Raw genomic sequence first — 54,076 nt, forward strand, 5'->3', positions numbered from 1 at the left:
GCATCCAACGACCCTGTCGCTCCACCTGCCCCTACAATGGTGTGCAGCTCATCGATAAACAAAATAATATCATCATTCTTCTCCAATTCAGTCATAATGGCTTTCATTCGCTCCTCAAACTGCCCTCGGTATTTTGTTCCAGCTACGAGACTGGCTAAATCTAGCGTAATCACACGTTTATCGTATAAAACACGTGAAACTTTGCGCTGAATAATCCTCAACGCCAAGCCTTCTGCTATGGCAGATTTGCCCACGCCAGGTTCGCCAATCAATAGCGGATTGTTCTTTTTTCTACGACTTAAAATTTGTGAGACACGCTCAATTTCTTTTTCTCTCCCTATCACAGGGTCTAATTTCCCTTCCGATGCTAAACTAGTCAAATCACGTCCAAAGCTATCTAATACTGGCGTTCTTGATTTCTGTGTAGTCGCAGAAGACTTAGCTCTTCCCCCGCCCAATGGTCGCCCTGAAGTTCTGCTATCATCCTCTTCTTCTTCTGGGTAAGAAGCACTTGCCTGAGGCGTCGCTCCTTGCTCAAATTGGAAATAAAATTCCTCTTTCACCGTTTCATAATCTATCCCAAACTTATCCATCAACTTAGTTACAGGATCTGTTTCATTCCTAAGAATGCAAAGTAGCAGATGTGCTGTGTCTACCGATGGGCTGTGGTGTAATTTAGCTTCTAAAAACGTAGTTTTCAGTGCACGTTCAGCTTGTTTAGTTAGTTGTAAATTTTGGTGAGTATCGTAATTTTGTTCCTCTTTGGGAGATAAATTTTCTATTTTGTTTTTAACTTGATTTAAATCTACATTTAGTGAGGTCAGCAACTTAATGGCTTTGCCGGCGCCTTCCCTCAAAATCCCGAGTAGTAAATGTTCTGTCCCAATGGTGGAATGCCCTAGGCGAATGGCTTCCTCTTTGCTATAGGAAATAACATCTTTTACTCGCTGTGAAAAATTATCGTTCATTTTATGATTTCTCTATTTTATATATTACATTCAAATGCACTTTCTGTGCCGTTTTATTAAATGAGCAATTTTATTTGAAATTTAATAATTTATTTGAAATAATTTTCCAAATTTGCCAAATTAACACTTCCATAAACTTATAAGATGTCATTTTGGCATAAAAAAAATAAATTTATGTTTCTATATCGTTTAAAGAAATATTATAAATTTGAATATTGGCCGTTTTACATTCTGTATTTACCTTTTACCCCTTTGTATTTATATTTCAGTCTAAAAAACAGAAGTTTACTCTATTTCACAGCAGCTAATCCTGGAATCCACTACGGAGGTCTGTTTGATTATTCCAAATCGGCTATCAATCAAAAAGTTCCTTTTCCCTTTCAGCTCAAAGAGATTCAAAGTTTAGCCACTGCTGAATTTCCTATCATCGCTAAGCCAGACCAAGGTGAAAGGGGTAAAAATGTGCACGTCGTTCAAAAAAAAGAAGATTTGGATAAAATCCAATTTCAAGGGAAAATTTTTTACCAAGAATATGATGATTCTCCTCTAGAGTTTGGTGTTTTTTACTCTAAAATACCTAAAAAAAGGGGGGAAATCATTTCCATTACAGCCAAGCGTTTTTTGACTTTCTATGGGGACGGGAAAACAAGTCTAGAGCAATTCATCTACAAAGATGAGAAAGCTTTTTTATCTCGGCATCGCTTACTCCAAAAATACAAAAATCAGCTGAATTTAATTCTTCAACCTGACGAAAAATTAGTGATAGAAGAAGTGGGAAACCACAATCGTGGAACTACTTTTCTGGATGGGAATAATTATTTTTCTAAAGCCTTAGAAAAAAATATTGATTTTGTAGCGCAACAGATTCCGGGCTTTTATTATGGGCGGTTTGATGTCAAAACAAGTTCTGTTAAAGCTTTCAAAAAAGGAGTGTTTAAAGTCATTGAAATTAATGGAGTGAATTCTGAACCTACGCATATTTATGACCCTAGTTATTCAATTTCTCAAGCCTTTAGAGAAATTTACAAGCATTTAAAACTTCAAGAAAACATTGCCCATTCTCATCTTAAAGATGGTTTTAAAACGCCTAATTTTTGGACTTTTGTAAGGGATTTATATTTTCATTTATTAAGAAAATAATAATTTTTTTTTAAGGCTTAAAAAATTTCATCATTACTGAATATTTGTCTTGCACTCCTCTTTGGAATAAATTATGACTTCAGCCAATAATGAAGCAATCATCCATTCGTCGTGAAGCTTACCTAGTGCCTTTAGCATTAGTCGTGCTAATGATTATCATTCAACTCATTAAGCCCACAGGCTGTTTTGGTATTATTCCTCGCTATGTACAGGGATTGAGAGGGATTTTGCTTGCTCCGCTGTTCCATAGTGGTTGGAAGCATCTCTTCAGTAATGCCTTTCCTATCCTCACGCTAGGGTTTATGATTTTTTCATTTTATCGGCAAGTAGCATATTTACTCATCATATTCGGTTGGTTGCTTACGGGAACTTTGGTATGGTTTTTTGCAGACTTAGGACTTTTGCCTTCAGATACTGGCATCGGTTGCCATATTGGTGCCAGTGGATTAGTCTATGTTTTAGCTAGTTTCGTTTTTTCCAGTGGAATATTTCGGCGCTCATTACCTTTGATTGCCGTTTCATTAATTGTTGTTTTTTTGTATGGGAGCATGCTTTGGGGGATCTTCCCAGAAGAAGTAATTCGCTACTCAGCAGAACAAGAAAATATCTCGTGGGAGAGTCATGCTGCTGGTGCACTTGTGGGGACTTCATTTGCATTGATTTGGAAGAACATTGGCCCGCAGAAAGAGCGCTGGGCGTGGCAAGAAAAAAATTATAATTCGCAAAAAGATGAAGAGCTTTGGCAACGCTATTTGGAATCTGAAAATGAGGAGAATAAGATAAAAAGCACAGAATAGGGAATCAAGAAAATCTGATTTTATTTTTCGCTATAAAATTGATTAATATGCTATGAATTCTACAAAAGAAAACAACTTCAAATATTTCATTTATTGGTTTTAATTTAAGCTATTTGATAGATTCACTTCGATTATTCAATTATTTTTAACCGACAAAATTTCATGGAAATCATTTTTTTAACTGACATTTTGTCGTATTACTAGGATGGTAAGTTTTTTGTTTTATTCAGAGAAAAATTAAAAAAATGGATATTAATAAATTTACAATAAAAGCGCAGGAACTGGTGCAAAAAGCACAGCAATTAGCGCAACAAAACGGCAACCAAGCCATCGAAGTCGGGCATTTGCTTAAAGCTATGCTAGATAGCGAGCAACAAATAGCTCAGTTTATTTTAAAAAAACAAGGTGTTAATTTAGATTATCTAAAAAGAGAAATTGACAAACTTTTAACGACTTATCCCAAAGTAAGCGGTGGGAATCTTCATCTCTCACAGCGTCTAAATCAAGTCCTAAACGATGCCTCAATAGAAGCTCAAAAAATGAATGATGAGTTCGTGAGTGTAGAGCATCTTATTCTTGCATTGTCTAATTCTAAGGATAAAGCTGCAGAGTTAATAAAATCACAAGATGTTAGCTATAAAAATACCCAAGAAGTCATCAAAGATTTAAGAAAAGGTGATCGCGTGACTTCACAATCGGCAGAAGACACTTACAATGCGCTGACTAAGTACGCAAAGAATTTAAACGAACTCGTCAATTCTGGGAAATTAGACCCCGTAATTGGCCGAGATGAAGAAATTCGAAGAGTTTTGCAAATATTATCCCGCCGCACCAAAAACAATCCGATTTTGATCGGTGAACCTGGCGTGGGGAAAACGGCTATTGCCGAAGGTTTAGCTCACCGAATCGTCAACGGTGACGTGCCCGAAAATTTGAAGGATAAAAAACTTTATTCACTCGACATGGGAAGTCTAATCGCTGGAGCAAAATACAAAGGCGAGTTTGAAGAACGACTGAAATCGGTAGTGAAAGAAGTTACAAATTCTGATGGGCAAATTATTCTCTTTATCGATGAGATTCATACCTTAGTCGGTGCTGGCGCTTCTGAAGGAGCAATGGATGCCGCTAATATTCTAAAACCTGCCTTGGCTCGGGGTGAATTACGCTCAATAGGGGCGACAACTTTGAATGAGTATCAGAAATATTTTGAAAAAGATAAAGCTTTAGAGCGTCGTTTCCAAAAAGTAATGGTAGAAGAACCTAATGAGGAAGATGCGATTTCTATTTTGCGAGGAATCAAAGAAAAATACGAAGTTCACCACAAAATCAGAATTAAAGATGAAGCCATCATAGCTGCTGTAGAGCTTTCCGAACGTTACATTACTGATCGTTTCTTGCCAGATAAAGCAATTGATTTAATCGACGAAGCTTCTTCTAAACTCCGAATGGAAATGAATTCTAAACCAGAAGAATTGGACGTTTTAGACCGAAAAATCATGCAACTCGAAATCGAAATTGAAGCAATAAAGAGAGAAAATGATGAAAGAAAACTAAGTCTACTACGCGAAGAATTAGCAGAATTAAATGAAAAACGAGCTAACCTCAGCGCTACTTGGCAATCTGAAAAAGATTTGGCTGAAAACATTCAAGAAGCTAGAAAAAAAATCGATGAACTAAAGATAGAAGCAGAACGTGCAGAGCGACAAGGTGACTATGGCCGTGTAGCCGAAATCCGCTACGGGAAAATCAAAGAAGAGGAAGAAAATTTAAAAGCCTTAGAAAATAATTTAGCCGAGCAAGGTACCAAATTAATCAAAGAAGAAGTTAACCGTGAAGACATTGCAGAAGTTGTTGCTCGGTGGACAGGAATTCCAGTGACAAAAATGATGCAGTCTGAACGAGACAAATTATTGCATTTGGAACAGGAATTACACAAAAGAGTCATTGGACAAGATGAAGCAATTTCAGCTGTTTCTGATGCCATTCGTAGAAACAGAGCTGGCTTGAGCGATGAGCGAAAACCCATTGGTTCGTTCTTATTCTTAGGTTCGACTGGTGTCGGCAAAACAGAATTAGCAAAAGCTTTAGCTTCATATTTATTTGATAACGAGGATAGTATGACTCGCATCGACATGAGTGAATACCAAGAGCGCCACGCCGTTTCTCGTTTGGTTGGTGCGCCTCCAGGCTACGTTGGCTATGACGAAGGTGGGCAGTTGACCGAGGCGGTACGCCGCAGACCTTATTCCGTCGTGTTATTAGATGAAATCGAGAAAGCGCACCCCGATGCTTTCAACATCTTATTGCAAGTCTTGGATGACGGAAGATTGACCGACAACAAAGGGCGTACGGTCAATTTCAAAAATACCATCATCATCATGACAAGCAATATTGGGTCACACATTATTCAAGAGAATTTTTCAGATTTAGAGAGTAAAGATGAAAATTCAGTTTTGGAAAGCACTAAGAATGACGTATTTGGTTTATTAAAACAAAGCTTTAAACCTGAATTTCTAAACCGAATTGACGAAACAATTTTATTTAAGCCTTTAAAAAAAGAAGAAATTCGAGAAATTGTAGAACTTCAATTACGAAGCTTGAGCCGATTATTGGCCAAACGTGAAATCACTTTAGATACAACCCAAGAAGCAATTGATTACTTAGCAAAGATTGGCTACGACCCACAGTTTGGTGCTAGACCCATAAAAAGAGCAATTCAGCAAGAAGTTTTAAACAATTTATCTAAAGAAATTCTTACTGGTAAAATTCATGATAATAGTGTCATTTTGATTGATTATTTTGAAGATAGCGGATTGGTTTTCCGCACCCAAGAGTAAATACTTTAACTGCTAGGCAGCCTCTCACGGACTGTTTTAACTAAAAAGTTATTTCTGAATTTTTTTTTGAGTCCTCCAAAGCTTAGGGGAAATTTTCGGAAATAACTTTCTCAATGATTAAAAATACTTTAATTAAATTTACACACTTTTGGGGTTAGTGTCTGTTTTTCCTATCAGCGGCTAAGGAGCAACTAGTTAATTTTAAGACTAGAATTAAACATAAAAAAGTTCATTGAATTTTGTTTTCATTAATCTTTTTTTATAACTAGGTATATAAATAGTTTTTACCAACTATTTTTTGACCATTAAATTCAAACTTTTCACATATCGTAAACGGTGAGAGTAACTTTTACTATCGGTATTGAAAATTCCGTTGGAATCAATCGGGTCGATACGAACTTTGCCATGGGCATGCAAAATTTTTCCTGGCTCTGTAATTAAACCTACATGTATAATTTGCCCTTCTTCATTGTCAAAAAAAGCTAAATTACCAGGTTGAGCTTCTTCAATGAAACACAGCACTTCACCAAATTCTGCTTGTTGGCTGGCATTACGAGGTAATTTAATGTTTTTAAATTTAAAAATTTCCTGTATTAGCCCAGAGCAATCGATACCAAAATTTGACTTCCCCCCCCAAAGGTATGGAACATTGAGGTAAGTTTTACCAATTTCTACTATATCTATATCAGGGTGTGCTTCTGCTTTTTCACCGAGATATTCGAAAGATAATTCTGGGATATTTTCCCAAATTGAAGCGCCCAGTGGTAGCGTTAACGGGCCGTTGGGCGTCAAGGCTAAGTTAAATAATTCAGTCGTGTAAGCTAAATTTTTGCTAAAAAAAGAATTTTCACTAATTTCTGTAATTTGCTTGGGGTCTACAAAACCTTCATATCCATCAAAATCCACTTTGATTCTCCACCACTTTTTAGATTTCTCAAGTATTTCCAGCTTTTCTCCAAACAGAAGTTGCGTTACCATCTCTGCTCTATCGCTGGATTCTGAACGCACGGGTGCTACACTGACATTACAAATTCCAAATATCATTTTTTTCTAATCAAACTTAAACCATCTCTTATTGGCAACATAACGACTTCTACCCGATGATCATTTTTTACCTTTTCATTAAATTCATGCAAAACAGCCGCGATTTTATCCTTTTCTGCTACTGAATTCAAGACTTTGCCTTTCCACAAAACATTATCGGCCAAAATGATACCGCCGCTACTCATTTTAGGAATCAATAATTCAAAATAATCGAGGTATTGTTTTTTATTAGCATCAAGAAATACTAAATCAAAATTTAAATTAGTTGACTCAATAAATGCTTGGGCATCTTGAAAGATAACTTCTATCTGATTTTTTTTTAAGCCTTTAGAAATATTTTCAAAAATTAAATCCTTTAAATCTAAATTTCTTTCGAGTGTATAGATTTTGCCGTCTTCAGGCAGTCCTTCAGCTAGGCATTGCGTAGCGTAAGCTGTGTATGTGCCTAATTCTAAAATGACTCGAGGCTGAAGCATTTGGCTTAGCATGCTAAGAATTCGACCTTGGTAAGCCCCAGAAATCATCTTTGCTTGTGGCATCTCTGCTTCTGCCGCATGACGTTGATTTCTCAGAAAATCAGGTTCACTGCTACTGTGTTGCTCTACATAGCGGCTTAAATCTGGCGGTAGAACGTCGTCTGCTTTTATCATAAAAACAAATTTAGTATTTTCATCAAAATAAATAAAATCAGTTGCTTATTTGGTTAAATGATTTAAATATGGTTTAAATACAATTTAAAAATAACAGAGATTGTAGCGATTCCCCACAAAGGAGACTTACCTGATGGAATCGGAAGAAAAAAGCGACGTGCCTGAGCAAACTTTTTGACTGATAGTGTGCCTCAAATGCTTTGTGAAATAAGGCTAAAAAAACTTTAATTTTTCATCACAGATGTTGTTTTTTCTTGATAAATTTTGTCTCGTTTAGCTGTAAATTTCACTACCCACAGGCTAAATTCATACAACAGTAGTAGCGGGATACTGGCGACAAACATACTCATCAAATCTGCTGGGGTGATAGCGGCGGCTAAAGTCATGATGACGACAACAGCATGTTTGCGGTATTTAATCATAAATTCTGGTGTAATCAAGCCTATTTTTGCCAAAAAATACACGATGATCGGGAGTAAAAATACCAAGCCCATAGCTAAAAGTGTTTGCACAAATGTGTTGATATAACTAATTAATTTCCAATTATTTTCTACCCCAAAAGGTTGAAAAAAATACATGAAATGAACTGAGAGTGGCATAATTAAAAAATAAGCGAACGCTACACCTGTAAGAAAAAATAAAATGGTGAATAGCATGATGAAATTGGAGTACTTCAATTCCTTCATTGTAAGCCCTGGCTTGAGGAATTGAAATAATTCATAGACGACATAAGGCAATGAAAGCACTAAGCCTCCTACTAAAATTACCCCAACAATGGCTGTAAATTGTCCGCCAAACTCTAAATTGGTTAATTTTTCTTGAACGTCAAATTCAGATTGAAATATATCACCTGCCCCGATCAGCTGCCCCAAGGCATTAAAAGCCCTGTAGGTAATGAAATCAGAGGAAAGTGGTGCCATAATCAAACGTTGAAAAAAGGGCCAAAAAATTCCCATAATAACTCCTCCGATAACGATACCAACCAAGGATTTTAAAATATGTTTTCGCAATTCCCCCACATGATCTAGAAACGCCATTTCATTAGGGTCTTTTTTATTTTTATTTTTCTGCATGAATTCCTTCTTGGGTTAGTCGGTGAAAATCTATTACACCATTGTATTCTCCATTTTTATCTAGCACCAAAAGTTGACCGATAGCATATTTATTAATTAATTCTAAAGCTCTTTTGGCTAAAGAATTTCCAGAAATAGTCTTAGGATTTTGGGTTGCGATATCCTTCGCTCTCAGGTGCTCAAATGAATCATGTTTCTCTAGCATTCTTCTCAAGTCACCATCGGTAATCACGCCTACAATTTCATTGTTTTTCAATACAGCAGTGATGCCATACCGACCTGAAGTTAAGGATTGAATAACTTCTTTTATCGTACTATCCCACTGCACATTAGGTTTTTGATTCTTTTCCATCAAATCTTCCACCGTGTACAGCAAATTTTTGCCCAATGAACCCCCAGGGTGGTATTGGCCAAAGTCTACTTCTGTGAATTGTTTTAACTTTTTTACTGCCATTGCTAATGCATCACAAATCACCAATTGTGCTGTGGTGCTGGAAGTCGGTGCTAAATTTAGCGGCCCGGCTTCTTTGGTAATTGGCGTACATAAAACTAAATCAGCATTTTGGCCGAGGAATGAATTTTCATCAGCCGTTATGGCAATACTTTTTGCCGATAAATTCTTCAGATACGGGAAAACATTTTTAATTTCTTTGGTATTTCCAGATTTTGATAGAATAATTACAACATCTTTTTTGTCTAAAAGTCCTAAATCGCCATGAATCGCTTCTGCTGCGTGCAAAAACTGGGCTCGTGTGCCAGTGCTATTGAGCGTTGCTACCATTTTTTGACCAATCGGCATATTTTTTCCTATACCGACCAAGACGACTTTTCCCGAAGTCTGGCAGATAGCGGATACAGCTGCTGCAAAAGAGACGGTGATATTGTTTTCTAAAATTTCAATTTCAGCTTTCTCCCGCCGAATAATTTCCCGACCAAATGCAATAATTTCTTTTGAATTCAAAGGTTTTTTTATTTTAAAGTTCATACTAATTCATTAAGTTATTGATATACAAAAAATTATAAGCATTTTTTCAATTTCAGGTAACGAATTAGTAACTCAACTTGCTTCTTTTGATTTCATTGATTTTCATCGGAACTCAATACGACAAAGGTACGATATATTTACTTTTTCACAAAATTCTTATAACATTGCCTCGCCCTGCACGGTGCAATGTAAGTTGATAGATATGTTTTTCTTACCAAAGGATTTTCTGCGATAGTTCCGTAATTTTGTAACAACTAATTTAAATATTTAAGCAATATGGAACAGTATTTCAGAAAAGTCTTTCAAGACATTTACAAAGAAGAGGAAAAGGTAACATTACATGTAGAAACCATTATCCCCGAAGCCTTAGAAATGATTCGCTATCTATCCAAAGTTTTAGAGGATGCAAGAGCATATATTCTTGAAAGAGGATTTAATGGACAAACAGGAGGAAATTCATTTCTTTAGAAACATAAAACCTCATATTTATGGAAAGTTGATGTACTACAATCGTATTTACAAAATGGAAATCATTCGTCCTACTACAAAAGGAAAAATTTATGAAGATTATTTCACTAAAGAAAAAAAAAGACTAAAAAGTAAGCACAATCATTTTTTGAAAACCAATGCGTTTTATACTTATTATTATTCAGGGAGAACGGATGAAGACCATAAATATTTTTTAAGGTCTTCTTTTCTTTTTCAAGAAGGGTTAGAAAATCATGCTTTTGATTTAGATCAACGATTTTCAACTTACTATGATTATTTAACGGCTCGTATAATTGGTAGAGAATTATTTTACGAATACCTTCACTTTCGTACAACCACGCAATTTGATAAAATAGCCAATGAAAACCATCGCTCAATTCATTGGGCAGAAAGTAAAGCTGCTGTAGTCGAGCTTATCTATGCACTACATGCTGCAAAAGCCATATCAGGTGGGCAAATTAGTCTGAATAAAATTGCCGTAACTTTTCAGGCTTTATTTAAGATTGAATTACAAGATATTCATCATACTTTCCACCGTATGAAAAGTCGTTCAGGTTCAAGAACCTTATTTTTGAATCAATTAGTCAATTCCTTAGAAACTTATATGGATAAAAATGTTTAAGAAATGACCAGCCTGCTAAGAGGCTGAATCAACTTTACCTATAATTACCCATTGGCAAAACTTGGCGTTATCATCGCCTGAGTCTTCTGAACTTTGTCCCCAGATAAACGATAAAATTAGAAGAAATGAAATTAATCACTATTGAAGAGAACCAATGGCTACAATTACGCCAAGAAATCCAATTTATAAAAGCGTACCCAAAACAATAGTCGCACGAAAAACAAAGACTAAATATTCTCAACAGGCTTAGATACTTAACACAAAACCTTATAGAATGTTGAAAATATCTAGTCTCTAGTCTCCAAATCGTTTTAAGACACAAAATTTAATAACGCTTAATGGCGTATAAATAGTTTTCACTCCGTACTAAATTTTCTCTTCTACCTAGACTTACTAACCGACCCTTTACCTTGTTAGAAAAATTTTCCATATAATCATACAAAGCATGCAAGTAAATGGTTTTAGTTTCTGTTAGAGTAATTAGAAAAGTGCCATAAAGAGGTGTATGACGACCTGTAAAAGTTAATTCTACTGAGTTATATATAGAAGAAGCGTTATCAACTGGAACAATGTGTTGGGAATTAATAAAATCTTGTGGCTCTTTAGTATCAAAAAACCTTGTTCTTACCCATACAGAAGGTTGTTTTACTACACTGATTTTTTCTCCACTCGGGGTATCAACTTGCTCTACTAAAGCATCTTCTCTGTACTTGACAAATAAAGATCCGTAATAAATAACCCATTTGCCGGGTGGTAGTGTAATGGACTGCCCCATATAGCGAGTTAAGTTAGGTTTTCCTTCAGCAAGATGTTGTTTATAATCATGGAAGGTTCTTATACGATTTGGAAAAGGTGCTTCTGTTGTTACTGCGTTGCCTTGCACTAATTGTGTGGTTCCCAGTACGGTAGGGTCAATTCGGGGTACATAGCCCAGATTTCCATTTGCATCTGCCACTATAGAGCGAGTATATTCTGTATCACTTACATTGCCTTTGAGTTCGCGTACTCTTGCTGTTCCGTTGATGTCCAAGGTTGCGGTAGGATTATCAGTACGGATTCCCAATCCACCGGCATTACTCACCGTGATTAGCGGATCATTATCACTATTTTTAATTTTGAGTGCACTGGTACTGGCACTATTTTCTTTGGATACCACCTCCAAAGTCGCTTGCGGTGTATCTGTGTTAATCCCTACCTGTGCAAAGACAGATATGCCAAATGTGAGGGATAAAATAGTTAATTGTTTTTTCATAATGGTAACATTTTAAATGGATTAAACTTTTGAATTGCTTTGTTCTTTTTTATCGCAATCCCTTGATTTTTAAAATGTCATCCTAAGGTATCCGTTGGGTATGGGCATAAAAAAAGGTGTGGATGACTTTTTTGTAGTATACCAAACCTAGGTATCCCCATACCCGAACTATCAATACACCAAGTCCCACACCCGATAGGGTGTAGTTCCTGTATGTTTCTGATAGTTCTTAAAATTGGGGAATTTCAGGTTTTAGAAATCATACAATTACACTATTTTTATGTTATGTTGCCCGTTGGCGCTATGTCATAAGTCTTTGTTTTTTCGTGGTTTAACTTAAATGAAAATAGTCATAGCTATTTGGGGTCAAAGATACTAAAATTGTTGTTTTTGAGGAAATGTTTTTCAGGATTTTTTTAAGGCTTGGATGTTTTAGGAAATTTAACATCTGGTGGTCATTGATGGTATTGCTGATTTAATAAGTTCCGCCAATAATGAAAGCGAAAGTCTTGAAATGATAGAGGAATTGTACGCATTGGCGGGGCATTACCAAACCTGTATGGTATGTGTATTACATTTAACGCCAAGAGGATTAAAACTTCGGGGGCATTTAGGTTAGAATAACAACTACCGATACTAATAACCATCTTTTGGTAAAAAAAAATTGTGAAAAATTTCAGTTATCAATATTCATTACTGAACGTTTAGTTCTATAACCAAATGCATAATTTATTTCTTTTGGCGGATATAGATATAATAATAAAGGGATTACAACTATGAGTATGAGAATAAATCAAATACTAAAATTGAAATTACTTCTTTTGACATTTTTAAATATATTTTTTAGGTTAATTAAGTTTAATTCATTTGGTAATAAAAGTACTAATGCAGCTGACATTGCAAAGAAAAAACTCACTAAACCGTGTGTTATCAAAATAGTAAAATGGAATAAGAGACCAAATATAAATAAAAATATTTTGGTTAAGATATTTTTATTTTTTAATTGATTAATCTTACTTTTTTTGCTTTGATAATTCTTCTATTAAATGATACTCAACAGACTTTACGTCTTGAGGTGCATTTGCTAAATGCTTTTCTTTAATCAATAACAAATATTCAAAGCCTCTTTCATAAGTAAATCCTCGAATTTCATCTAAGAAAAGATAGTCTGTTTTATCGTTTTTCTTTTTTACAATCATAGCCTCTCTTTCTCCAGTAAAATTAGGAGAACAACACTTGATTAAAGTTGTTTCTGATAGAACGGTTACTTCAACCTCTTTGTAATAATCCTCTTCCTTATTGTAATTAAAACATCCAATAGAAAAGCAAACCATAAATAAAAAAAACATTGTTTTAAAATACTTCATATCATCAAGAATATAATCGGAATGTAGGAAAATATATTGGATTATACAAATTATTATAGTTTTTTTTTTCATTAACACTCTATTTTTTGAAATTCTTTTAAGATACTATGTGATAAACAAATGTTTAAATATCTTCAGTACTTATCTGTTCCAAAAAAGGACAAACAAAGCCAAAAAAAGACAGGTAGTATAAAAGATAAAAACAAGGTTATAGTTTCGTTGTCGGATATAAAAATAATAGAAGTATGAGAAAGAAGAGAAACCCTATCAACGAAAGCGAGTTAATGGAACTAATGGCAGGAAAAAAAGAATTATCTCCTGTAAAAGAATCAAGTTCACCAAAACCAATGAACGAGAAACCTATGAGGATTTATTTTTTCAGAAGGGTGAAACTTCGGCACGAGATGGAAAGTCGGTATATATCCGTCCTGAATTTCATCGCAGGATTGTACAGATTGTGCAGGTAATTGGAACTCCTGCTACTAGAGCGGCAACAATAGAAACTTTGTTGAAACGAAACTATATCAAACGCCAAAAGAAAAGTATAGTTCCAACTGAAAAGGGATTGAAAGTTTTTGAATGGGTCAAAGACCGAAAAATCGCCGATGTAGCATTAACGGGCGAATGGGAAGCCTCTCTCAATGAAATTGAGGAAGGGCAACTCCCTCCAAAAGAATTCTTACAAGCGATAAAAGATTATACCCAAAAAATTACGGAAGATTTTTTAGCGATGGAAATCGAAGGGATTGCTTCACCAACATTGGTTTGTCCTGTCTGTAAAAAGCAAAGCGTTCGCCTATATGAGAAAGTTGCTAAATGTATGGAAGATGATTGCGAATGGTTATTCTTTAGAAATGTCTGCGGAAAACAGGTAAGTGATCAAGCGGTAATGGCATTATTAGAAAATGGAAAAACAACGCTTTTAAAAGGATTAAAAAACAAAGCAGGAAAAAGTTTTGATGCTTATTTAGCACTACAAGAAGATGGTTCTACCTCATTTGAGTTTCCACCTCGCTCTAAAAATAAAAAAGGAAAATGAAAATAATCAAAGCATAACAGGTTTAAACAATAAGTATTTGACGGCGAAAAATGCCGTTAATGGATAAACATCTAAACTTATTTTCTTTGAAATGTTTGCGTTAATACTCAAAAAGTGAGTATATTTGCAAATAAATCAAATTAAAAGGAATGTTTATTACGAAAACAACGATTAAGGACTGGGTAGAAGAATTACCTAAAAAGGGGATTATGACTTTTAGTATTGAACAAGTACGAAATCAATTTACAAATTTAAAAGAACAAAGTATTTCCAATGCTTTGCACCGATTAAGTTGTAAAGGAAAAATTTTATCTATTTGGAAAGGATTTTATGTAATTATTCCTGTTGAATATGCTTTGAGCAAACAAGTGCCGCCCTATCTATATATAGATGAACTAATGAATTATCTGGAAAGGAATTATTATATCGGCTTATTAAGTGCTGCCAGCTTTTATGGAGCTGCACATCAACGCCCACAAACTTTTTCTGTACTTACTGAATTACCGCCTTTAAGAACAACCTTAAAGAATAATGTACAGATTGTTTTTCCAGTTAAGCGTTTCATCACCGAGGAATTATGGACATTACATAAAACGCAAAACGGTTATGTAAAAGTATCCACTCCTGAAGTTACCGCCTTGGACCTACTTATCTATGAGAATGAAATAGGTGGTTTGAATAGAGCGACTGAAGTCATACAGGAACTTTGTGCTGAAATGGATTTTAAGAGAATGCCTAATACGCTAATATCTCAGTTTCCGATAGCAAGTATCCAGCGTTTAGGTTATGTACTTTCTATTTTAGAAGAAAAAGAGTTGGAGAAAATACTATGGAAGAAATCCCAAGAAATTGGACTAAACTTTTGGAAAACACCTCTAAAAACAGGTAAAGAAATATCTGATACAGATGATTATCATCCCGTTTGGAAAATAATAATAAATGAACAAATATACATTGACGAATGATACCTAAAAATGCAATTACTTATTGGCGTTCCATTGTTCCGTGGCAGACACCTGAATAAGTAGAACAAGATTTAATTATCTGCAAAGCTCTGGTAGAAATTTATAAAGATGCTTTTCTATCAAAACATTTGGCTTTTCGGGGAGGAACTGCCTTGCATAAGTTATATTTATCGCCACAACCTCGCTACTCGGAAGATATTGACTTAGTTCAAATCAAAGCCGAACCTATTAAAGAAACTATCGACCGACTTCGAGAAGTCCTGTCCTTTTTAGGAGAACCTTATGTTCGTCAGAAAAGAAATAACAATGTACTAATTTTTAAAGTAGCCTCAGAGATTCCTCCTGTGGTTCCCATTCGATTAAAAATAGAAATCTTATATAAATGTTTGACCAAAACTCATCTTGTGTTGAAAAAATAATTCAAATCTATCATCAATATATGAATTTTTCAGAAGGACAAAGTCCTACTCAAAAACAATTTTTAAGAAATTTAGAACTGAAATTAGAGGATAGTGAATTTTTAGGGGATACAGCTTTATTACTACACCCTACTGAGAGTTACGACTACCAAATAGCCTATGAAAAGGTACGAACTGAACTCATTGAAAAAATATAATTAATCATCAATAATAAATATAAAAATTATGGCAACACAAGAAAAAGAAATTTCGTATTACGAATTAAGATTAAAAGAATTATTAAATACCAGTTTTCCTAATCTGGCATCTGATGAGGAATTTATCCAAGCAAGGGGTGATTTAGCAGCACAGGCATATCAAAATGCGTTTGAAGCGGGAAATGATGTGTTAGAATGTCGTCGAATCGCAAATGAAGTCTTATTTGAAGGCTTGTACTTTTCACCATTTGGAATCGAGTAGTAAGCAATGAGTTTGATAGAGAAATACCCGACAATGAATTACGCTCATTTGCTTTAAAAATATTTCCGTACTGTGTAGAAGTTTTTGAAGACTACAACATACACAAAGATTTTGAGGACAGTCCCGAATACGATCAACTTTACACAGAATTGACAGGACAAATCAAATATGGATTGAGGAAAATGGCGTTCAATAAGAAACTACATTTAGAGAATAATATTAAAGCATTGCAAGTCGCTTTTGAGCTAGACCTCGAAAAGCGACTTGCTACTAATGCTGAAAAAGAAATCTTAAAACAATATTCAGGTTTTGGGGGACTAAAGTTTATCCTAAATCCTGCCAATGATTATAGAGATATTCAGAGTTGGACAAAATCCAACCAAATGTATTTTGAAGCTACTTAAAGAATCTTTTTTAATAGTTTTTTTACATTATCAAAAGTATCTAAAGACTCTATATCATCTTTTTTCACCCATTTAGTATTGGGCTGTAAATTAAAATCTTCAATATTTTTTGGTTTGAGTTTATAAATAAAATCTATATGGTAATGAAAATTATTGGGTTCTTTTATAGGTTCTTTTAAAATACAAAAAGGTAAATTTTCTTCTACTACATTGTTATCAGAAAGCGCTCCTACTCTATTATCAAATACCTCTGTATCTAAGTTAACCTCTTCTTTACATTCTCTTATTACAGCTTCTTCCATAGTTTCGTTGTCTTCAATATGACCTCCAGGAAACAGCCAAGCATTTAACTTACTGTGCCATATCATAAGAACGGCATTTTTATCAATTATTATTCCTGATGCTACAAAATCAATTTTATCTTTTTTCATAATGAAATCTCTTCTAAAAATATTTTTATATATAGTCTCGTAAACTCCGTTCTTTCTTTTGCTATTTTCTTAGCGGTTTCGGTATAGAATTCGTTTTCTAACTTAAATAATTTTTCATAGAAATGATGTAATACAGAATGTGTTTTCTTTGCTTGGTAAAAAGTATCATCTTTTAAAGGGAATTGAGGGTTATATATAGGTTCTTCTATCCACTGACCAAAAGAAAACGCTCTTGCTATACCAATCGCACCTAATGCCTCCAAACTATCCGCATCAAACAAAATTTTAGCTTTTATATCAATCTTACTCTTATTTTGTTTATCATCAGAAAAAGAGTATTTATCTGTTGCTGAAACTAAGCTAATAACCTCATTCCTATAATTTTTATACTCACTATTTTTCTGAAAAAAGTTATACAGTAATTCTTCAGATTCCTCAACTTTTTTCAGTTTACTGTCATTCCCAGAAGAAAGCCTATGAAAATCATGAAGATAAGAGGATAATATCAATACTGGCTCATCTTTTTTGTGATTTTCTTTTTCGTTTAAAAACAAGCAATTATTGCAAACTCTATCTAAATGAAAAATATCATGAGCAATATCAATTTCATAATTTGAAATGAAATCAAACACCTGTTGCCTTATTCTTTCTTTCATTTTTAACCCGTAGTGCATTATCGAATGAGATTAATTTTTAAATTGTTAATGTTACTATGAAAGACAAATTTATTGAGATATTGAATAGTAGTCAAGGAGGTAATTTTTGCCAATATTCTTGTTTTGAATCCTTCAAAAGATTTGGCATAATTACGCCGTATCATAAATTGGTCACACAACTGCGAGAATAAAGTTTCTATACGTTTTCTACACTTTCTGAATGGATAGAACTGAGGTTTGTAATCTTTTTGATTTTTTCTTTTAGGGGTTTCTAACTGGATTTTTACCTCATTGAACAAGTCAAGCTGAACCGTTTGAGAAAGATAGCCCCTGTCTCCAAGTAACACGCAATCAGAAATTTGAAGTTTTATGTCTTTCAAATAATGAATGTCGTGAACGGAGGCGGGAGATAAGTCAAAACTTTGGAACACACCAGCAATAGAACAGATCGCATGTAGCTTGTAACCATAAAAGTGTAGATTTTGAGAAGCACAAAAACCTTTATTTGGCATTGAAAAGCTATTTTCTTTACAGATTTTGCTTCTGGAAGAGCGGGATAATTTACACACTTCTAAAGGCATGCTGTCCACCAAAAAATAGTTTTCAAAATCATTGAACTTTTTCACCATTTTTCACCTAATTTCTTCAAGAAAAGGGAAGAGTTTTCGTTTTCTTCTGTTGTAAACACTCCTTTCAATTTTAGATTCAATAGCCCAACCTTTTATCTCTCTAAAAAGCTGGTACTCAGAGTCGATAGATTTAAATTCTGCTAAAATAATTAAGCTTATCAACTCTATATCAGATAATTTTGGTTTCACTGGTTTAAAATAGAAATTTTCAGTTCCTGAAATTTCTATTAGTTTATTCAAAATAAAATTGTAACTTGCCTCTAGGTTGCTCATAATTGTATTTGATTGGTAACCAATGCAATTTACTTTTCTTTAGGCTCATGGGCAACCTTTTTTATAATGCACTACGGGTTTATCTAAAATTTTCAAATAATTCTGGATAATTCTTTTTTGAAATACAATTTATTTGATTTTCGATATCCAAGTTTATATATTTATGTAAATCATACTTATCAAATAAAGACTCTATTTTTTTACAAGATTCATAATCTTTTTGTGATACTTCGTATAAATTGCCATTTGCTCCAAAAATAGAAAATTCTATTCTTGTATCTTTAATAGAAACCCAACATTTATTATTCTCAATCAAATTGTATCCTGAACCCTCAACTCCTATTTTTTTCAAAATAGAAGAAACTTGATCGTCTGAATTAAATTTTAATTCACAAACAAAAGCATCTCCATCATTCGCATGACCACCAATTGCTCTTATAAAATAGAAGTACTTTATATTAATTATCCAATTTATTAAATTGATTGGTTGGGTATTTTGGAAAATCCAAAGTCTTGAAAGTTTATTATTCATAAGTTTGATATTTGTCCAATTAAAAAACGAATTTTTTCATCTAAATTTTGCCCATTAAGTTCACTATACCTAATCCTTTTCTCAAATATATTATCATTATTTTCAAATAATTTGTAAATAATAATTGAGTCATTATTATTAAATTCAAATTCTAGCCAAAAGTTAATCCAAAATATTATTTTAATTTTTGATTGCTCTCTGTTAAACAATTCTATTATTATAAAATCATCTTCATTTCTGCCATTTTCAAAATAAATAGACATAATAGAAAAACCTATTTGTTCTAATAAATTTTGAGAGTTTTTAAATGCAGATTCCAAATCAAGAATTAGCTTTTTCTTTTTCTTATTATATTCCTTATTGTATTCCATTACTTACTTTTAAAAATCTCTATTTTCTCCATATCATAAAAAGCACTTGCGTCAGGTACATTTTGCCTATCAAAACTATTAATGAACTGCCCTGGGTTATCTCCTAAATCATAAATATTATACCCCTGTTCTTTTATCCATTTAACCCATCTCTCATTTTCTTTATACCATAGTGTTGACTTTAATTTATTATAAGGAATAATTCCATTCGGATATTGGCTTTTTATTCTATCAAAATCAGCGTAAATTTCTGATAAATTATTATACCCTTTCCCTCCAAATGCAGAGTTGGGTTCAAATATTTCAATCTCTTTTCCTAATTTTTTCAAATCATTTGCTATTTGTCGAACATATGGCATCTTCCTACCAATAATTGCAATTTTTTCATTATTCCCGGTCAAAATCCTTACTACTGGAACACCATTAATCTTAATAGTTGTTATAATATTTTCTCCTTTTCCCCAAGCTAACCTTGCTGATTTTAATAATGATACCTTCTCAAATATCCTCTTAGCATCGCCTTTTTTTATTTTTTTAACTTGTCGAATTTCCTCAATAGCGCTTTGGGGGAGCTTCTATCCCTTTGTGTTATTCTCCGAACAAATTGAATTTACAATATCCTCTAAATTTTTTAATACTTTAATAAATTCCTCATAAATATTATCATTTAAATCGTTTAGCAATCCTGTTTCGTATAATATTCTACTGAAATTATTAATCTTATTAGCTATAGAACAATACTGTTTTTTATTTTTTTGATTTAAAATCTTTATGGAATTATCAATATCTTCATATCTATACTTTGAATTAAATTCATTGTATAATATTTCTTGTAACTTAATTAGCTCTAACTTTAAAAGTTCATCTTTCATAATCAATTATTTAGTTCGCCCTAATCAAATTAGGAAATAAAGTTTTAAACTCCTCCAAAGAATAAGTTTTTTTTGTCTTCAAATCTTTAATGCTTTTTATCCATTTTTCAGGATATTTTCTAGGTAAGAGAACTTGATCTGCTCCCCCAGAGTATTTTCCATATGGTGCAACCTTTCCTAAATTTAATTTAGCACCTTTTTCAATAACTATTTCTGCTTCAAATTGCATCGTATTCCATTTAGTTAATATTGCTAATTCCTCTCTACTCAATAATGCCTCTGTAGAAGTATAATTTCCAAAAAGTTTTGCTTGATTCTTTCCTTGTCCTCCAAATCTCCTAAAGACTTTTATATTTTCTAATGTCTCAGCTGTATAATAATAATTATCCATAAAAGATTCTACAACACTTCTTGGTAAACTTTTATCTTTTCCAATAACTTTAACTTTATCAAAAATTGAAACTCTATATTTTTTCAATACATGGCTTATTCCTTGAACTTTCTCAAAAATCCTCTTAGCATCTCCTCTTTTAGGTTTCTTAATCTTTCTAATTTCAGTAATGGCATTTTTAGGTAATTTCCCTATTTTACCGAATAATTGAGCGATTGTTTTTTCTCCTTTTAGTAAAGCTTTTACCTCACCTACACCAACAAGTAAAGTTACTACATCAAATGTTAGTTTTCCTTGATTATATCTCGCTTGGTTACTTACACTAGCCGTTTTATCTATATATTCAGATAATTGTTGTTGAATGGATTGAGTAACCTGTTGTAATTTTTCTACTGAACAAAACCGAAGTGATAAAATGTGATTTTACCTTCAAGCCTGATTGCTCAAATAAGGATAAAAACTTTGCATTTTCTTCCTCATTCAGTCGGAATACATAGCGGTGCTTGCGTGGGTTCAATTTCTCTGGGCGACCGTCTTGGGAAGTGTATTTTTTCATTCTTTTGTTTATTGCAAAAAAAAGAATTTATAGTAGAAGAATTACTAAATAAGCCCTTGACAAATAATGTCAATGACTGCCAAATAAAGTTGACAAATATTAGATTTCTTCCAATTGGTAGCCAATATTTTTTAGTGTATTAATTTTCAAACCTTTGTTTTTTATTTTTTTTCGCAAGGAACTGATTATATTTCGCAAAGACTCTTCCATAAAGGTGTCTGCCCAAACATATTCAGTAATATCTGCTAATCTCACTGTTTCTCCTAAATAATCACATAGATATTGAAGCACCTTACTTTCTTTCTCAGATAGTTTTTCTTTTTTTCCTTCACTTATCAATACTCGTTCTTTAGAACTAAATAGACACTGATTGAATTTATATATATCTTGTGTTGTATAAGTTTGCTCCAATGCGTTGATATGAACCTCTAATTCATCAATGCTCACAGGTTTTTTGAGAAAAAAATTACAGCCAATATCAAAAGCTTCTACAACATCTTTGGAAGCCTTGCTCTCACCACTCATAAAGATAATAGGTATCTTTTTATCGAGTTTTCGAATATTTCTAGCCACTTCCTTTCCATCAATCATATCATCTAAGTTGATGTCTAACAAAACAATATCCGGTAGATTTTTCTCAAAAAGAGCTATAGCTTCTTTACCGGTTATTGCTTTTAGAATTGTATATCCTTTTTTTTCAAAATATATTTGGATCACATAAGCAAAATCCTGATTGTTTTCGGCGATAAGTATTTTTTTCATTTTATATTTTCTTTAATAATAGGAATAGAAATCACAAAATTGGTTCCTTGTCCGTAAATGCTATGGACATTCAAAAAACCTTTATGTAGTACTTCTACAACCCATTTCACATAATTAAGCCCTAATCCTAACCCAAACTCATCGGTTTTAACACGATAAAATTTATCAAAAATTTTATTTAAATCCTTTTCCTTAATCCCTATTCCTCTGTCAGATATAGACAGAATAAGATTTTCTCCTGATTCTTTGACTTCAATAGAAACCACCTTTTCTTTAGGAGAATATTTAATTGCATTATCAATCAAATTTCTAATTGCATTAGGAAAGTGGACAGAGTCTGCATAGTATTCCAATACAGGAGAGTTATAATTGAAATCGAAAATAACAGAACCCTCTGTTCTAAAAGTATAATCTGCTATAACTTCATCTATTACATTAGAAATATTAAGCTCTTCTAACTTTGCTGTTTGTTGTAAGTTTTCCGAGTAAGATTTTTCTATAATGGAACTCAGAGTTTGATCTAAATGATATAGATTATTTTTAATTTTTTTCAAAATATTTTCTCGTAAATTTTCATCATTTGAAAAGGACGGTTTTTGCAATATTTCGGATAAAGATAATGCACCCTGAATAGGATTTTTTAGTTCGTGTGTCATACTATCTACGAAATCTTGTCTGATATGCTCTATTTTTTTCTGCCGCTGTATTATCTTTAACTGATAGATAAATGCGTAAATAATAATGCTAATGAGTATGACAGAAAAAATTAAATAGGTTATCATTTTTTCTAAAATCCATTTTAAAGGATTGCTGTACACTGCCTGTACTTTGTTTTTTGCATCTAATTCTAATACAGGAGTAAAAAGATTTTCTGGTGCACTTTCAGTAGTAGGATTGATTAAAATTTCAAATTCTGTAATAATTTTTCTATCTCTTAATTCATTTGAAAAAAGACTGTCTAATTTAGACTTTTCAACAGGTGTTGTTGTTGCCAAAATAAAACTTATAATTTTAGACATAGCCTCATCTGCCGTAAGGTTATCTTGTCTATAGTCTAATTTGTCCGTCAGAACAGAGTCATTATTATTATTTTTAGGTTCATTTAGGGTAAAAGAAATAGGTTCTTCAATTTTTTCAAATTGAATGCCCCTGTATTCTTTTATACTTTTTTCGAATGATTCATTGACAGATCTTTGAACTAACCCTGAAACATTTTGATAGGTAACAAACAATGAATAACCTTGAAATAATAATAACAAAGCAATTGCACCGATAGCAACCCACTGAAAAAAGTGATTTTTTTGATATATTTTTTTGTGATACACACCCCTTAAAATTAATAATTTTAAGGGGGCTAAAATAATCAAAAGCCTTATAAAAAACTAATTTTATATAAGAAAACAATGATATATTGTCAATATAATAGCCCCATTATACTGGCTATATATAAGCATTATATACAATACTTGTTTTCCCTCGTATGTTTGCATCGTTAATGAAAACCAAACTGGTACCTAACGGTTGAAGTTAACGAATTAAAATAATGTATAATTTTTAAATTTTTAGAACAATGAAAAATGTATTTTTAAAAGAAGATGTATTAACATCAGAAATGGAGAACTTATTAGGAGGGAAATCCGATGGTAGGGTAAAAGTAAAAATTGGCCCTATAGAAATTGAAGTAGAATGGTAATTTCAACATTCCTATAAGTTAAGAATAATTAAAAAACAAAAAATATGAAATCGTTTATTTTAGGCTGTATCGCTTTATTTATAAGCCTCGGCTTATCTGCACAAAGTTTTTCTCTATCGGGAAAGGTGGAAGAACCCGGACAAACCCCTTTGGCTTATGCCAATGTGGTCATAAAAAACAATCATCTACAAGATGGTGTTATGACTATGGAAGACGGAAGTTTTATCATTGAAAACTTACCTTCCGGAATCTATGAACTTTCTATATCATTTTTGGGTTATGAAACTTTTGAGAAAACAGTAGAGTTAAATCAAACTTTAGATATTGGAACGGTTACTTTACAAGAGAATCCCGTGGAGTTAGAGACAGTTACTGTTATTGGCTACAAAAAATTAATTAAAAATGACAAAGGAAAAACAACGCTTAATGTAGAAGGGACAATGCTTACCTCAATGCCTACAAGCGAGGTGTTACTAAACTTTGTTCCAGGAGTTAAATCATTTAATGGTGAAATAGAGGTGTTAGGAAAAGGAAAACCTCTTGTTTTTATTGATGAAAAAGAAGTCAAAAGTCCTCAACAAATAGAAATGCTTCGTCCCGAAGATGTAAAAAATATCACCGTAGATAGAAACCCTTCTGCTAAATATGATGCACAATACAGTAGTATAATACACATAGTTACCAATAGAAAATCTTCTGAACAAAATTGGGCAATACAATTAGGACATAGTTCTGCTTTAAATAGAAATTATAACCATAGTGAAGAAGTTCATTTATATCATAATAAAGGAATCTTTCATAATTATATAGGGTATAAATTTAAGAATCAAAGAGAAACAGAAAGAGTAAAGTCTTTTCAACATATATTTGCGAACAATAGTAAACAGTCCAATTTATACGATGCTCAACTTAATGCTAATGATAAAATTCACACCTTAACAATGGGTAGTAATATGCAATTGAGTGAAAATCATCATTTAGATTTACAATATTTATTTACCCAAGAAGATCATTTCGGTAAAATTACAGGAGAAGAAGCCAAACAAGGAATCATAAATGAAGCCTTTGAAGTAAGTAGAACGGGAAAAGATAAAGATCAACGGCATTTAGTAAATCTAAATTATCAATGGAAAATAAATAATAGTAGCAAATTAGGGTTTTATGCTGATTATACCCATAAAAAATCTTCAGGAGGTGAAAAGGTTCACAATTATAACTCTGTTGGATTAGATGAGCATATTGACTTAGACAATCAATCAAAATTTGATGTATGGCTTCTTCGTTCTGAATATAAAAAAGAATTTGATAATGGGCTTGGGGTAGAATTAGGAACTAAACTATCAACTATAGATAGCAAAGCTTTTGTATTTATTCAACCTGAGAATAAGAGCCTACAGATCCAAAATCATACAAAATTATCAGAGCATACTTTGGCAGGATATGGTATATTATCCAAACAATGGGAAAAGTGGTATGCAGAGGCAGGAATAAGAGCTGAGCAAAATCGTGCAGAGTATCAAAAAAATGAAAATAGTATTTGGAAAAAACCTCGAGTACTAAATAATTTATTACCTAGTATGACGATCAATTATGATGTTTCTGAAAAATTAGCTTTACAGCTCCATTATACTCAGAAAATTATTCGTCCCAGTTTTGGAGATTTAGATCCCTCTGTATCTTATCTGAGTACTGCATTATTGGAAAGAGGAAATCCACTATTAAAACCAACAGTAAAAAATAGCATAGAATTATCCTCTACCATTAATGATAAATGGAATATCGGAATAAGCTATAACCTAAACAAAGACGCTATTGTTTACTTAATGCAAAAGGATGAGCAAAACCCCAACCGACTCATTCACGAACCCTTAAATCTAGATAAAATTTCTTCTTGGGATATCAATGCTTCCTATGCAGCACGACTGGGCAGGCTTAATTTGAATTTAGCAGGAAATATCTCTTTTCCTGATGTAGCCTTCCCTTATCAAGGGGAAATCAAGAAAAATACATTGCCAAAATATGAACTAATGACAAATGGAGTATATATGTTTTCGCCCAATGCTATCCTTTTTGGAACTTTTGTAGCAAGAAGTAAATATCATAACATAAACACAACTTTTGATCCGATATATAACCTAATATTAGGGGCTAATTTCAAATTCTTAAAAGGAAAATTACAAATGACTGTATTTGCAAATGATGCTCTGGGATTAGCTTACGGAAATACTTTTTCAGAATATGGCTATGTGAGAAGTGGACAAAAAGTAAATTTGGATAAAAGAATGATTGGTGTCAAATTGAAATACAACATTTTTAATCTCAAGAAAAAGTTTAAAGAAACTGAACTGAGTGAGGAAGAAATCAAAAGAATACAATAAAAAATGAAAAAGTTTCCAATTTGCATTCAACATGATATAATGGATTGTGGGGCAGCTTGTGTTAAAATGATTACAGATTATCACAAAATGTCCCACTCATTAGAAGAAATAAAAGAAATTTGTAGCCCAACAAGAGAGGGGGTATCTCTATCAGGTGTGGCCAATACATTTGATTATTTTGGGTTTAGCACCATAGGCGGCAAATTGAATTTAAAAAGATTGGTGGAAAAAGTACCACTCCCTTGTATTTTACATTGGAACCAAGAACATTTTGTCGTTCTTTATAAAATTAAAAAAAAGAGAGGGAAAACAAGGTTTTATATTGCAGATCCAGGTATAGGATTGATTTCTTACTCTGAAGAAGAATTTAAAGAAAATTGGTATAGTACTAAATCTAATGAAAGTGAAAAAGGAGTTATACTCTTGGTAGAGAAGAAAGCTAAAATTGAAAAGAAAGAAAATGATAAAAAAACTAACAATGGATTTATAGAGTTAGCTCCCTACTTTTTTAAGTATAAAAAATATTTTTTCTTATTATTTATTGGGTTATTTATAGGGAGTTTTATACAATTAGTACTACCTTTTCTTACTAAATCAATTGTAGATATAGGAATAAAAGATGAAAATTATTATATTAATTGCTCAACTTACCTTATTATTAGGAAAGATGGGGGCAGAATTTATTCAAAACTGGCTTTTATTGCATATAAGTACACGAGTAAGTATTTCAATGCTTTCAGATTTTTTAATTAAAATGATGAAATTGCCAATGTTTTTTTTTGACTTAAAACTTACTGGCGACATCCTACAAAGATTTGAGGATCATAAGAGGTTAGAAAATTTCATAACCGTTCAATCTTTAAATGTACTTTATGCTATACTTAGTTTTTTTGTATTTGGAGGTGTCCTTTTATACTTCAACATATATATATTTCTGACATTTCTTATCGGGAGTATTTTGTATATCAGTTGGCTACTTTTGTTTATGAAAAAAAGAAAAGTACTGGATTATCAATTGTTTGAACAAAGAGCTACCAAAGAGCAAATAAAACAGATTAATCAAGCTATAAAATATGCTGAACAGCAAGGTGGTATAAAAATGAATGTTAGAGTTGTAAAATAATTAATTATGTTAAGTAGAATAAAGGACTTTTTAAAAATGGATAATAAAAGAAAAAATCGTCAGATGTGTAGTATATATAAAACTAAAACACAATATAAAATTATTACGATTTACAGTACAGATGTTGGAATTTATGTTGCAAATACTCCTGTTTTTATTTTGGAAATAACAACAGATATGGAAAAAATAAATGAGGCTATATGGACGTGCTTAAATGCAAGTAAAAAAATGAATTATAAAGAATATCAGAGAGAAAGTATAAATTAACCCGTAGTGCATTATAAAAAAGGTTGCCCATGAGCCTAAAGAAAAGTAAATTGCATTGGTTACCAATCAAATACAATTATGAGCAACCTAGAGGCAAGTTACAATTTTATTTTGAATAAACTAATAGAAATTTCAGGAACTGAAAATTTCTATTTTAAACCAGTGAAACCAAAATTATCTGATATAGAGTTGATAAGCTTAATTATTTTAGCAGAATTTAAATCTATCGACTCTGAGTACCAGCTTTTTAGAGAGATAAAAGGTTGGGCTATTGAATCTAAAATTGAAAGGAGTGTTTACAACAGAAGAAAACGAAAACTCTTCCCTTTTCTTGAAGAAATTAGGTGAAAAATGGTGAAAAAGTTCAATGATTTTGAAAACTATTTTTTGGTGGACAGCATGCCTTTAGAAGTGTGTAAATTATCCCGCTCTTCCAGAAGCAAAATCTGTAAAGAAAATAGCTTTTCAATGCCAAATAAAGGTTTTTGTGCTTCTCAAAATCTACACTTTTATGGTTACAAGCTACATGCGATCTGTTCTATTGCTGGTGTGTTCCAAAGTTTTGACTTATCTCCCGCCTCCGTTCACGACATTCATTATTTGAAAGACATAAAACTTCAAATTTCTGATTGCGTGTTACTTGGAGACAGGGGCTATCTTTCTCAAACGGTTCAGCTTGACTTGTTCAATGAGGTAAAAATCCAGTTAGAAACCCCTAAAAGAAAAAATCAAAAAGATTACAAACCTCAGTTCTATCCATTCAGAAAGTGTAGAAAACGTATAGAAACTTTATTCTCGCAGTTGTGTGACCAATTTATGATACGGCGTAATTATGCCAAATCTTTTGAAGGATTCAAAACAAGAATATTGGCAAAAATTACCTCCTTGACTACTATTCAATATCTCAATAAATTTGTCTTTCATAGTAACATTAACAATTTAAAAATTAACCTCATTCGATAATGCACTACGGGTTTTACTTATGATACCATCAATTTTTATTAGATTTAATTTTTGCAAAATATTTTGCTTTAGTTTTTCATATTTTTCACTAAAACTAAATGTATTAATAAATAGAAAAAATGGGAGTATTACAGATATTACATTGTCTGCTCCATCTAATAAATATATATTTCTTATTTTTAATAATAATTTTTTTCTTACTTTTAAACTAACAAAAATAACAAGTCTTTCTGAATTTACATTATGACAATTAAAACCAACCTTCAGGCAGAGCTAAAAAAATATTTTGGTTTTGATCAATTTAAGAATCTTCAAGAGAACATTATTCAAAATCTACTGGATGGGAATGATGTTTTTGTTTTGATGCCTACTGGCGGTGGTAAATCTTTGTGTTACCAGCTTCCTGCGTTGATACAAGATGGCTGTGCTATTATCATCTCACCGCTAATTGCATTGATGAAAAATCAAGTAGATGCCATCAGAGGAATTTCTGAAAACGACGCGGTAGCACATGTTTTAAATTCTTCTTTGACTAAAACTGAAATCAAAAAAGTTCTATCAGATATAGAAAATGGTGCGACAAAACTTCTCTATGTTGCCCCAGAATCTCTGACCAAAGAGGAATACACAGAATTTTTTAAGGGTGTAAAAATTTCATTTTTTGCAATTGATGAAGCTCATTGCATCTCTGAGTGGGGGCATGACTTCAGACCAGAATACCGAAACCTGAAATCCATCATCGAAAAGATTGGTGACTTCCCCATCATTGCCCTCACGGCCACAGCTACGCCCAAAGTGCAAGAGGATATTCAGAAAACCCTAGGTATGACTAATGCTGTTTTGTTTAAAGCTTCATTCAATCGACCTAATCTTTTTTACGAAGTTCGGCCAAAAGTGGATGTAGATAAGCAAATTATAAAATTCATCCACGAGAGGAAAGGGAAATCAGGTATAGTATATTGCCTCAGTCGCAAAAAAGTAGAAGAATTTGCTCAGACTTTACAACTGAACGGAATCAATGCAATTCCTTACCACGCGGGTTTGGATTCTAAAACACGCGCAGAACATCAAGATAAGTTTTTGATGGAAGAAGTTGATGTAGTTGTAGCTACAATTGCCTTTGGAATGGGGATAGATAAACCTGATGTTCGTTTTGTTATTCACTACGATTTCCCTAAAAGTTTAGAGGGCTACTACCAAGAGACGGGACGAGCTGGGCGAGATGGAGGTGAAGGCTATTGCCTGGCTTTTTATGACTATAAAGATATAGAGAAATTAGAAAAATTCCTGTCTGGCAAACCAGTTTCTGAAAGAGAAGTCGGTATGCAGTTGCTCAACGAAGTGGTGGCTTATGCCGAAACTGCAATGTCTCGTAGAAAGTATTTGCTTCATTATTTTGGTGAAGATTTTGATGAAATTCATGGTGAAGGGGCTGATATGGATGACAATATGCGTTCGCCCAAAAAGTTAACCGAGGCAAAAGATGAATTACTACAAATCTTAAAAGTCATCAAAGAAACCAATTCTAAACTGAAATTAAAAGATTTAATAAAAGTCATGCTGGGGCAAGAAAACATCATCACAAAATCTTATGGATTGCAAGATGCTGAATTCTTTGGCTCAGGGAGCGATTATTCAGAATTTTTTTGGAAAGCTTTGCTCAGGCAAGCTCTGATTTATGGATATCTCGAGAAAGAAATTGAAACTTACGGCATCATCAGCCTCACACAAAAGGGGAAAAGCTTCATTCAAAAACCAGTTTCTTTTAAAATTGTAGAAGACCATGATTATGAGAATCTTTTGAATGTATCATTTGATGGAGATAAGAAAAATTCAGCTATTTTAGACGAAAATTTATATAAAGATTTGCTCCAATTGAGAAAAAAAATTGCAAAAAAATACGGAATCCCTCCTTTTGCCGTTTTTCAAGAATCAAGCTTGGAGGATATGGCCTTGCAATACCCCACCTCTATTGAAGATTTGACTAAAGTCTATGGCGTAGGTGAGGGAAAAGCTAAAAAATTTGGTAATGATTTCGTAGCTTATATTGCTAAATATGTAGAAGAAAATGAAATCGAAACTCCAGATGATTTTATAGTAAAACAAATTGCAAATAAAAGCACCAATAAGGTCTACATCATCCAAAGTACCGACCGAAAAATGGATTTTGAAGACATTGCCAACGCAAAAGGCATGAGTATGGATGAACTTCTATCTGAAATGGAAAGCATCGTTTACCAAGGTACAAAAATTAATATCAGCTACTATATTAATGAAATGATTGATGAAGATTTGCAAGAAGAAGTCATGGATTTCCTGATGAAAGACGCTGAAGATGACAGTATGAAAACCTTGCTAGAGGAATTTGGCGATGAATTAGAAGATGAAGAATTAAGACTGATGCGCATTAAATTCATCAGTGAAGTAGCAAATTAAAAAAAATGAAATTGGAATCTATTTTACTCTTAATTCTCATTGGATTAGCAGGCGGATTCGTAGGTGGATTAGCAGGCGTAGGCGGTGGAATTGCCATTGTGCCCATGTTAGTATTTTTCTTTGGCATGACGCAACACGAAGCTCAAGGAACCAGCATTGGAACCTTGATCTTCCCCGTAGCGGCAATGGCAGCATTTAACTATTATAAAGGCGGTTACATTAACTTTAAGTATGTCGCATTTATTGCTATTTCTTTTATAATTGGCGGCTATTTGGGTTCTAAATTAGCCATTTCTTTAGATCAAAAATTGCTGAAAAGAATTTTCGCAACCGTTTTAGTGCTCGGTGCTGTCAAAATGTACTTTGATTCCTTTAAATAATTTTATTTTTTTAAGCCTTGAATAATATTTTTAGAAACCAATCTTGGTTAGACGATTTAGCTGAACGAGATTTTGCTATAATTGATAATTGTTTGGAAGCAGAAGATTTTTTAAGCCTTAAAAAATTTTTTCACCAAAAACAATCTTCTCAAAAATTTCATAAAGCTGGCATCGGCACCAAAAATCAACATCAATATAAAACAGAAATTAGAGGTGATTTCACGTATTGGCTCAATCAAGATTCCGATGTAGAGTTAAGCTTTATTTTTGAATTTCTAGACCAATTGAAAGACATTTTGAATTATAATTTCTATTTATCTTTAGCCAGTTATGAATTTCACTTGGCGCACTACCCTGCTGGGAGTTTTTACAAAAAACATCTCGACCAATTTGACCAAAGAAATAACCGAATGATAACTTTTCTTCTGTACATGAATGAAGATTACCAAACTCAAGATGCTGGGCAACTCAAAATTTATCTTAATAATGGCGAGACCACTTTGGTAGAACCCATTGCCAACCGTGCCGTGATTTTCAAATCTGCCGAATTATACCATGAGGTTTTACCAACTAATAAAGGCAGAAATAGCTTAACAGGTTGGTTTTTATACAATAGGAATCAGTTGATTAATCTTTAATTTTTCGATTAAGATACGTATTATAATCCGCTTGTATCGCTTGGTATTCTTCTTTCATATAGGGAGATTTCAAGATAAAATCAGCCGTTGCTGGGCAACAAGCCATAGGAACATTCCATACAACGCCTAGACGTAGAAGCGCTTTTACATCACTATCGTGCGGCTGAGCTTCCATCGGATCCCAAAAAAATATAATCACATGTATCTCTCCAGCTGCAATCATGGCTCCTAGCTGCTGGTCTCCACCGAGTGGCCCACTCATTACCGTTTGCACACCTACCCCCAGCTTTTCTTCAATCTTTTTACCAGTCGTTTGAGTTGCAATGAGGTGGTGCTTTTTCAGCTCCTCTTCATGCTCTTGAATCCACGCTATCAAGTCATCTTTTTTATGGTCATGCGCCACCAGTGCAATATTTTTTTTAATAGGAATATTCCGATAATTCATCACAAAAATTTTTTGATTTCATTCATGATTGTTTCCTCGGGTAAAACTCCACTTTGTCGCCATTTTTGCACTCCATTTTTGAAAATCATCAAAGTTGGAACACTTTGCACATGATATTTATCAGCTAATTTTTTATTTTTATCAATATCGATTTTGATGATGGAAACCTCATCCCCCATCTTCTCTTTAATATTTTCTAAAATAGGTTTTAGCATTTGGCACGGAGCACACCACACCGCAAAAAAATCAATTAAAACTGGTTTATCTTGAGAAATAATTTCTGAAAATTTAGACATCATTTATTTTTAATTACTCTACAGCCTGCAACAAATAAACCATTTTTTACTCTTGAAGAATATTTTTTTTAAAGTTTATGTAAATTTCACTTTGAATTCTGAATCAATAAAATTGTAAAATGTGGTGAAATTATAATTCCTTATCTATATAGTAAATTATAATTAAAATTAGCCTTGCCAACCGCACTCATTCGGTATTTAAACCAAAACGTGCCGCTAAACTGAGTACAAATAAGGGTAAAAAAACGCGAAATCCTGCGAATGCTGATAAACCAATGCCTAAGCAAAAGGAAATAAGTATTGTTAGCAAATCTATAGAATTGTATTTTTAGGTAATTTTGACAACTTTTATACCGAATATGATGGACTTAGCCTGGCTTATCAGCTTTATTTTATTTTTCCTTCTAATATTGAGTTTGTTTTTTCTTTTTCAGCTGAAAAAAGAGCAGAGAAAACAGAAAAAATTATTTAAGGCTTTAGAAATTAATGAAGAATTATGGAAAGAAAAATTCCAAGAAACTAAAGAAGAAAATATAGCTTTAGTTGCTACTCAAAAAATGATGAAAAAGGAAATTGAAACGATTCATCAACGCCAAATTTATTTGGAAGAAGAATTGGTTTTGAAACAAAATTCTAATCAAACTTTAAGTTTAGAAAATCAAAAATTAGTTTCTGAAAAACAGTATTTAACTGATAAATATGAGGCTGATAAAATTCAACTTCAAGCTTTGGAAAAAAAATTTCAAGAATCCTTTGAAAATTTATCTCAGAATATTTTAGAAAAGAAAAGTGAAAAATACTTGAAGCAAAATGAATATCAAATTTCAGAAATTTTAAAGCCTCTTAAAATGAAGATTTTAGACTTTGAAAATCGGCTACAAGAGCAATATCGCTACCAAACTGAACGAAATGCTAGCCTTGACCAGCAACTGAAACAGTTGCATGAACTAAACCAAAACATCACGCAAGAGACCAAAAATTTGACGCAAGCACTGAAAGGAGAATCAAAAACTCAAGGAATTTGGGGCGAAATGCTGCTAGAAAGTATTTTGGAGAAATCAGGATTGCGCAAGGGGCTTGAGTTCACAGTGCAAGAGAGTTTCTCGGTAAATCATGAGCGCTTGATTCCTGATGTGGTGCTGCATTTGCCCCAGAATAAAAAAATCATTGTAGATGCAAAAGTTTCTCTCTCGGCGTATGAGAAATTAGTCGACCCGCAAACACAAGACACCTCATTTTATCTTCAGAAACATCTCCAATCTGTCAAAAATCATGTAAATCTTTTATCATCCAAAAATTATCATCAGATTCCACAGCTTCGTGCACAGAATTATGTTTTAATGTTTGTACCGCTAGATGCTGCCTTGATTTCTGCGCAAAATGCAGATGCTAATTTGTTCAGTTTTGCTTATGACAAAAAGATTATTTTGGTCAGCCCCTCCTCTTTTCATTCCGTTTTGGCTAGCATTTCAAGTCTTTGGCAAAATGAAAAACAAAATCAAAATGCGGCTAAAATTGCCAAAGAAGCTGGCCGCTTGCACGATAAATTTATTGCACTCACTGAAACGATGCAAAAATTGGGCAGCCAAATGTATTCGGCACAAAATACCTACGATGGTGCTATGAAAAAATTGACTGGACGCCAAAATTTAATCAAAAATATTCACCGTTTAGAACAATTAGGTGCTAAAACGTCTAAAAAAATAAGTTATTATGAGGAGGAATAATTTTTTTTAAGCCTTAAAAAATTTTAACAAAAAAATGACCGATTTTTTCGGTCATTTTCTTTTTAAGTTAAAAAAATTTAAGCTTTACTTCAGTGGTTGGATAATGTATGAATACTCATACTCACTCATTTTGGTTCTAGCATTTTCATGTGGCCAGCGTCCCCAGCTATTAATTCCGCCCAACCCCATTTGGAATAAATCGACACGTAAGTGATTAATTTTATCAGGCTTTAAAAATTCTGAATGTTCTTGTTCTTTTACGTTTTTAGGATAAAGTTGCTCCCAAGAGTACGGCAAAACACTCATATCTAAAACCTGTGTGGTCGCACTGATTTTTATGCCACGTCCTTGCTTATCTTTCACTTCCATGTAGCGTACATCGGTGTGATTTCCACTCTCTTGTGGGCGTGCATACGGATGGTACTGCTCTTCTACTGTTGATTCATAGACGCCAAGCATTGATGAGTTTTTTCGGTCGATGTAGCTTTCCCAAGGTCCATCTCCAAACCATTTCAATTGAGTTAATTTTTTGGAAATTTCAATATCATTCCCGAGCCTCAGTAAGTATTTCTCTTCAGTATTGATGGGCTTGAAATGGTTTTTTACTTCAATTCCTCCTTGTTTTGGAAATTTATAAATCATCGTATTTTGGGAATTGCCATCGAGTAAGTTTTGGGTAATGACAATACTATTTTGTGTAAAATCAATCCCAGCTACTTGAATGTTTAAATTCTTGTATTGGTCAAACCGCTTTCCAAATCCTGCTCCTAAATCATTGTCGGTCAACGGGCGGAATAATGAAATTTGTGGCCCTTTTAACAATAATTCTTGCTTCCCGATTTTCAAATTTTCTATTCTACCATTGTTTTTAGCTATTTTGAAACTTAAATCTCCTGCTGAAATTTGATAATAATCTGATGTTTCAGATTTTTTATAGCTTAAATAATTTGATATTAATTTTGGTTGATATTTGGTGATTTCAAAATCTTGATGAGCTAGTAAGGTTCCTTTTTTCAATAATTGCTCATCTTCATCAAGTATTGCTTTGATTGTGACTACGGTTTCATTTTCATTAGAAAACTTCCAATCTTCGGGTAAATCGATGTAAGCCGTTTGCTGAGCATCTACATTTAAATTTTTAACATTTTTCTGAGCCTTTAATTTTCCATTTTCTAGCCAAGTGATTTCATAGTTAAAATTTTCTAAAGGCTTAAAGAAATAATCATTAAATACCTCAATCTGATGTTTTTTTGCATTGAATTTAAATCTTGCATTTTGGTGAATATGTCGTACTTCATACGCATGCGGATTGTATCTTCTGTCAGACATTACAACACCGTTCATCAAGAAATTATTATCGCTTGGTGTGTTTTCATCGCCCAAATCACCGCCGTAAGCCGTATAGCGAATTCCATCTTTTTCTACATAAATTCCTTGGTCTGCAAAATCCCAAATGAACCCTCCTTGTAATTTAGGGTAGCTACGAATCGTTTCCCAATAATCTTTGAAAACTCCTAGGCTATTGCCCATTGCGTGTGCGTATTCAGTTAAAATCAATGGTTTATCGTAATTACTATTGGAATATTTTTTCATATCTTCAATGGTAATATACATTGGCACAAATAAATCGGTGTTGTATTCATGCTCTGCTCGCTCATACTGAACTGGGCGTGTTTGATCTAAAGCTTTAGCAATGTCATAAGCTTTGTAAAAGTTCCATCCATTGCCTGCTTCGTTCCCCATACTCCAGATAATTACTGATGGGTGATTTTTATCTCTTTCTATCATTCGGCTAACGCGCGTTATGTGTGCATTCTCCCATGCTGGGTCGTTAGCAATAGTTCTTTCTGGTGCATAATGCATCCCGTGAGATTCTATATTGGCTTCATCTACAATATAGAAACCATATTCATCTGCCAAATCATAAAACATTGGAGTCTGTGGATAATGTGAAGTTCTGATTGCATTAATATTTAATTCTTTCATCACGCGCATATCTCGAATGATTTGCTCACGAGTTACTACGTGATGTGTATCTGGCTCTGTTTCATGGCGATTTACACCTTTTATCCAAATTCTTTTCCCATTCACCAATAAATTTCCTTCTGAAATTTTCACATTTCTAAATCCAACTTTGAATGGGATTGCTTCCACTATATCTCCTTTTTCATTTTTTAGGCTTATTGCGAGTTGGTATAAATAAGGTGTTTCGGCAGTCCAAGCTTTTATGTTCGGGATTTTTTGATTAAATCGGACTACAGTTTTTCCCTTCACTCGAGCTAAACCTTTTGTTTTTTGTGTTGATTGATAGATAACGACTCCTTTTGGGGTTTTTAGCTCTACACTGATGGCATAATTTTCTTTTGATTCATTGCTATTATTTGTGAGAGAAGTGGTAATTTGAAGCTTACCATCTTTATAATTATTAACTAAATCACTTACAATTTTCACATCATCAAAGTTAACTTCTGGTCTTGCATAGAGGTAAACATCTCTCTCTATTCCGCTAATGCGCCAAAAATCTTGTGCTTCTAAATAGCTGCCAGCACTCCATCTTCTCACTTCTAAGGCTATTAAATTTTTACCTTTTTGCAGATAAGGTGTTAAATCATATTCTGACTCCAATTTACTATCGTTACCAAAACCAACGAACTCTCCGTTTACATACAATTTAAATGCTGATTTTACAGCTCCAAGATGTAAATAAACTTTTTTACCATCCCAATCTTGTGGTAAATCAAAGCTTTTTCTGTAAAGACCTACAGGTTGATTTATATCGGACGGAATTTTAGGTGGCTGAGGATTTTTCATCGCAAACGGATAATAAGGGTTTACGTAAATTGGCGTTCCGTAACCGCTAAACTCCCAGTTGGCAGGAACTGGGAAATTATCCCAATTTTTATCTGAAAAATTTATTTTGTAAAAATCTTTATAAGCCTTTTTATAGTCTTCAAAATAAGCGAATTTCCATATCCCATTCAAGTCGAGATAATTTTCTGCTTTTTGTTTTTTATCCGCTTTTAAATCTGCTAAATTGTTATAAACAAAATAACTGGAATGCATAGGTAAGCGATTGACGTCTTGCAGTTCTGGGTTCTCAAAAAAGCGATCAGGTTCGTGTGAATAGTCTTGTGCAAACCCACCGATTCCTACTAATAGAAATAGTAAAAATATCTTAGTCTTTAAAGTTAAATGTTTCATTTTCTGTTCTTATGTTGTCTAGTAGTTTTGTCATTTCCTTTGTTTTATCAGGAAATTTTTCGGTTAAATTTATTTTTTCTGCGGGGTCTTCAGCAATATTATATAATTCAATTTCGCCAAATCTTTCTTTGTTTACATTCAATCGAATAGCTTTCCAATCACCTTTGAGTACGGCTTGTTTCCCGCCGAATTCATGAAATTCCCAATAAAGATATTCATGTGGTTTTTGTGGTTTCCCCAGAAGGGTATTCTTGAGACTGATGCCGTCTATTGTATCATCATCAGCCAAGGTTCCTCCTGCTAGCTCAATAAAGGTTGGGTATAAATCCCAAAAAGCTCCTGTGAAATCATTGGTTGTATGAGCTTGAATTTTCCCTGGCCACCGAACAATAAATGGTTCTTTGATGCCACCTGTGTATAAATCTCTTTTAATTCCTCGATAAATCGAACTACTCTCAAAAAAATGGACATCTTCCATTCTTCTTCCACCTTCCACATGCGTTCCGTTGTCACTAGAGAAAATAACGATGGTGTTTTCATCTATCCCTTTAGATTGAATAGCATCTAGAATATAACCCGTGTAAGCATCTATACTTTCTACCAAGCCAGCATAAGCAGCTCGGGGGTATTTTTGTGTTCCATAATGTGCTTTTGAGTGTGCTTTTTCGTCGGGGTATTTGCTTGTGCCATCTGGTTTTAGCTGATTGAGCATAAAACGTTTTGGCAATTTGAGCTCTGCGTGTGGAATCGTCAATGATATAAATAAGAAAAAAGGGGTTTCTGTTGAATTTTTAATAAAACTAATGGCACTATTCACAAAATAATCATTTGCATATTGCCCATTTAAAGCTAATTTCCCCAAACTTTTATTCTGAAAAATATCAATAGAATCTGGCTGCTGAAAATGAGCATCTACATGATGTAGAAACCCTGCAAATTCATCAATTCCTTTCTGATTAGGCGTACTATCGCTTCCCTTTAATCCCAAGCCCCATTTTCCGAAAAAACCAATGTGATAGCCTATTTTTTTTAAGCCTTGAGTAAAAATTTGCTTTTCTGCATCTAATGGATATTCTCCATTTCCTCTAATTTTGGTGTGCCCCGTGTGCTGCCCTGTGAACAAACTTGCCCTAGAAGGTGCACAAACCGTAGAACCTGCATAGAAGTTAACGAATGTCATTCCCTCATTAGCTAACTGATTGATATTTGGTGTTTTAATATACTTTTGCCCATAAGGCTCAATATCACCAATCCCTAAATCATCTGCCAAAATGAAAACAATATTGGGTTGTTTTTTCTGTGCCCACGCATAGATGCACATGAGAGATAAAGAAAAATTAAAGAATAACCTCCTCATTATCTTACTTTGTGGGATTTAAGATATATGAATATTCATAATCTTGGAAAAGAACTCGGTATGGCTCTAGTGGCAATGAATACCAGCTGTCTATTCCCGCAACGCCCATTTGTTTCAAGTCGATACGCATATGATTGCTTTGATCTTCCTTGAGTAATTCTGAATGTTCTTGCCCCTTCTTTGGAGAAGGATACAATTGTTTCCACGTGTATGGTAAAACACTCACATTCAACAAGTTTTTATTGAATCCCACACGGATTCCTCTTCCTCTTCTATCCGTTACTTCCCCCCAGCGGACATCAGTCTTATTCCCAGATTCTTGCGGGCGAACATACGGATGGTATTGCTCTTTTACGCTGCCTGAGTATATGCCAACTAAAGCGCTAGATTTTCTGTCTTCATAGCTCTCCCACGGGCCTCGCCCGTACCAAGTAAACGTGTCTTGATTTTTGGGAATGACTAAATCGTTTCCTATTCTCAGCAGAATTTCTCTTTTGGTATTCTCTTTTGCATCAAACTGATTTTCAACCAAAATGCTTCCATTCGTGCCAAAAGTGTAAATCATCGTTAAATCCGCATCACCGTTGAGCAAAGTGTATTTAGTAATCACTTGATTTTGCTGAGCAACAATGCTCTTTAATTCAAGATTTGGATTTTTAGTATCATCTAATTTTCGGTTTTGCCCTGAACCAAAATCATTATCTGTCAACGGACGGAAAACACTAAACCGCGGCCCTGCTTCGATGAGGATATTATTTCTATTTTTTAGATTATAAAAGCGTCCATCTTTTTTATTAAAGCTTAAAGAAATTCTTCCATTTTCTACCAAAATTTCATTCTCTTTCTCTGTGAATTTAACGGTATTTACTGCTTGGAAAGTTGATGGAACTGCTGATGTTAATTCAAATTCTTCATAAGCCATCTCAGTCCCAGCGTCCATTAGGTTCTCAGCGTTTTTCAAGAATGCTTTAGCTACCAAGCGATATTCATTTTCATCATCAGTTATGGTTTTAATGGGAAGTTTCACTAAATTAGTTTGCCTTGCTGCGATGTTTTTGCTTCCTAAATCCATGCTTTCTACAATTTCCCCATTTTTCAAAATTTCAACTTTGATGATGAAATTTTCTAAGCCTTTAAAAAAATGTTCATTTTCGATGCTCAGTATTTGAGTTTCTTTATTGTAATCAAAATCAATCTCTTGGAACACTTTTTTTACCTCATAAGCATGTGGATTCCAAGTTCTATCTGGCATCACTACTCCATTGATTAAGAAATTGTTGTCACTCGGGGTATTTTCATCGCCCCAGTCACCGCCGTAACCAAATATTTTCTTACCATCGACTTTTTTATACATTCCTTGATCTGCCCAATCCCAAATGTAACCTCCTTGTAGTTTAGGATATTTAGGGTCTTCTATTATTTCCCAATATTCTTTGAAGTTCCCCATACTATTTCCCATCGCGTGTGCATATTCACTCATAATGTATGGTCTTTCGGCATCACTCATGGCATATCTTCGTAAACTTTCAGGGTGTGGGTATTGCGGAACTATCATATCCGTATTCCACTCTGTTGTGGAACGTTCGTACTGCACTGGGCGAGATTTATCGTAACCTTTGAGCCAAGTATACGCATTATAAAAATTATATCCGTTCCCTGCCTCATTCCCCAAGCTCCAAGCGATTACAGATGGGTGGTTTTTATCTCTATCTACCATTCGTTGGATTCTCAGATGATGTGCTTTCTCCCAATCTGGGGCGTTCCCTAAAGTTTTTTCGGGATTATAATACATTCCGTGAGATTCTATATTAGCTTCATCAATCACATAAAATCCATATTTATCAGCCAATTCATAGAAATAAGGTGCATTGGGGTAATGTGAGAGCCTCACCGCATTCATATTTAGTTCTTTCATGATTTTCACATCACGTTCCATTTGCTCTTTGGTAATCACGTGGTGCGTATCAGGCTCTGTCTCGTGGCGATTTACTCCACGGAATAAGACTGGCTTACCATTGACTAAAAATTGACCATTTTCAATTTTTAAATTCCTAAAACCAACTTTTTGCGGAATGCTCTCAATGGTTCTCCCGCTCTCATCTTTTAGTTCAATGTTTAGTGAATATAAATAAGGAATCTCTGCCGACCATGCTTGCACGCTTGGTATTATTTCATCAAATGATAAAACCGTTTTCCCTTGTATTCTTTTTAAACCATAAGTTTTCTTTTCCTCTTGATATAAGAGGTTGCCATTTGCATCTTTTAAGTTTACAGCGACAGTATACTCTCCTTTCGGCTCATTGGTTTGATTGAATACTTCGATTTTCAAACCAAATTTCCCATCTCTATAGTGGTTGACTAAATCTTGGGTTACCGTATAATCATAAAAATGAACATTTGGGCGGGTGTAGAGGAACACATCTCTTTCTATACCGCTAATACGCCAGTAATCTTGTGCCTCTAAATAACTTCCATCATTAAATCTTCTGACCTCAAGAGCGACTAAATTTTTCCCAGGCTTTAGAAATTCTGTGATGTCAAAATCATTTTCTAGTTTACTTCCCTTCCCTAGCCCAACATATTGACCATTGACATATAATCGAAAGGCTGATTTTACCGCACCTAATTGAATAAAGACTTTTTGATTTTGCCAATCTTGTGGCAAATCAAAATTTCTTCTATACAAGCCCACCGATTGTTCTGTATCGTCTGGAATAAATGGTGGCATGGGATTTTTCACTGCAAATTCAAACGGATGATTTACATAAATCGGTATCCCGTAGCCATTGAATTCCCAGTTGGCAGGAACTTTAAAATTATCCCAATCATTATCAGAGTAATTAAGGCTATAAAAATCTTGTGGCATCTGCTCTACTTTGGGTAGCCATTTAAACCTCCAAGTTCCGTTTAAATCAATAAACCTGTTTGACTTAGCTCTATCATTCTCAGAGCTTAAGGCATTATTTTCATATGCAAAATAATAGGCACGCATCGGCAGCCGATTTTCTTGCTGAATAGCAGGATTTTCAAAAATAGGATCTGGATTTGTTTGAGCATTAATCGTTTGGAACAAACAAAGTACCGAAAGAGATATGAATCTTTTCTTCATTTTATGGATTTAAAGTTATTACGCTAACTTCTGCAAAAGAAGCTTTTTTACTACCATCTGTTGTTTTAGTTGATTTAAGTTTTATATATCTTGTGTTTGTTTTTTGAAATAAAATTTTTTGTTCAATTGGGTTATTTTTCACATTACTAAATTCCCCTTCTTTAGCCAAATTCCAGCTCTTCAAATCTTCAGAGGTATATAATTCATAATTCTGAATTGTGCCATACGCCCAGCGTTCTTGTGATGGCCAGTATGTAAAGCCCGTTATATCTATGTTTTCACCCAAATCGATGATGATTTCTGGGGCTTCTGGCGTAGAAACATATACTGAATACACATTTTCATCAATGGCTTTGGTGGCTTCTTTTAATGGCTTCCCATTTTCATCAATGGCTTGCCATTTTGCCTTAGGAATGTCTAAATTCGCTGTCTGGACACTACTGTATTTCTGTGTTTCAGGATCAAAAGAAGCATAATAAATGGTTGTGGGTTCAGAAATTTTTAAAGGCTTAGAAAATTTTGTGAAATTTTGTGGCTGATCTTTTTTGTAACTGTAATAAATTTCTGTCTGTTTATTTGGCACACTGAAAGATACTTCACCAGATTTTTTACGCTCTAAAATTGGCTCTACCAATAAATTAGGTGCTTTATATAAATTAAAGGTTGAAATGACTGGTGCGGCTAAACTTTTTTTGATAATAAGACGTGCTTTCTGAGCTTTTACAGGCTCAAATCTCAACAATCTTTGGTAACCAATCGTTGTGCCTTCGGTGATTTTATGCCATTGATTATCTTTCAAAACCTCTAATTCAAAAGATTCAACTCGCTGGCCAAATTCAATGTTTTCTTGAACTTGAAGGCGATTAAATATTTGAGATTTTCCTAAATCAATTTCAATAACTTGTTGCTGCGAATCTTCTAATTGAGGATTATAATAATAGGTGCTCAACTCATCATCAGTCATGAATTTGCTTTCAATAGTTCTCCCATCTGCTTTAAATTCAGCATTTTCACTCACTTTGTTTTCAAAATCTGCCTGAATAACTTCATACAATTCATATAGTCGTTGCTCATCATTTTCATGCACTAAACCTCTTGTATCTACTGGGATATTCAGCAATAAATTAGCATTTCTCCCTACACTTTTATAGTAAATATCTACCATATGGCTTAGTGGACGAACCAAGTGATCTTCTCTTGCATGGTAATACCAGCCTGGTCGTACAGAAACATCTGCCTCTGCAGGCAGCCAATCTTCAGCATTCTTCACTCCTTTTTGCAATTGTTCTCGTGTTTCATTCATCACAATAGGATTCATCGTACTCCAGTTGGTTTCAGTCCCGATTCCTTCTTCATTACCAATCCAGCGAATATCAGCTCCTTTTGCCCCAAAAATCACAGCATTAGGTTGATGTTCTCGAACCATATCCACTACTTTATTCCATCGGTAGTAAGTTTTTGCATCAATTTTCCGAGCTTCTCGCGCCCCGCCATAGTAACCATCTCCACCATTTGCTCCGTCAAACCATACCTCAAACAAATCACCATAATTTGTTAAAAGCTCATTCAATTGCCCTAAAAACACGTCTACATAAGCATCTTGGGCATATGCAGCGTGATTTCTATCCCATGGAGATAAGTAAACACCAAATAATAAATCATGTTTTTTACAAGCCTCAGCCAATTCTTTCACAATATCTCCTTTTCCATTCTTGTAAGGAGAATTAGCGATCGTATGCTCGGTGTAAGCCGAGGGCCAAAGACAAAACCCATCATGATGTTTTGCCGTTAAAATCAGTCCTTTCATCCCCGCTTTTTTAGCTACCTTCACCCACTGCTCAGCATCGAAATCTGTCGGGTTAAACCATTCTGGCTTTTCATCTCCATAGCCCCACTCACGGTCGGTGAAGGTATTCATATTGAAGTGCACAAAACCATAATATTCCAGTTTTTGCCAATCCAATTGCCGTTGTGTCGGCACTGCTCCAAATTTTTCGGGTTGAGCGATTGATTGTTTCAGCGATTGATTAACCGAACATGAAGAAAATGATAAAAATAGAATAGAGCTACAGATTAGAACCTTTTTCATTAAAATGATTTTTTAAAATTTTGAACCTTAAATTTATCATTTTTTTTGTGTTTCTACAAATCCAAAACATATTTTTTTGAATATCTTTAATTCAGAGTATTACTATTCAATTCATTTTAAATGATTAATATTTTCTTGATTAAAATAAATTTTGTTGATATACAAAACAACTCTTAGCCCTGTAATTTTAGCAAAAATCATAAGGCTAACGGTAATTCAATGGCTCAATAAATTTGTGTTTAGTAGGCCTGTAAAGAATCTTAAAATTAACTTGGCCTAAATGTACGCGGGGTATATAAAGTTTTACATTATTTTGCACTACCAAACGGATAAGTCAAAAAATAGGGCAATAATAGGTCTTAACACACTGTGAATCAATGTGTGTTATTAATTCGAAAAAAAGTTACCTCCTCCTGTTTTAGAACAGTTCGGTTTGAACGCAGAGGGGATTTATTTTTGCTTTTGTGGCGTTTGGGGTAGATCTTCGGCAGTTTTCCACCATCCAAAACAATTCCAAATTACTGATTAGGTGTATCCTAATCAACGCTGCTGCCGTGGAAAATGCTTTTTGCGTATTAGATTTTGCCTTTGAAACCAACAATAATAATTGTGCAATCAAGGTGCACCAAATCTGCGTTTTTCTTTAATCGGCAGACAAATGAAACTTCATTTTGTGTAAATCGGGAAAATTGGAGGTAATTATTGCAATATTTTGTAATTATCATTTATTGAATTATTGATAATTACAAACATTTCAATCTTAATTAATTGGTTCTATTTTGTTCTTCTTCATTACCAAAACTTCTTTTTTCTACATTAATTTTCCTATTTCCTAACGTGTAGGATAATGAAAATCTAAAAAATCTATTGTCATAATAATTGTTGTACACTTGTTTTATATTATTTGTAAAGGTTGTAATATTTGGATTACTGGTTCTAAAAATATCATTTACAGCAAATGTGGCTACTAAACTTTTATTCCAGAATAAATATTTGATTGCAAAATCTAAACTGTAACTTTGTTCAGCTTTATAAATACCTGAATTTCTTGGAAAATTATAATTAAAATTTAACTCTCCTAAAAATGTTTTACTATTATTTAAAACAAAGGAATTATTAGTTGAAAATGCTGAACTTAAACCATTTTTAACAGGTAAATCATTTACAAATTCGCTTTTTATTTTCGTTTCAGAATAAAATATAAAAAACTGATTATTACTTTCCCACCATTTGAATGGAGTATATCTATAGTTTTCTACTAAACCAAAGACATAAGTGTTATTATAATTTGCTCTCGTATATATTTGTTGATTATTTAGACCATTTACACTAGGTATTTGCCCAAAACCGTCTTCTGTGTATTGAAAAATAAAGGTAGAAAATAATTTTTGATTATAGCCATGGGTAAGTTCAACATTATGATTAAAAGAAGGTTGTAAAAATGGATTTCCTTCTGCATATGAATTTGCATTAAGATACCATTTAAAAGGGTTAAGTTCCCAAAAGCCAGGTCGTTTTGTTCTTCTACTATAATTAAGATTTAAAAAGTTGTTTTCATTCATTAAATATAAAGCATAAACAGTAGGGAATAGTTTGCCATAATTATTTGTGAATTCTTGGTTATAAGTTAAGGGTAAACTTTTAGTGTGGGTATGTTCGTATCGTAAGCCCAATTTTACTTGCCATTTTTCTCCAAATTTTTTGGAAACATCAAAGTATAGTGCTTGTATATATTCATCATATCTAAAATCATCAGTTTGGTTTGGATCTATAATTGGATTTCCGCTACTCAAATCAAAAAATTTAACACCACTTTCTGTATTTGAAAATGACAACCTACCACCATAAGTATAATTAGCCCATTTTGTAGGATGTTCTAAATTTACGTTTATGCTGTAATTATTTATGTTTTGATTTCCTAAATTATTTGCTATGTCAAAGTTGTCTATAATATTATTAGTGGTTTGGATTGTTGAAAAATTTCTATTTCTATCTTCTTTAAAATTAAAATAATCTAGATCTATAGTTAGTTTTTTGCCTAAAGTGTCTAATTTTTGAATAAAATGTACATTAGTAGATATATTTTTATCTTTTTCAATGGAATTTCCTTGAGTAAGGATTTGGGAAAACTGCACATTATTGTCATCAAATATGTTGATGTAAGAGTTGTCTTTGGAGTCGGGTAAAAATTCACTTATATTTGCTATTGCCCCAATAGTGGATTTATCAGAAATATCATAATCAATACCCAATCTTCCCGAATAAAAATCTTTTCGGTTTTTGCTGTCCATTTGACTTACATTGCGGGCATTAGGAAAGAATATTTCATGATCTAATAGACTGGCTTCACTTCCTTTTTTGGCATCTACACTGGCATTAATTGCCCATTTGTTTTTATTATAATTAAAAGTGTTACCAATACTATAAGCAGGATAAGTTGTTTGTATATATGCAGTTCTTATGGTATTACTCCATGCGTTTAACGCTCCTTTTTTCAAGATAATATTTATCAAACCACTGTTTCCTTCGGCTTGATATTTAGCAGGTGGTGTTGTTATTACCTCAATACTTTTAATGTCATCTGATGGAATTGATTTAAGATAGTTGGTTAGATTTTCACCTGATAACTCTATCATTCTATCATTAACCATTACCCTTACATTACTTCTGCCAACTAAAGCGATATTATCATTTTGTACTTGAACAGATGGCGTGCGTTTCAAAGCATCTAAAGCATCACCGCCTGTGGCTGCAATTGAATTTTCCACATTAAAAATAGTCCTATCAATTTCTTGCTGAATTAAAGGTTTTTTAGCCTCTATAACAATTTCTTTTAATGCTATGGATTGCTCTACGGGTAATGCTCCTAAATCTAAATCTTTAGCAAGAGAAATGTTTTTACTTAGAAACATTTCTCCAAACTGCTCTAACTTTAAAATGTAATCTCCTTTTTCAGCCGATAAAGCAAAATTACCTAACTCATCTGTTACAGCACCGCTAAAAATACTATCATTTTTTGTTAATGTAACATTAACAAATTCGAGTGGCTCATTTGACAAATCACCAACTATTTTACCTTTGATTTCGTATTGCTGGGAGTAAACATTGATACTTGCTAGAAATAGCATTAGCATTAAAAATACTGAATCGTTTCTTTTCATGATTTACATAATATAGATTTAAGGTTGTAAGGAATTATTTTCTTCTCTTACAAAGGAAATAAAAATTTTTTAAGATGTAATAGAAAATGTTAAAAAAAATTATTAATTCTTAATTTGTTATAAGCTAAAAATAATTTATTCATCCTCCTTCTCAATCAAATGCTGTAAATCTGGGTCATTAGCAATGCGTTCCATTTCACTTTCTACAAGGTTTATAATATCGGTTTTAATTTGTTTGTAATTCGCCTCTACTTGTTGTTTCATTTCTTCATCACTAAAGGACAAAATGTTAGGTATTTTTTTGTAGGCTTTAGTTTCTTTGGCGACCTTTTCATTATCTACCACAATTTGAGCATGGAATATCTTTTGGTCGATACGCTGGTCGAAGTTATCCGATACCGAATCAACAAACATCCCTTGTGTAAGGTTCGATATTTTACTCGGTGGGATCAAACTATCCATTTGTGTACTAATCGAAGTCGATTTATCACTTCGGTTAATGGTCATACTTTGGCGTTTTTGTAAGACTTAAATAAACCGCCACTTTGTTACTCCTTGCTGTGGCAATCAAATTATCTAACCCACGAAAATAAATCGTAGGTAACTCATCAATGATTACAGACGATTTTAACTGCCCTTTTTTATTGATGAGTTTTACAATTCTGGAATTGTATGAACCTAATGCTGCCGAATAAATATTTTGCCTATCGGGATTATTCCCCACACAAAGAATTTTAGGCTCTTACGAGGATCATCGAAGTTTATTACATAGAATTGAGGCTTAATTTCGTATTTATCTTATAACACCAGCCGAGCAAACGCAAATTGTGAATTACCTCAATGAGAGACACCCTACTTTTCTACGTTTTGTAAAAGTCTTGTATCAAACAGCCATTGATTTTTATACCAAACTCATCGAGTTAAACGCTCAATTTAGAAAAATAGGCGTCAATTATAACCAGATTGTCAAGATACTTTACCGCCATAACATCTTACACGCACATCAAAAGATGAAGTTTCAGAACAAGCCTTAAAAAATCCTCTGCCTCAAAAAAAAAATAAATTTGCGTAATTCAAAAACGTAAAATACATTTGCGGGCAGGTTGAGAAAAGAGGAAAAATCTCAACGGAAATTTTAACAAAAAAAAAAATAACGAAATTTTAACAAATGAAATTTGTGAGTTTCAAAAAAAAAGTGTAAACACACAAGTAATGAGCTAAACAACTCATTATCAGCAACTTATAATAATTTTTTGCTTCCCCGCGGGAGCGAACCGCAAAACCGTGCAAGAAAATCTTGTGCGGTTTTTCTATTTTCACTTGTGTGGAAGTAGTAATTTCTTCAAAAAGAAGAGCCTCACGGGTTGGGGCTCTTTCTAAAAGAAGAAGCTAAAAAAGTTGAATAAAAAACAGCAAAAATTTAATTAAGAAAAGAATAAATCAAATATTAACCAAAAAAAATAAAACAAATGAAGAAATTATTACTTTCTTTAGCCGTATTATCAGCGGTTGCGGTCACCGCTCAGGTGGGGATAAATACAGATACACCGCAAGCGACTTTGGAGGTGGTATCCAAAGAAAATAGTGCCGCCACCAGCGCACTCAAAATTAAAAATAGTGATAATGACCCGCTAATCACGGTGAGTAATGCTGGTGGATTGGGAATCCGTACTAATAATCCTACCGCAACCTTGGACATCAACGGAACAGCAAGAGTACGCGAACTCAAAGGCAATGTAAGTGATACAGAATATACTCGCTCTATAGTGGCAGATGCAAATGGAAATCTGGGCTATGTACCCCGAATTGACCCTACCGTACTGGGAACCACACAATTAGTGCAAGGCAACGCAGGAACAAAAGAAGCGTCTTTTCCAAATGATATAACAACCTTCCATGATTATAAACAATATCTTGCTGAAGGAAATCTTAACTTAACTCGCTATATGGGGCAGTCTATTACACTACCACCTGGCAAATGGGTTATTTATTACGGATCTTTATTTGTCAAGAACAGAGAAGATGCTTTAGTAGAGCAAGTTGATACCCCGAGTGGAGAAACAATCAGTGTAGTAAAACAACCTACTGTATGGATAAGAACAAAGTTTTTTGAAACTAAAGAGCCACAAGATTTTATTAATTCCCAACACATTGTTCCGGTTGATAACGCTTCTTCTATATATAACTCAGTAGAATTAACTTTTACAGCTGCATATACACCTCTTTATGGCACTTTTCTAATTACTCTAACAGAAACTAAAACCCTTTTCTTGCATGCTTTGTATGATGATATGAATAATTTTTCTAACGAGAGAAAGGGTTTGTTAGAAAATCTAGGTGCACGTGATTCAGGTGAAACATGGCGTGAAAACTATTTATACGCCATTAAGCGTTATTAAATTTTGTGTCTTAAAACGATTTGGAGACTAGATATTTTCAACATTCGATAAGGCTTTGTGTTAAGTATCTAAGCCTGTTGAGGATATTTAGTCTTTGTTTTTCGTGCGACTATTGTTTTGGGTACGCCTGGTTCGGGTAAATCCTATGCTATTGTAAACAATTATATCAAGCAACAAATTGAAAAAGGTTTTTCAATGTATATCTACGATTTTAAGTTTGATGACCTTTCTACCATTGCCTATAATCACTTATTAAAACACTAAGTTCCTTGATTGGTTTGTTGTATTTGAGCGAACGAAGACCAACGAGGGGGTTGTTTTCAATGATTTCATATTCAATTAATTCAGAAAACACAGATTTTAAATACCCTGAGTGTTTGTTATAAGCGTGTTCAGACCAATTGCGTTTACTTTTAACGTCCTCCAGCATGGTTTTAATTTGATAGCGAGAAATGTTTTGCACATGAAGTCTGTTAAATTTCAGACGTTTTGCAGAATCTTTAATGAAATTGACAGAGCCTTTATATCCAGAAAAAGTTTTAGGAGCGAGGCGAGAATTCATTTTGTCAAGAGCAAAATCCAAAGCATCGCATAAATTCATTTTAGGCAATTCGGGAGCGAATGGAATTTTATCAGCCACAGGATCCCATCCACTTTCTAATTTAAGCTTTAAGGCGTCACGTAGAACGATAGCCGATTCCATACGAGCATCATAGGTTTTCTGTTTATTTATGTCAAGTTCGTATTTTCTTAAAACGTTATTGAACCTAAACCAAACGTACCAGCGTTTACCTTTTGTTCCATCAGGATTTTGGATAGGATAATCTTTAATTTTCGGTTCGGTAAAGTAGTTTTTGTATCGCATCAATATTCAGTGCGACGCCAAAAGAGATTGAGGGCAGAAATTGTTACGATTTGTAACTAAATTTAATTTTTACACTTTGTAAAACAAGCTGAAACCCTTTTGCAGTAAGGGTTTCAGCAATTTAACTGCGGAGAGAGAGGGATTCTCTATTAAAGTAAATTGCTCTTGATAATCAATAGCTTACAGACAATTATATAATAGTATTTTACAATATTTTGTGCACTTTTTGTGTACATTCTTTACTTATCATTAATAATTTCAATTAATTTATTTATTTGCTTTTGACTAGTTTTAATAATTTCCGTTAATTCCTTAGCTATTTCAATTGTTTCTCTTTGCAGTGAAATCAATGATGTAACATTAAATTCATTCTCAGTATCTATGTTACTTTTTGTTACTTCCAACTCTGGATATTGATTTTTAGATTTTTTTTCAAGTTTTATTTCTTCTAATTCATTAAAAACATTATTTATTAATTTAACTTTAGCATCTGGAATGGTGTAACCATTTTCGTATGAGTTGATTGTTTTACGTGAAGAATGTAATAAATCCGCCAATTCTTTTTGTGTGAGATTAGCTTCACTCCTTTTTTTTCTTAATTCTTCCGACGTCATTTACAGTTATTTACAATTATATTATCATTTTTATGAGTAAAAATGTTACACTTATCTTGATTGTTACAAAATGTTACATTATATTTGCAACAACAAACAGTATAAGAAAACAAAACAACATACTGTAGTTGCGTATAAACAAACAAAAATAATAAATCTGATGAAACTATCTCCTATAGTATTAGAAAAACTAAATACAGATATTGCTTTTTTTGAAAAAAAATTTAATAGCTATAAAGAAGGGAAAATTTCTAGTAAGGATCTAGCAGCAAGTGGTATCGATGTTAAGGAAATTGATAGTAGAATTCGTTTAAATAAAGAAAAGATAGAGAAAATAGAACAAACACTTTCCAATCTACCCGAACAAAAAGATGCTTTGATTGAAAGGTTTAAAGTAGAAAAAGCTAAGGATTTAGAAAATAAAAAAAGTATTGATTTTGCCCAGGAAAGGAAGCTTGAAAATAAAACTTTTTTTAAATTAAGAGAGGATAAAGACTTGAAACCTATTGAAATTGATAATAATCAATCCCAAGATGAATTTTCAAAAAAAAGTATGAGAAGATAAAATCAAACAAACTTCTATAAGAAAAATATTCATAAAATAAAAACTATTTGTTTTTTTTCTGTCTATATAATTTTGTGATGTTCTAAAAAGATTTAGAATGTAAGGGATAAGCTTTTAGCTTAATAAAGGAGCGTTTAATACGCTCCTTTTTATATTGGGATTAATAGATTATAAATAAAAAATATCTAATTAATACATTCCTTATCTTTGTGTTATATATAATTTTATTTTATGGAAGAGCTTATAAAAGAATATATAGATTTAAAAATAGAGGACGCTTTTAATTTTGAAGAATATAATAAAATTTTAATAACTTGTCATTCAACAAGAATAGAAGGATCCACCATAACCTTTGAAGAAGCTGATGAGTTAATTAGAAATGGATTTACACCAGGAGGTAAACCGATTGATTTTTCATTAGCTGTCTTAGACCATTACAAAGCTTTAGAATTTATATTAGGTAGAGCTAAAGAAAAATACACTTTCTCAATAGAATTTATCCAAGAAATTGCAGCTAAAGTTATGAAATCTACCGGGGGGATTTATAATAATGCTCTTGGAGTTGTTGATGTGTCTAAAGGAGATTTAAGAAATACTTCTGTTAGAGCTGGAAGTGCTGTTTTTATGAATCATCAAAAGGTTAAACCTGCTCTAAAGGATTTAGTTGATACAATTAATGATGAATTGCCAAGGCAAGATAGCATTGAAGATAAATTAAAACTCACCTTTTATGCTCATTATGAATTAGTTAATATTCACCCTTTTTTAGATGGGAATGGAAGAACATCTAGATTAGTAATGAATTTTCTTCAGAAGCAATACGATTTACCTTTAAGCACTATTTTTTCAGAAGATAAACCTGATTATTATAAAGCTTTAAATTCTGTAGAAAGAGATGAAAAATTTGATAAATATTATGCGTTTATGTTTGACCAATATAGAAAAAAATTGCAAACTGAAATAAATAAAGTAAAGAATATTGATTTAGGTGATAAAAAAAGAGGATTTAGAAGATAGTTTTGATTGTGATATATAAAACCATAAAGCAAAATTGCTTTATGGTTTAAAATAACATTCTATTATTGCTTCATTAATTAAATCTTTCATACTTTTTTCTTTTTCAATTGATAAAAGCTTTAATTTTTTCAAAATATCTATATCAATATAGAGAGAAAATGCCTTTTCATTTTTCATTACACTCTCTTTCACAGGTTTCACTTCCTGCTTTTTTGGTTCTATTTTCTTTACTTGAGCTTGTTTTATCAAGCTGCTTAAATCTTTTTCCATATAAAATCTTTTTTCTAATATATAAATATATATTTATATAATCATATTAAGGATTTCTTCAGTTAGATTATCAATGTGATCTTGAGCTTTAGAATCTAAAGTATCAACTAGAATAGACCGTGTAAATGAAACCAAATCCTGAATTTTTGTTTCTGCTATTTTTATATTGAAGGATTTCATTTCATTTACAATATCCTGTGTAATCGTCGTATTATGTTTAATAAGATTAAACACAATAAGGGCATTATCTTGTTTTTTCGCTTCTGTTATTAAATCTATTGTTCCTTTTATTGCAAATAAATCTAAAATCCCAGCACGTATAGGAACAACGATTATATCTGAAACTTCAAAAATTTTAGTCAAGTTGGTTGCTAAATATGGTGGCGTATCAACTAATACGAAATCATAGTTTAATTCTGGCAATTCTTCAGGTAGAACATTTTCTAGGATGTGAAAATACACCATATCTGATACCTGAGATAAACTACCCTGTTTATCATAATCAACAATACAAACACTTGCTGATTCATATATTTTTTTTGCAACATTGAATGCTAGGGTTGATTTACCAACGCCCCCTTTTTGATGTGAAAATGTAATAATAGGCATGTTTAGATAATTATATATTTATACAAATATAGAATTAATTATTTATATAAATATATATTATTAAATTCTATTTTGCTCCTAGGGCTCTAGTAGGAAAATAATATTAACGTTATATAAGTTAATAACAGAAAAAATAAAATGATAATAAATTATAAAAATCAACAAATCGTTTTTAAACACTTTGGATAAAAGAACAAAAAAAATAGTATTCTATAAAATATTGCAAATTACTATGATATAAATATTAAAATCTTTTCTGTAATTATATAAATATATAATTATTTATTTATATATTTGTGTTTATGTTAATCATATTACATTTTTAATTAAATTTGAAGAAACTATGAAGAATTTATTTCAAGAAATAAATGTAATTGAGAATAGAGAACCTGAAGAAGTTATTTACGAAACTAGACTTCACTGGATAAGCTTTTTGCCCTATATTGTAGGTATGTTATTTACCTTACCTAGTCTATTCGCATTCGTAATTA

The 54,076-nt window shown here is 33.0% G+C and carries 52 protein-coding genes and 7 pseudogenes (1 of these 59 only partly in view); 28 read left to right on the forward strand and 31 right to left on the reverse strand.

From position 1 onward, the window contains the following. Positions 1 to 968 carry the beginning of an ATP-dependent Clp protease ATP-binding subunit gene (locus D5J18_RS05870; protein ID WP_119058086.1) on the reverse strand. The gene continues 1,546 nt to the left of window position 1, outside the view, so the window shows 968 of its 2,514 coding nt (coding positions 1-968); the start codon lies at positions 966 to 968; the stop codon falls past the left edge of the window. A gap of 174 nt (positions 969 to 1,142) precedes the next feature. Between D5J18_RS05870 and D5J18_RS05875 the strand changes: the two genes are divergently transcribed. The 3 genes from D5J18_RS05875 to clpB all read left to right on the forward strand — a co-directional run bounded on the left by D5J18_RS05875 (position 1,143) and on the right by clpB (position 5,742). Then, positions 1,143 to 2,108: an ATP-grasp domain-containing protein gene (locus D5J18_RS05875; protein WP_133298013.1), complete on the forward strand. Its 966-nt coding sequence runs from the start codon at positions 1,143 to 1,145 to the stop codon at positions 2,106 to 2,108. Between the two features lie 89 nt (positions 2,109 to 2,197). Further along, positions 2,198 to 2,905, forward strand: a complete 708-nt coding sequence (locus D5J18_RS05880; RefSeq protein ID WP_119058088.1) for a rhomboid family intramembrane serine protease — start codon at positions 2,198 to 2,200, stop codon at positions 2,903 to 2,905. A 245-nt stretch (positions 2,906 to 3,150) separates the two neighbouring features. Then, positions 3,151 to 5,742 carry an ATP-dependent chaperone ClpB gene (clpB, locus tag D5J18_RS05885; protein ID WP_119058089.1) on the forward strand — a complete coding sequence of 864 codons (2,592 nt, stop codon included), beginning with the start codon at positions 3,151 to 3,153 and terminating at the stop codon, positions 5,740 to 5,742. A gap of 291 nt (positions 5,743 to 6,033) precedes the next feature. Here the strand turns inward: clpB and D5J18_RS05890 are convergent, their stop codons facing one another. From D5J18_RS05890 to D5J18_RS05905, 4 genes are all read right to left on the reverse strand, one after another. Beyond that, the gene (locus D5J18_RS05890) at positions 6,034 to 6,786 is read right to left on the reverse strand and encodes a C40 family peptidase (RefSeq protein ID WP_119058090.1); all 753 of its coding nucleotides are present in this window, start codon (positions 6,784 to 6,786) and stop codon (positions 6,034 to 6,036) included. Continuing rightward, on the reverse strand, positions 6,783 to 7,436 hold the full coding sequence (locus D5J18_RS05895) for an O-methyltransferase (RefSeq protein ID WP_119058091.1): 654 nt from the start codon (positions 7,434 to 7,436) through the stop codon (positions 6,783 to 6,785). Before D5J18_RS05895 ends, D5J18_RS05890 begins: the two co-directional genes overlap by 4 nt. 224 nt (positions 7,437 to 7,660) lie before the next feature. Further along, on the reverse strand, positions 7,661 to 8,509 hold the full coding sequence (gene tatC, locus D5J18_RS05900; RefSeq protein WP_119058092.1) for a twin-arginine translocase subunit TatC: 849 nt from the start codon (positions 8,507 to 8,509) through the stop codon (positions 7,661 to 7,663). Next, on the reverse strand, positions 8,496 to 9,470 hold the full coding sequence (locus D5J18_RS05905; protein ID WP_260377554.1) for a KpsF/GutQ family sugar-phosphate isomerase: 975 nt from the start codon (positions 9,468 to 9,470) through the stop codon (positions 8,496 to 8,498). Before D5J18_RS05905 ends, tatC begins: the two co-directional genes overlap by 14 nt. 300 nt (positions 9,471 to 9,770) lie before the next feature. Here D5J18_RS05905 and D5J18_RS08745 point away from each other — a divergent pair, with 300 nt between their 5' ends. Together D5J18_RS08745 and D5J18_RS05910 are read left to right on the forward strand one after the other, a co-directional pair. Continuing rightward, positions 9,771 to 9,962 (forward strand): hypothetical protein, encoded by a 192-nt coding sequence (locus D5J18_RS08745; RefSeq protein WP_133298111.1) that lies wholly within the window; start codon positions 9,771 to 9,773, stop codon positions 9,960 to 9,962. Next, positions 9,931 to 10,605, forward strand: coding sequence for an RteC domain-containing protein (locus D5J18_RS05910; protein ID WP_165844969.1), 675 nt, complete (start codon positions 9,931 to 9,933; stop codon positions 10,603 to 10,605). The genes D5J18_RS08745 and D5J18_RS05910 overlap by 32 nt, the downstream gene beginning before the upstream one ends. 325 nt (positions 10,606 to 10,930) lie before the next feature. Here D5J18_RS05910 and D5J18_RS05915 read toward each other — a convergent pair whose 3' ends face one another. Beyond that, positions 10,931 to 11,857 carry a hypothetical protein gene (locus D5J18_RS05915; RefSeq protein ID WP_119058095.1) on the reverse strand — a complete coding sequence of 309 codons (927 nt, stop codon included), beginning with the start codon at positions 11,855 to 11,857 and terminating at the stop codon, positions 10,931 to 10,933. A gap of 451 nt (positions 11,858 to 12,308) precedes the next feature. Here D5J18_RS05915 and D5J18_RS05920 point away from each other — a divergent pair, with 451 nt between their 5' ends. Further along, positions 12,309 to 12,476: a hypothetical protein gene (locus D5J18_RS05920; RefSeq protein WP_185124701.1), complete on the forward strand. Its 168-nt coding sequence runs from the start codon at positions 12,309 to 12,311 to the stop codon at positions 12,474 to 12,476. A gap of 394 nt (positions 12,477 to 12,870) precedes the next feature. Here D5J18_RS05920 and D5J18_RS05925 read toward each other — a convergent pair whose 3' ends face one another. After that, entirely contained in the window at positions 12,871 to 13,296 is a 426-nt protein-coding gene (locus D5J18_RS05925) for a DUF4377 domain-containing protein (protein WP_119058096.1), read from the reverse strand. Positions 13,297 to 13,552: 256 nt separating this feature from the next. On the opposite strand from D5J18_RS05925, the pseudogene D5J18_RS08955 reads away from it, so the two are divergent. The 7 genes and pseudogenes from D5J18_RS08955 to D5J18_RS05955 all read left to right on the forward strand — a co-directional run. Beyond that, a pseudogene (locus tag D5J18_RS08955) lies at positions 13,553 to 13,678 on the forward strand (DUF3408 domain-containing protein); the annotation flags it as partial. A gap of 3 nt (positions 13,679 to 13,681) precedes the next feature. Then, positions 13,682 to 14,263, forward strand: a complete 582-nt coding sequence (locus D5J18_RS05935) for a DNA topoisomerase (protein ID WP_119058098.1) — start codon at positions 13,682 to 13,684, stop codon at positions 14,261 to 14,263. A 149-nt stretch (positions 14,264 to 14,412) separates the two neighbouring features. Then, the gene (locus D5J18_RS05940) at positions 14,413 to 15,228 is read left to right on the forward strand and encodes a type IV toxin-antitoxin system AbiEi family antitoxin domain-containing protein (protein ID WP_119058099.1); all 816 of its coding nucleotides are present in this window, start codon (positions 14,413 to 14,415) and stop codon (positions 15,226 to 15,228) included. A gap of 128 nt (positions 15,229 to 15,356) precedes the next feature. Beyond that, entirely contained in the window at positions 15,357 to 15,647 is a 291-nt protein-coding gene (locus tag D5J18_RS08900; RefSeq protein ID WP_260377555.1) for a nucleotidyl transferase AbiEii/AbiGii toxin family protein, read from the forward strand. Between the two features lie 20 nt (positions 15,648 to 15,667). Next, complete coding sequence (locus D5J18_RS08905; protein WP_260377556.1) at positions 15,668 to 15,844, forward strand: hypothetical protein; 177 nt, start codon at positions 15,668 to 15,670, stop codon at positions 15,842 to 15,844. A gap of 28 nt (positions 15,845 to 15,872) precedes the next feature. Continuing rightward, a pseudogene (locus D5J18_RS05950) lies at positions 15,873 to 16,219 on the forward strand (DUF1896 family protein); the annotation flags it as partial. Positions 16,220 to 16,255: 36 nt separating this feature from the next. Further along, the gene (locus tag D5J18_RS05955; protein ID WP_375730849.1) at positions 16,256 to 16,510 is read left to right on the forward strand and encodes a hypothetical protein; all 255 of its coding nucleotides are present in this window, start codon (positions 16,256 to 16,258) and stop codon (positions 16,508 to 16,510) included. Here D5J18_RS05955 and D5J18_RS05960 read toward each other — a convergent pair. From D5J18_RS05960 to D5J18_RS06010, 11 genes and pseudogenes are all read right to left on the reverse strand, one after another. Then, a complete protein-coding gene (locus D5J18_RS05960; RefSeq protein WP_119058101.1) occupies positions 16,507 to 16,941 on the reverse strand; it encodes an NUDIX hydrolase in 435 nt (144 codons plus the stop codon). The genes D5J18_RS05955 and D5J18_RS05960 overlap by 4 nt on opposite strands. Next, entirely contained in the window at positions 16,938 to 17,597 is a 660-nt protein-coding gene (locus D5J18_RS05965) for an HD domain-containing protein (RefSeq protein WP_133298113.1), read from the reverse strand. Before D5J18_RS05965 ends, D5J18_RS05960 begins: the two co-directional genes overlap by 4 nt. Positions 17,598 to 17,614: 17 nt before the next feature. Further along, positions 17,615 to 18,499 (reverse strand): annotated as a pseudogene (locus tag D5J18_RS05970) (IS982 family transposase). A 79-nt stretch (positions 18,500 to 18,578) separates the two neighbouring features. Further along, positions 18,579 to 19,031, reverse strand: a complete 453-nt coding sequence (locus D5J18_RS05975; protein ID WP_119058103.1) for a hypothetical protein — start codon at positions 19,029 to 19,031, stop codon at positions 18,579 to 18,581. Next, positions 19,028 to 19,402, reverse strand: coding sequence for a hypothetical protein (locus tag D5J18_RS05980; RefSeq protein ID WP_119058104.1), 375 nt, complete (start codon positions 19,400 to 19,402; stop codon positions 19,028 to 19,030). Before D5J18_RS05980 ends, D5J18_RS05975 begins: the two co-directional genes overlap by 4 nt. Next, the gene (locus D5J18_RS05985; protein WP_119058105.1) at positions 19,402 to 19,803 is read right to left on the reverse strand and encodes a hypothetical protein; all 402 of its coding nucleotides are present in this window, start codon (positions 19,801 to 19,803) and stop codon (positions 19,402 to 19,404) included. The genes D5J18_RS05980 and D5J18_RS05985 overlap by 1 nt, the downstream gene beginning before the upstream one ends. 174 nt (positions 19,804 to 19,977) lie before the next feature. Further along, positions 19,978 to 20,274 carry a hypothetical protein gene (locus D5J18_RS05990; protein WP_119058106.1) on the reverse strand — a complete coding sequence of 99 codons (297 nt, stop codon included), beginning with the start codon at positions 20,272 to 20,274 and terminating at the stop codon, positions 19,978 to 19,980. 10 nt (positions 20,275 to 20,284) lie between these two features. Further along, entirely contained in the window at positions 20,285 to 20,752 is a 468-nt protein-coding gene (locus D5J18_RS05995; RefSeq protein ID WP_119058107.1) for a hypothetical protein, read from the reverse strand. A 256-nt stretch (positions 20,753 to 21,008) separates the two neighbouring features. After that, positions 21,009 to 21,221 carry a plasmid mobilization protein gene (locus tag D5J18_RS06000; RefSeq protein ID WP_119058108.1) on the reverse strand — a complete coding sequence of 71 codons (213 nt, stop codon included), beginning with the start codon at positions 21,219 to 21,221 and terminating at the stop codon, positions 21,009 to 21,011. A gap of 99 nt (positions 21,222 to 21,320) precedes the next feature. Continuing rightward, positions 21,321 to 21,983: a response regulator transcription factor gene (locus tag D5J18_RS06005; protein WP_119058109.1), complete on the reverse strand. Its 663-nt coding sequence runs from the start codon at positions 21,981 to 21,983 to the stop codon at positions 21,321 to 21,323. After that, the gene (locus tag D5J18_RS06010) at positions 21,980 to 23,308 is read right to left on the reverse strand and encodes a sensor histidine kinase (protein WP_133298114.1); all 1,329 of its coding nucleotides are present in this window, start codon (positions 23,306 to 23,308) and stop codon (positions 21,980 to 21,982) included. The genes D5J18_RS06005 and D5J18_RS06010 overlap by 4 nt, the downstream gene beginning before the upstream one ends. Before the next feature lie 245 nt (positions 23,309 to 23,553). On the opposite strand from D5J18_RS06010, the gene D5J18_RS08910 reads away from it, so the two are divergent. The 10 genes and pseudogenes from D5J18_RS08910 to D5J18_RS06050 all read left to right on the forward strand — a co-directional run bounded on the left by D5J18_RS08910 (position 23,554) and on the right by D5J18_RS06050 (position 31,861). After that, positions 23,554 to 23,676 carry a hypothetical protein gene (locus D5J18_RS08910; RefSeq protein WP_260377557.1) on the forward strand — a complete coding sequence of 41 codons (123 nt, stop codon included), beginning with the start codon at positions 23,554 to 23,556 and terminating at the stop codon, positions 23,674 to 23,676. Between the two features lie 44 nt (positions 23,677 to 23,720). Continuing rightward, a complete protein-coding gene (locus D5J18_RS06015; protein WP_119058111.1) occupies positions 23,721 to 26,054 on the forward strand; it encodes a TonB-dependent receptor domain-containing protein in 2,334 nt (777 codons plus the stop codon). 3 nt (positions 26,055 to 26,057) lie between these two features. After that, complete coding sequence (locus D5J18_RS06020) at positions 26,058 to 26,807, forward strand: cysteine peptidase family C39 domain-containing protein (RefSeq protein ID WP_119058112.1); 750 nt, start codon at positions 26,058 to 26,060, stop codon at positions 26,805 to 26,807. Further along, a pseudogene (locus tag D5J18_RS08960) lies at positions 26,722 to 27,024 on the forward strand (ABC transporter transmembrane domain-containing protein); the annotation flags it as partial. The gene D5J18_RS06020 and the pseudogene D5J18_RS08960, both read left to right, overlap by 86 nt. A 15-nt stretch (positions 27,025 to 27,039) precedes the next feature. Further along, on the forward strand, positions 27,040 to 27,177 hold the full coding sequence (locus D5J18_RS08915; protein ID WP_260377558.1) for a hypothetical protein: 138 nt from the start codon (positions 27,040 to 27,042) through the stop codon (positions 27,175 to 27,177). A 6-nt stretch (positions 27,178 to 27,183) separates the two neighbouring features. Next, a complete protein-coding gene (locus D5J18_RS06030; RefSeq protein ID WP_133298115.1) occupies positions 27,184 to 27,444 on the forward strand; it encodes a hypothetical protein in 261 nt (86 codons plus the stop codon). 78 nt (positions 27,445 to 27,522) lie between these two features. After that, a pseudogene (locus tag D5J18_RS06035) lies at positions 27,523 to 28,407 on the forward strand (IS982 family transposase). A 243-nt stretch (positions 28,408 to 28,650) separates the two neighbouring features. Then, positions 28,651 to 30,843: a RecQ family ATP-dependent DNA helicase gene (locus D5J18_RS06040; protein ID WP_119058115.1), complete on the forward strand. Its 2,193-nt coding sequence runs from the start codon at positions 28,651 to 28,653 to the stop codon at positions 30,841 to 30,843. 5 nt (positions 30,844 to 30,848) lie between these two features. Continuing rightward, a complete protein-coding gene (locus D5J18_RS06045; RefSeq protein WP_119058116.1) occupies positions 30,849 to 31,223 on the forward strand; it encodes a sulfite exporter TauE/SafE family protein in 375 nt (124 codons plus the stop codon). A gap of 17 nt (positions 31,224 to 31,240) precedes the next feature. Further along, a complete protein-coding gene (locus tag D5J18_RS06050; RefSeq protein ID WP_119058117.1) occupies positions 31,241 to 31,861 on the forward strand; it encodes a 2OG-Fe(II) oxygenase in 621 nt (206 codons plus the stop codon). On the opposite strand, the gene D5J18_RS06055 is transcribed toward D5J18_RS06050, so the two are convergent. From D5J18_RS06055 to D5J18_RS06065, 3 genes are all read right to left on the reverse strand, one after another. Then, positions 31,851 to 32,306, reverse strand: coding sequence for a methylglyoxal synthase (locus tag D5J18_RS06055; protein WP_165844972.1), 456 nt, complete (start codon positions 32,304 to 32,306; stop codon positions 31,851 to 31,853). The two genes, D5J18_RS06050 and D5J18_RS06055, sit on opposite strands and share 11 nt — an antisense overlap. Continuing rightward, complete coding sequence (gene trxA / locus D5J18_RS06060; protein ID WP_119058119.1) at positions 32,306 to 32,605, reverse strand: thioredoxin; 300 nt, start codon at positions 32,603 to 32,605, stop codon at positions 32,306 to 32,308. The genes D5J18_RS06055 and trxA overlap by 1 nt, the downstream gene beginning before the upstream one ends. A gap of 184 nt (positions 32,606 to 32,789) precedes the next feature. Beyond that, positions 32,790 to 32,912 (reverse strand): DUF4126 domain-containing protein, encoded by a 123-nt coding sequence (locus D5J18_RS06065; RefSeq protein ID WP_119058120.1) that lies wholly within the window; start codon positions 32,910 to 32,912, stop codon positions 32,790 to 32,792. Between the two features lie 49 nt (positions 32,913 to 32,961). On the opposite strand from D5J18_RS06065, the gene D5J18_RS06070 reads away from it, so the two are divergent. Then, the gene (locus D5J18_RS06070) at positions 32,962 to 34,329 is read left to right on the forward strand and encodes a DNA recombination protein RmuC (protein WP_119058121.1); all 1,368 of its coding nucleotides are present in this window, start codon (positions 32,962 to 32,964) and stop codon (positions 34,327 to 34,329) included. An 84-nt stretch (positions 34,330 to 34,413) separates the two neighbouring features. Here D5J18_RS06070 and D5J18_RS06075 read toward each other — a convergent pair whose 3' ends face one another. The 6 genes and pseudogenes from D5J18_RS06075 to D5J18_RS06105 form a co-directional block, all read right to left on the reverse strand. Further along, positions 34,414 to 37,530, reverse strand: coding sequence for a glycoside hydrolase family 2 TIM barrel-domain containing protein (locus D5J18_RS06075; protein ID WP_119058122.1), 3,117 nt, complete (start codon positions 37,528 to 37,530; stop codon positions 34,414 to 34,416). Further along, positions 37,505 to 38,887, reverse strand: coding sequence for a sulfatase-like hydrolase/transferase (locus D5J18_RS06080; protein ID WP_119058123.1), 1,383 nt, complete (start codon positions 38,885 to 38,887; stop codon positions 37,505 to 37,507). Before D5J18_RS06080 ends, D5J18_RS06075 begins: the two co-directional genes overlap by 26 nt. 4 nt (positions 38,888 to 38,891) lie before the next feature. Beyond that, entirely contained in the window at positions 38,892 to 41,996 is a 3,105-nt protein-coding gene (locus tag D5J18_RS06085) for a glycoside hydrolase family 2 TIM barrel-domain containing protein (RefSeq protein WP_119058124.1), read from the reverse strand. 1 nt (position 41,997) lies between these two features. Beyond that, on the reverse strand, positions 41,998 to 44,085 hold the full coding sequence (locus tag D5J18_RS06090; protein WP_119058125.1) for an alpha-L-fucosidase: 2,088 nt from the start codon (positions 44,083 to 44,085) through the stop codon (positions 41,998 to 42,000). Positions 44,086 to 44,849: 764 nt separating this feature from the next. After that, complete coding sequence (locus D5J18_RS06100) at positions 44,850 to 47,246, reverse strand: outer membrane beta-barrel family protein (RefSeq protein WP_119058126.1); 2,397 nt, start codon at positions 47,244 to 47,246, stop codon at positions 44,850 to 44,852. A gap of 135 nt (positions 47,247 to 47,381) precedes the next feature. Continuing rightward, positions 47,382 to 47,988: pseudogene (locus tag D5J18_RS06105) on the reverse strand (conjugal transfer protein TraG); the annotation flags it as partial. 142 nt (positions 47,989 to 48,130) lie between these two features. Between D5J18_RS06105 and D5J18_RS08975 the strand changes: the two are divergent. Both D5J18_RS08975 and D5J18_RS06115 read left to right on the forward strand, forming a co-directional pair. Next, positions 48,131 to 48,232, forward strand: a pseudogene (locus tag D5J18_RS08975) (plasmid mobilization protein); the annotation flags it as partial. 540 nt (positions 48,233 to 48,772) lie between these two features. After that, positions 48,773 to 49,645: a hypothetical protein gene (locus D5J18_RS06115; RefSeq protein ID WP_133298116.1), complete on the forward strand. Its 873-nt coding sequence runs from the start codon at positions 48,773 to 48,775 to the stop codon at positions 49,643 to 49,645. A 229-nt stretch (positions 49,646 to 49,874) separates the two neighbouring features. Here the strand turns inward: D5J18_RS06115 and D5J18_RS06120 are convergent, their stop codons facing one another. Continuing rightward, a complete protein-coding gene (locus D5J18_RS06120) occupies positions 49,875 to 50,510 on the reverse strand; it encodes a site-specific integrase (RefSeq protein ID WP_119058129.1) in 636 nt (211 codons plus the stop codon). A 239-nt stretch (positions 50,511 to 50,749) separates the two neighbouring features. Beyond that, complete coding sequence (locus D5J18_RS06125; RefSeq protein ID WP_119058130.1) at positions 50,750 to 51,124, reverse strand: helix-turn-helix domain-containing protein; 375 nt, start codon at positions 51,122 to 51,124, stop codon at positions 50,750 to 50,752. Between the two features lie 160 nt (positions 51,125 to 51,284). Between D5J18_RS06125 and D5J18_RS06130 the strand changes: the two genes are divergently transcribed. Both D5J18_RS06130 and D5J18_RS06135 read left to right on the forward strand, forming a co-directional pair. Beyond that, a complete protein-coding gene (locus tag D5J18_RS06130) occupies positions 51,285 to 51,689 on the forward strand; it encodes a hypothetical protein (protein WP_133298117.1) in 405 nt (134 codons plus the stop codon). 231 nt (positions 51,690 to 51,920) lie between these two features. After that, positions 51,921 to 52,706: a Fic family protein gene (locus D5J18_RS06135; RefSeq protein ID WP_119058132.1), complete on the forward strand. Its 786-nt coding sequence runs from the start codon at positions 51,921 to 51,923 to the stop codon at positions 52,704 to 52,706. 39 nt (positions 52,707 to 52,745) lie between these two features. Here D5J18_RS06135 and D5J18_RS06140 read toward each other — a convergent pair whose 3' ends face one another. Together D5J18_RS06140 and D5J18_RS06145 are read right to left on the reverse strand one after the other, a co-directional pair. Continuing rightward, complete coding sequence (locus D5J18_RS06140; RefSeq protein ID WP_119058133.1) at positions 52,746 to 52,976, reverse strand: RH3 domain-containing protein; 231 nt, start codon at positions 52,974 to 52,976, stop codon at positions 52,746 to 52,748. Between the two features lie 33 nt (positions 52,977 to 53,009). Further along, positions 53,010 to 53,585 (reverse strand): AAA family ATPase, encoded by a 576-nt coding sequence (locus tag D5J18_RS06145; RefSeq protein WP_119058134.1) that lies wholly within the window; start codon positions 53,583 to 53,585, stop codon positions 53,010 to 53,012. Positions 53,586 to 54,076 lie beyond the last annotated feature (491 nt).

It is taken from the genome of Candidatus Ornithobacterium hominis, from assembly GCF_900538215.1.
Classification (GTDB): Bacteria; Bacteroidota; Bacteroidia; order Flavobacteriales; family Weeksellaceae; genus Ornithobacterium; species Ornithobacterium hominis.

Excerpts from the sequence above, each read along its gene's own strand:
- D5J18_RS05875 (WP_133298013.1), top strand. The coding sequence starts at position 1,143 with ATGTTTCTATATCGTTTAAAGAAATATTATAAATTTGAATATTGGCCG.
- D5J18_RS05880 (WP_119058088.1), top strand. The coding sequence starts at position 2,198 with ATGAAGCAATCATCCATTCGTCGTGAAGCTTACCTAGTGCCTTTAGCA.
- clpB (WP_119058089.1), top strand. The coding sequence starts at position 3,151 with ATGGATATTAATAAATTTACAATAAAAGCGCAGGAACTGGTGCAAAAA.
- D5J18_RS05890 (WP_119058090.1), bottom strand. The coding sequence starts at position 6,786 with ATGATATTTGGAATTTGTAATGTCAGTGTAGCACCCGTGCGTTCAGAA.
- D5J18_RS05895 (WP_119058091.1), bottom strand. The coding sequence starts at position 7,436 with ATGATAAAAGCAGACGACGTTCTACCGCCAGATTTAAGCCGCTATGTA.
- tatC (WP_119058092.1), bottom strand. The coding sequence starts at position 8,509 with ATGCAGAAAAATAAAAATAAAAAAGACCCTAATGAAATGGCGTTTCTA.
- D5J18_RS08745 (WP_133298111.1), top strand. The coding sequence starts at position 9,771 with ATGGAACAGTATTTCAGAAAAGTCTTTCAAGACATTTACAAAGAAGAG.
- D5J18_RS05910 (WP_165844969.1), top strand. The coding sequence starts at position 9,931 with ATGGACAAACAGGAGGAAATTCATTTCTTTAGAAACATAAAACCTCAT.
- D5J18_RS05915 (WP_119058095.1), bottom strand. The coding sequence starts at position 11,857 with ATGAAAAAACAATTAACTATTTTATCCCTCACATTTGGCATATCTGTC.
- D5J18_RS05925 (WP_119058096.1), bottom strand. The coding sequence starts at position 13,296 with ATGAAAAAAAAAACTATAATAATTTGTATAATCCAATATATTTTCCTA.
- D5J18_RS05940 (WP_119058099.1), top strand. The coding sequence starts at position 14,413 with ATGTTTATTACGAAAACAACGATTAAGGACTGGGTAGAAGAATTACCT.
- D5J18_RS08905 (WP_260377556.1), top strand. The coding sequence starts at position 15,668 with ATGAATTTTTCAGAAGGACAAAGTCCTACTCAAAAACAATTTTTAAGA.
- D5J18_RS05960 (WP_119058101.1), bottom strand. The coding sequence starts at position 16,941 with ATGAAAAAAGATAAAATTGATTTTGTAGCATCAGGAATAATAATTGAT.
- D5J18_RS05965 (WP_133298113.1), bottom strand. The coding sequence starts at position 17,597 with ATGAAAGAAAGAATAAGGCAACAGGTGTTTGATTTCATTTCAAATTAT.
- D5J18_RS05975 (WP_119058103.1), bottom strand. The coding sequence starts at position 19,031 with ATGAATAATAAACTTTCAAGACTTTGGATTTTCCAAAATACCCAACCA.
- D5J18_RS05980 (WP_119058104.1), bottom strand. The coding sequence starts at position 19,402 with ATGGAATACAATAAGGAATATAATAAGAAAAAGAAAAAGCTAATTCTT.
- D5J18_RS05990 (WP_119058106.1), bottom strand. The coding sequence starts at position 20,274 with ATGAAAGATGAACTTTTAAAGTTAGAGCTAATTAAGTTACAAGAAATA.
- D5J18_RS06000 (WP_119058108.1), bottom strand. The coding sequence starts at position 21,221 with ATGAAAAAATACACTTCCCAAGACGGTCGCCCAGAGAAATTGAACCCA.
- D5J18_RS06005 (WP_119058109.1), bottom strand. The coding sequence starts at position 21,983 with ATGAAAAAAATACTTATCGCCGAAAACAATCAGGATTTTGCTTATGTG.
- D5J18_RS08910 (WP_260377557.1), top strand. The coding sequence starts at position 23,554 with ATGAAAAATGTATTTTTAAAAGAAGATGTATTAACATCAGAAATGGAG.
- D5J18_RS06015 (WP_119058111.1), top strand. The coding sequence starts at position 23,721 with ATGAAATCGTTTATTTTAGGCTGTATCGCTTTATTTATAAGCCTCGGC.
- D5J18_RS06020 (WP_119058112.1), top strand. The coding sequence starts at position 26,058 with ATGAAAAAGTTTCCAATTTGCATTCAACATGATATAATGGATTGTGGG.
- D5J18_RS08915 (WP_260377558.1), top strand. The coding sequence starts at position 27,040 with ATGAAAAAAAGAAAAGTACTGGATTATCAATTGTTTGAACAAAGAGCT.
- D5J18_RS06030 (WP_133298115.1), top strand. The coding sequence starts at position 27,184 with ATGTTAAGTAGAATAAAGGACTTTTTAAAAATGGATAATAAAAGAAAA.
- D5J18_RS06040 (WP_119058115.1), top strand. The coding sequence starts at position 28,651 with ATGACAATTAAAACCAACCTTCAGGCAGAGCTAAAAAAATATTTTGGT.
- D5J18_RS06045 (WP_119058116.1), top strand. The coding sequence starts at position 30,849 with ATGAAATTGGAATCTATTTTACTCTTAATTCTCATTGGATTAGCAGGC.
- D5J18_RS06055 (WP_165844972.1), bottom strand. The coding sequence starts at position 32,306 with ATGAATTATCGGAATATTCCTATTAAAAAAAATATTGCACTGGTGGCG.
- trxA (WP_119058119.1), bottom strand. The coding sequence starts at position 32,605 with ATGATGTCTAAATTTTCAGAAATTATTTCTCAAGATAAACCAGTTTTA.
- D5J18_RS06070 (WP_119058121.1), top strand. The coding sequence starts at position 32,962 with ATGATGGACTTAGCCTGGCTTATCAGCTTTATTTTATTTTTCCTTCTA.
- D5J18_RS06075 (WP_119058122.1), bottom strand. The coding sequence starts at position 37,530 with ATGAAACATTTAACTTTAAAGACTAAGATATTTTTACTATTTCTATTA.
- D5J18_RS06080 (WP_119058123.1), bottom strand. The coding sequence starts at position 38,887 with ATGAGGAGGTTATTCTTTAATTTTTCTTTATCTCTCATGTGCATCTAT.
- D5J18_RS06085 (WP_119058124.1), bottom strand. The coding sequence starts at position 41,996 with ATGAAGAAAAGATTCATATCTCTTTCGGTACTTTGTTTGTTCCAAACG.
- D5J18_RS06090 (WP_119058125.1), bottom strand. The coding sequence starts at position 44,085 with ATGAAAAAGGTTCTAATCTGTAGCTCTATTCTATTTTTATCATTTTCT.
- D5J18_RS06100 (WP_119058126.1), bottom strand. The coding sequence starts at position 47,246 with ATGAAAAGAAACGATTCAGTATTTTTAATGCTAATGCTATTTCTAGCA.
- D5J18_RS06120 (WP_119058129.1), bottom strand. The coding sequence starts at position 50,510 with ATGCGATACAAAAACTACTTTACCGAACCGAAAATTAAAGATTATCCT.
- D5J18_RS06125 (WP_119058130.1), bottom strand. The coding sequence starts at position 51,124 with ATGACGTCGGAAGAATTAAGAAAAAAAAGGAGTGAAGCTAATCTCACA.
- D5J18_RS06130 (WP_133298117.1), top strand. The coding sequence starts at position 51,285 with ATGAAACTATCTCCTATAGTATTAGAAAAACTAAATACAGATATTGCT.
- D5J18_RS06135 (WP_119058132.1), top strand. The coding sequence starts at position 51,921 with ATGGAAGAGCTTATAAAAGAATATATAGATTTAAAAATAGAGGACGCT.
- D5J18_RS06140 (WP_119058133.1), bottom strand. The coding sequence starts at position 52,976 with ATGGAAAAAGATTTAAGCAGCTTGATAAAACAAGCTCAAGTAAAGAAA.
- D5J18_RS06145 (WP_119058134.1), bottom strand. The coding sequence starts at position 53,585 with ATGCCTATTATTACATTTTCACATCAAAAAGGGGGCGTTGGTAAATCA.